The 54,295-nt window shown below is 70.3% G+C and carries 58 protein-coding genes and 6 pseudogenes (2 of these 64 only partly in view); 29 read left to right on the top strand and 35 right to left on the bottom strand.

Features of this window, described 5'->3' with window-relative positions:
* From ACFYO0_RS40890 to ACFYO0_RS40880, 3 genes are all read right to left on the bottom strand, one after another.
* A protein-coding gene (locus ACFYO0_RS40890) for a universal stress protein (RefSeq protein ID WP_388686552.1) crosses the window boundary here: on the bottom strand, nt 1-223 show its start. Its footprint begins 647 nt before the window's first position; 223 of the gene's 870 nt are visible here — the first part of the coding sequence; the start codon lies at nt 221-223; its stop codon lies beyond the left edge, outside the window.
* A gap of 177 nt (nt 224-400) precedes the next feature.
* Complete coding sequence (locus ACFYO0_RS40885) at nt 401-1,309, bottom strand: universal stress protein (RefSeq protein ID WP_388686550.1); 909 nt, start codon at nt 1,307-1,309, stop codon at nt 401-403.
* A gap of 438 nt (nt 1,310-1,747) precedes the next feature.
* Nucleotides 1,748-1,966 (bottom strand): hypothetical protein, encoded by a 219-nt coding sequence (locus ACFYO0_RS40880; RefSeq protein WP_388686549.1) that lies wholly within the window; start codon nt 1,964-1,966, stop codon nt 1,748-1,750.
* A gap of 210 nt (nt 1,967-2,176) precedes the next feature.
* Here ACFYO0_RS40880 and ACFYO0_RS40875 point away from each other — a divergent pair, with 210 nt between their 5' ends.
* The 5 genes from ACFYO0_RS40875 to ACFYO0_RS40855 all read left to right on the top strand — a co-directional run bounded on the left by ACFYO0_RS40875 (nt 2,177) and on the right by ACFYO0_RS40855 (nt 7,972).
* Entirely contained in the window at nt 2,177-2,683 is a 507-nt protein-coding gene (locus ACFYO0_RS40875) for a hypothetical protein (protein ID WP_388686547.1), read from the top strand.
* A 489-nt stretch (nt 2,684-3,172) separates the two neighbouring features.
* On the top strand, nt 3,173-3,898 hold the full coding sequence (locus ACFYO0_RS40870) for a CBS domain-containing protein (RefSeq protein WP_388686546.1): 726 nt from the start codon (nt 3,173-3,175) through the stop codon (nt 3,896-3,898).
* A gap of 630 nt (nt 3,899-4,528) precedes the next feature.
* A complete protein-coding gene (adhE, locus tag ACFYO0_RS40865) occupies nt 4,529-7,204 on the top strand; it encodes a bifunctional acetaldehyde-CoA/alcohol dehydrogenase (RefSeq protein WP_388686545.1) in 2,676 nt (891 codons plus the stop codon).
* A gap of 73 nt (nt 7,205-7,277) precedes the next feature.
* A complete protein-coding gene (locus ACFYO0_RS40860) occupies nt 7,278-7,691 on the top strand; it encodes a hypothetical protein (RefSeq protein WP_388686543.1) in 414 nt (137 codons plus the stop codon).
* Complete coding sequence (locus tag ACFYO0_RS40855) at nt 7,688-7,972, top strand: hypothetical protein (RefSeq protein ID WP_388686541.1); 285 nt, start codon at nt 7,688-7,690, stop codon at nt 7,970-7,972. The genes ACFYO0_RS40860 and ACFYO0_RS40855 overlap by 4 nt, the downstream gene beginning before the upstream one ends.
* On the opposite strand, the gene ACFYO0_RS40850 is transcribed toward ACFYO0_RS40855, so the two are convergent.
* From ACFYO0_RS40850 to ACFYO0_RS40830, 5 genes and pseudogenes are all read right to left on the bottom strand, one after another.
* Nucleotides 7,961-8,359, bottom strand: a complete 399-nt coding sequence (locus tag ACFYO0_RS40850; protein ID WP_388686539.1) for a hypothetical protein — start codon at nt 8,357-8,359, stop codon at nt 7,961-7,963. The genes ACFYO0_RS40855 and ACFYO0_RS40850 overlap by 12 nt on opposite strands.
* A gap of 61 nt (nt 8,360-8,420) precedes the next feature.
* A complete protein-coding gene (locus tag ACFYO0_RS40845) occupies nt 8,421-9,326 on the bottom strand; it encodes a universal stress protein (RefSeq protein ID WP_388686537.1) in 906 nt (301 codons plus the stop codon).
* A 780-nt stretch (nt 9,327-10,106) separates the two neighbouring features.
* Nucleotides 10,107-10,238: a hypothetical protein gene (locus ACFYO0_RS40840; RefSeq protein WP_388686535.1), complete on the bottom strand. Its 132-nt coding sequence runs from the start codon at nt 10,236-10,238 to the stop codon at nt 10,107-10,109.
* A gap of 526 nt (nt 10,239-10,764) precedes the next feature.
* Nucleotides 10,765-12,483, bottom strand: a complete 1,719-nt coding sequence (locus ACFYO0_RS40835) for a GAF domain-containing sensor histidine kinase (RefSeq protein WP_388686533.1) — start codon at nt 12,481-12,483, stop codon at nt 10,765-10,767.
* Nucleotides 12,484-12,658: 175 nt separating this feature from the next.
* A pseudogene (locus ACFYO0_RS40830) lies at nt 12,659-13,322 on the bottom strand (LuxR C-terminal-related transcriptional regulator).
* Here ACFYO0_RS40830 and ACFYO0_RS40825 point away from each other — a divergent pair.
* From ACFYO0_RS40825 to ACFYO0_RS40815, 3 genes are all read left to right on the top strand, one after another.
* Nucleotides 13,239-13,856 (top strand): universal stress protein, encoded by a 618-nt coding sequence (locus tag ACFYO0_RS40825; protein WP_388686531.1) that lies wholly within the window; start codon nt 13,239-13,241, stop codon nt 13,854-13,856. The pseudogene ACFYO0_RS40830 and the gene ACFYO0_RS40825 overlap by 84 nt on opposite strands.
* A gap of 65 nt (nt 13,857-13,921) precedes the next feature.
* On the top strand, nt 13,922-14,584 hold the full coding sequence (locus ACFYO0_RS40820) for a DUF4389 domain-containing protein (protein WP_388686530.1): 663 nt from the start codon (nt 13,922-13,924) through the stop codon (nt 14,582-14,584).
* On the top strand, nt 14,581-14,961 hold the full coding sequence (locus tag ACFYO0_RS40815; protein WP_388686528.1) for a hypothetical protein: 381 nt from the start codon (nt 14,581-14,583) through the stop codon (nt 14,959-14,961). Before ACFYO0_RS40820 ends, ACFYO0_RS40815 begins: the two co-directional genes overlap by 4 nt.
* Before the next feature lie 495 nt (nt 14,962-15,456).
* Here ACFYO0_RS40815 and ACFYO0_RS40810 read toward each other — a convergent pair whose 3' ends face one another.
* The 6 genes and pseudogenes from ACFYO0_RS40810 to ACFYO0_RS40785 form a co-directional block, all read right to left on the bottom strand.
* Nucleotides 15,457-15,675: a hypothetical protein gene (locus ACFYO0_RS40810; RefSeq protein ID WP_388686526.1), complete on the bottom strand. Its 219-nt coding sequence runs from the start codon at nt 15,673-15,675 to the stop codon at nt 15,457-15,459.
* A 48-nt stretch (nt 15,676-15,723) separates the two neighbouring features.
* Nucleotides 15,724-15,936, bottom strand: a pseudogene (locus tag ACFYO0_RS40805) (polyphosphate kinase 2); the annotation flags it as partial.
* A 16-nt stretch (nt 15,937-15,952) separates the two neighbouring features.
* A complete protein-coding gene (locus ACFYO0_RS40800) occupies nt 15,953-16,201 on the bottom strand; it encodes a hypothetical protein (RefSeq protein WP_388686597.1) in 249 nt (82 codons plus the stop codon).
* A gap of 132 nt (nt 16,202-16,333) precedes the next feature.
* Complete coding sequence (locus ACFYO0_RS40795; RefSeq protein ID WP_388686592.1) at nt 16,334-16,960, bottom strand: pyridoxamine 5'-phosphate oxidase family protein; 627 nt, start codon at nt 16,958-16,960, stop codon at nt 16,334-16,336.
* A gap of 78 nt (nt 16,961-17,038) precedes the next feature.
* Nucleotides 17,039-18,109 (bottom strand): zinc-dependent alcohol dehydrogenase family protein, encoded by a 1,071-nt coding sequence (locus ACFYO0_RS40790; protein WP_388686524.1) that lies wholly within the window; start codon nt 18,107-18,109, stop codon nt 17,039-17,041.
* Nucleotides 18,110-18,336: 227 nt separating this feature from the next.
* A complete protein-coding gene (locus ACFYO0_RS40785; protein WP_388686590.1) occupies nt 18,337-19,347 on the bottom strand; it encodes an Acg family FMN-binding oxidoreductase in 1,011 nt (336 codons plus the stop codon).
* Between the two features lie 283 nt (nt 19,348-19,630).
* On the opposite strand from ACFYO0_RS40785, the gene ACFYO0_RS40780 reads away from it, so the two are divergent.
* Entirely contained in the window at nt 19,631-20,224 is a 594-nt protein-coding gene (locus ACFYO0_RS40780) for a hypothetical protein (protein ID WP_388686522.1), read from the top strand.
* A gap of 172 nt (nt 20,225-20,396) precedes the next feature.
* The gene (locus ACFYO0_RS40775) at nt 20,397-20,783 is read left to right on the top strand and encodes an Hsp20/alpha crystallin family protein (protein WP_388686521.1); all 387 of its coding nucleotides are present in this window, start codon (nt 20,397-20,399) and stop codon (nt 20,781-20,783) included.
* A gap of 209 nt (nt 20,784-20,992) precedes the next feature.
* On the opposite strand, the gene ACFYO0_RS40770 is transcribed toward ACFYO0_RS40775, so the two are convergent.
* The 3 genes from ACFYO0_RS40770 to ACFYO0_RS40760 form a co-directional block, all read right to left on the bottom strand.
* Complete coding sequence (locus tag ACFYO0_RS40770) at nt 20,993-21,619, bottom strand: CBS domain-containing protein (protein ID WP_388686588.1); 627 nt, start codon at nt 21,617-21,619, stop codon at nt 20,993-20,995.
* Between the two features lie 89 nt (nt 21,620-21,708).
* On the bottom strand, nt 21,709-22,167 hold the full coding sequence (locus ACFYO0_RS40765) for a Crp/Fnr family transcriptional regulator (protein ID WP_388686519.1): 459 nt from the start codon (nt 22,165-22,167) through the stop codon (nt 21,709-21,711).
* Nucleotides 22,168-22,230: 63 nt separating this feature from the next.
* Nucleotides 22,231-22,452 carry a hypothetical protein gene (locus tag ACFYO0_RS40760; RefSeq protein ID WP_388686518.1) on the bottom strand — a complete coding sequence of 74 codons (222 nt, stop codon included), beginning with the start codon at nt 22,450-22,452 and terminating at the stop codon, nt 22,231-22,233.
* A gap of 212 nt (nt 22,453-22,664) precedes the next feature.
* Between ACFYO0_RS40760 and ACFYO0_RS40755 the strand changes: the two genes are divergently transcribed.
* The 4 genes and pseudogenes from ACFYO0_RS40755 (at nt 22,665) to ACFYO0_RS40740 (ending at nt 25,072) form a co-directional block, all read left to right on the top strand.
* Nucleotides 22,665-23,540, top strand: coding sequence for a universal stress protein (locus ACFYO0_RS40755; RefSeq protein ID WP_388686516.1), 876 nt, complete (start codon nt 22,665-22,667; stop codon nt 23,538-23,540).
* A 106-nt stretch (nt 23,541-23,646) separates the two neighbouring features.
* Nucleotides 23,647-23,802 (top strand): annotated as a pseudogene (locus ACFYO0_RS40750) (hydrolase); the annotation flags it as partial.
* Nucleotides 23,803-23,837: 35 nt separating this feature from the next.
* On the top strand, nt 23,838-23,963 hold the full coding sequence (locus tag ACFYO0_RS40745; RefSeq protein WP_388686595.1) for a hypothetical protein: 126 nt from the start codon (nt 23,838-23,840) through the stop codon (nt 23,961-23,963).
* Nucleotides 23,964-24,460: 497 nt separating this feature from the next.
* Nucleotides 24,461-25,072, top strand: a complete 612-nt coding sequence (locus ACFYO0_RS40740) for a hypothetical protein (RefSeq protein WP_388686515.1) — start codon at nt 24,461-24,463, stop codon at nt 25,070-25,072.
* Here ACFYO0_RS40740 and ACFYO0_RS40735 read toward each other — a convergent pair.
* From ACFYO0_RS40735 to ACFYO0_RS40720, 4 genes are all read right to left on the bottom strand, one after another.
* The gene (locus ACFYO0_RS40735; RefSeq protein WP_388686514.1) at nt 24,988-25,413 is read right to left on the bottom strand and encodes a hypothetical protein; all 426 of its coding nucleotides are present in this window, start codon (nt 25,411-25,413) and stop codon (nt 24,988-24,990) included. The two genes, ACFYO0_RS40740 and ACFYO0_RS40735, sit on opposite strands and share 85 nt — an antisense overlap.
* Nucleotides 25,410-25,754, bottom strand: a complete 345-nt coding sequence (locus tag ACFYO0_RS40730) for a hypothetical protein (RefSeq protein WP_388686512.1) — start codon at nt 25,752-25,754, stop codon at nt 25,410-25,412. The genes ACFYO0_RS40735 and ACFYO0_RS40730 overlap by 4 nt, the downstream gene beginning before the upstream one ends.
* Entirely contained in the window at nt 25,724-26,044 is a 321-nt protein-coding gene (locus ACFYO0_RS40725; RefSeq protein WP_388686510.1) for a hypothetical protein, read from the bottom strand. The genes ACFYO0_RS40730 and ACFYO0_RS40725 overlap by 31 nt, the downstream gene beginning before the upstream one ends.
* A gap of 155 nt (nt 26,045-26,199) precedes the next feature.
* A complete protein-coding gene (locus tag ACFYO0_RS40720) occupies nt 26,200-26,460 on the bottom strand; it encodes a hypothetical protein (RefSeq protein WP_388686508.1) in 261 nt (86 codons plus the stop codon).
* A 251-nt stretch (nt 26,461-26,711) separates the two neighbouring features.
* Here ACFYO0_RS40720 and ACFYO0_RS40715 point away from each other — a divergent pair, with 251 nt between their 5' ends.
* Nucleotides 26,712-27,224: a universal stress protein gene (locus ACFYO0_RS40715; RefSeq protein ID WP_388686506.1), complete on the top strand. Its 513-nt coding sequence runs from the start codon at nt 26,712-26,714 to the stop codon at nt 27,222-27,224.
* 525 nt (nt 27,225-27,749) lie between these two features.
* On the opposite strand, the gene ACFYO0_RS40710 is transcribed toward ACFYO0_RS40715, so the two are convergent.
* Entirely contained in the window at nt 27,750-28,646 is an 897-nt protein-coding gene (locus ACFYO0_RS40710; RefSeq protein WP_388686504.1) for a 2-oxo acid dehydrogenase subunit E2, read from the bottom strand.
* 48 nt (nt 28,647-28,694) lie between these two features.
* Here ACFYO0_RS40710 and ACFYO0_RS40705 point away from each other — a divergent pair, with 48 nt between their 5' ends.
* From ACFYO0_RS40705 to ACFYO0_RS40690, 4 genes are all read left to right on the top strand, one after another.
* Nucleotides 28,695-28,946, top strand: coding sequence for a hypothetical protein (locus ACFYO0_RS40705; RefSeq protein ID WP_388686502.1), 252 nt, complete (start codon nt 28,695-28,697; stop codon nt 28,944-28,946).
* Nucleotides 28,947-29,141: 195 nt separating this feature from the next.
* Nucleotides 29,142-30,044, top strand: coding sequence for a universal stress protein (locus ACFYO0_RS40700; protein WP_388686501.1), 903 nt, complete (start codon nt 29,142-29,144; stop codon nt 30,042-30,044).
* Nucleotides 30,045-30,079: 35 nt separating this feature from the next.
* On the top strand, nt 30,080-30,970 hold the full coding sequence (locus tag ACFYO0_RS40695; protein WP_388686500.1) for a universal stress protein: 891 nt from the start codon (nt 30,080-30,082) through the stop codon (nt 30,968-30,970).
* A 44-nt stretch (nt 30,971-31,014) separates the two neighbouring features.
* Nucleotides 31,015-31,374, top strand: a complete 360-nt coding sequence (locus tag ACFYO0_RS40690) for a hypothetical protein (protein ID WP_388686498.1) — start codon at nt 31,015-31,017, stop codon at nt 31,372-31,374.
* Nucleotides 31,375-32,958: 1,584 nt separating this feature from the next.
* Here the strand turns inward: ACFYO0_RS40690 and ACFYO0_RS40685 are convergent.
* Entirely contained in the window at nt 32,959-33,909 is a 951-nt protein-coding gene (locus ACFYO0_RS40685; protein ID WP_388686496.1) for a GlxA family transcriptional regulator, read from the bottom strand.
* A gap of 70 nt (nt 33,910-33,979) precedes the next feature.
* On the opposite strand from ACFYO0_RS40685, the gene ACFYO0_RS40680 reads away from it, so the two are divergent.
* Both ACFYO0_RS40680 and ACFYO0_RS40675 read left to right on the top strand, forming a co-directional pair.
* Nucleotides 33,980-34,807 (top strand): alpha/beta fold hydrolase, encoded by an 828-nt coding sequence (locus ACFYO0_RS40680; protein WP_388686495.1) that lies wholly within the window; start codon nt 33,980-33,982, stop codon nt 34,805-34,807.
* A gap of 82 nt (nt 34,808-34,889) precedes the next feature.
* Entirely contained in the window at nt 34,890-35,789 is a 900-nt protein-coding gene (locus tag ACFYO0_RS40675; protein WP_388686586.1) for an IS5 family transposase, read from the top strand.
* Here the strand turns inward: ACFYO0_RS40675 and ACFYO0_RS40670 are convergent.
* From ACFYO0_RS40670 to ACFYO0_RS40630, 9 genes and pseudogenes are all read right to left on the bottom strand, one after another.
* Nucleotides 35,755-36,309, bottom strand: coding sequence for a hypothetical protein (locus ACFYO0_RS40670; RefSeq protein ID WP_388686493.1), 555 nt, complete (start codon nt 36,307-36,309; stop codon nt 35,755-35,757). The genes ACFYO0_RS40675 and ACFYO0_RS40670 overlap by 35 nt on opposite strands.
* A 180-nt stretch (nt 36,310-36,489) precedes the next feature.
* Nucleotides 36,490-37,512, bottom strand: a complete 1,023-nt coding sequence (locus ACFYO0_RS40665) for a Gmad2 immunoglobulin-like domain-containing protein (protein WP_388686492.1) — start codon at nt 37,510-37,512, stop codon at nt 36,490-36,492.
* 186 nt (nt 37,513-37,698) lie between these two features.
* Nucleotides 37,699-39,117, bottom strand: a complete 1,419-nt coding sequence (locus tag ACFYO0_RS40660; protein WP_388686490.1) for an NAD(P)(+) transhydrogenase (Re/Si-specific) subunit beta — start codon at nt 39,115-39,117, stop codon at nt 37,699-37,701.
* A gap of 5 nt (nt 39,118-39,122) precedes the next feature.
* On the bottom strand, nt 39,123-39,452 hold the full coding sequence (locus ACFYO0_RS40655; RefSeq protein WP_306948244.1) for an NAD(P) transhydrogenase subunit alpha: 330 nt from the start codon (nt 39,450-39,452) through the stop codon (nt 39,123-39,125).
* Nucleotides 39,449-40,564: an NAD(P) transhydrogenase subunit alpha gene (locus tag ACFYO0_RS40650; protein WP_388686488.1), complete on the bottom strand. Its 1,116-nt coding sequence runs from the start codon at nt 40,562-40,564 to the stop codon at nt 39,449-39,451. The genes ACFYO0_RS40655 and ACFYO0_RS40650 overlap by 4 nt, the downstream gene beginning before the upstream one ends.
* A gap of 41 nt (nt 40,565-40,605) precedes the next feature.
* Complete coding sequence (locus ACFYO0_RS40645; protein WP_388686585.1) at nt 40,606-41,619, bottom strand: zinc-dependent alcohol dehydrogenase; 1,014 nt, start codon at nt 41,617-41,619, stop codon at nt 40,606-40,608.
* Between the two features lie 66 nt (nt 41,620-41,685).
* Nucleotides 41,686-42,015: pseudogene (locus ACFYO0_RS40640) on the bottom strand (DUF779 domain-containing protein); the annotation flags it as partial.
* A 50-nt stretch (nt 42,016-42,065) separates the two neighbouring features.
* Nucleotides 42,066-43,586: an aldehyde dehydrogenase family protein gene (locus ACFYO0_RS40635; protein ID WP_388686486.1), complete on the bottom strand. Its 1,521-nt coding sequence runs from the start codon at nt 43,584-43,586 to the stop codon at nt 42,066-42,068.
* Between the two features lie 41 nt (nt 43,587-43,627).
* The gene (locus ACFYO0_RS40630) at nt 43,628-44,980 is read right to left on the bottom strand and encodes a transcriptional regulator (protein WP_388686484.1); all 1,353 of its coding nucleotides are present in this window, start codon (nt 44,978-44,980) and stop codon (nt 43,628-43,630) included.
* Between the two features lie 659 nt (nt 44,981-45,639).
* On the opposite strand from ACFYO0_RS40630, the pseudogene ACFYO0_RS40625 reads away from it, so the two are divergent.
* From ACFYO0_RS40625 to ACFYO0_RS40605, 5 genes and pseudogenes are all read left to right on the top strand, one after another.
* Nucleotides 45,640-46,239, top strand: a pseudogene (locus tag ACFYO0_RS40625) (hypothetical protein); the annotation flags it as partial.
* 148 nt (nt 46,240-46,387) lie between these two features.
* On the top strand, nt 46,388-46,660 hold the full coding sequence (locus tag ACFYO0_RS40620; RefSeq protein ID WP_388686483.1) for a DUF1876 domain-containing protein: 273 nt from the start codon (nt 46,388-46,390) through the stop codon (nt 46,658-46,660).
* Between the two features lie 612 nt (nt 46,661-47,272).
* Nucleotides 47,273-47,731 (top strand): Crp/Fnr family transcriptional regulator, encoded by a 459-nt coding sequence (locus ACFYO0_RS40615; protein WP_388686482.1) that lies wholly within the window; start codon nt 47,273-47,275, stop codon nt 47,729-47,731.
* Between the two features lie 64 nt (nt 47,732-47,795).
* Nucleotides 47,796-47,924 (top strand): annotated as a pseudogene (locus ACFYO0_RS40610) (Ni/Fe hydrogenase subunit alpha); the annotation flags it as partial.
* Nucleotides 47,925-48,209: 285 nt separating this feature from the next.
* Entirely contained in the window at nt 48,210-48,611 is a 402-nt protein-coding gene (locus tag ACFYO0_RS40605) for an ATP-binding protein (RefSeq protein ID WP_388686480.1), read from the top strand.
* A 542-nt stretch (nt 48,612-49,153) separates the two neighbouring features.
* Here ACFYO0_RS40605 and ACFYO0_RS40600 read toward each other — a convergent pair.
* Nucleotides 49,154-49,948 (bottom strand): SAM-dependent methyltransferase, encoded by a 795-nt coding sequence (locus ACFYO0_RS40600; protein ID WP_388686478.1) that lies wholly within the window; start codon nt 49,946-49,948, stop codon nt 49,154-49,156.
* Between the two features lie 732 nt (nt 49,949-50,680).
* Nucleotides 50,681-51,217 (bottom strand): hypothetical protein, encoded by a 537-nt coding sequence (locus ACFYO0_RS40595; RefSeq protein ID WP_388686476.1) that lies wholly within the window; start codon nt 51,215-51,217, stop codon nt 50,681-50,683.
* A 917-nt stretch (nt 51,218-52,134) separates the two neighbouring features.
* Between ACFYO0_RS40595 and ACFYO0_RS40590 the strand changes: the two genes are divergently transcribed.
* From ACFYO0_RS40590 to ACFYO0_RS40580, 3 genes are all read left to right on the top strand, one after another.
* On the top strand, nt 52,135-52,857 hold the full coding sequence (locus tag ACFYO0_RS40590) for a hypothetical protein (protein WP_388686475.1): 723 nt from the start codon (nt 52,135-52,137) through the stop codon (nt 52,855-52,857).
* Between the two features lie 136 nt (nt 52,858-52,993).
* A complete protein-coding gene (locus ACFYO0_RS40585) occupies nt 52,994-53,353 on the top strand; it encodes a hypothetical protein (RefSeq protein WP_388686473.1) in 360 nt (119 codons plus the stop codon).
* Between the two features lie 17 nt (nt 53,354-53,370).
* Nucleotides 53,371-53,994 (top strand): TetR/AcrR family transcriptional regulator, encoded by a 624-nt coding sequence (locus ACFYO0_RS40580; RefSeq protein ID WP_388686472.1) that lies wholly within the window; start codon nt 53,371-53,373, stop codon nt 53,992-53,994.
* Between the two features lie 258 nt (nt 53,995-54,252).
* On the opposite strand, the gene ACFYO0_RS40575 is transcribed toward ACFYO0_RS40580, so the two are convergent.
* Nucleotides 54,253-54,295 carry the final stretch of a hypothetical protein gene (locus ACFYO0_RS40575; protein WP_388686470.1) on the bottom strand. It continues 422 nt past the right edge of the window, so the window shows 43 of its 465 coding nt (coding positions 423-465); its start codon lies beyond the right edge, outside the window — the gene reads right to left on this strand; it ends in the stop codon at nt 54,253-54,255.

Here is a 54,295-nt window from a genome sequence, read left to right as displayed (position 1 = left end):
GGTGACCCACGACGGGCTCGACCGTGACCGAGAGGCCGGGGTGACGTTTACGCACTCTCGATGCGGCGGAGGCCAGCACCGGTCCGGCTTCGTCGAGGTCGGGCACGGCGTACACGATCTCCAGAGTCGTGTTGCGCAGTGCCGCTTCGTCAGCGGCCCGGTCCAGCGCTCGTACGGCGATGAGCGAGCCGTCGACACCGACTGTCACATGACGGGTGGTCATGTCCGTTCCTCCCTTTGGTTGGTGGTGTCCAGACGGCGGCCGCTGCACCATCCGTCCTGTTCGCGCGGACGTTTCGGCCGCTTCGAGGCGGCGGCCGAAACGCGGAGCGGTGAGCAGGAGGCGTGGCCAGGGCCGGTGTCCTGGACGCGTGGATGGCGTCCGGGTGCGGGCGCCGGCTCAGGGGTGCGGGACGACGGCGACGGGGCATCCGGCATGGTGCAGCACGGCGTGGGTGACCGGACCGGTGTGGACGCCGAAGCGGCCGTCCCGTGTCCTGCGGCCCACGACGACGAGGGCCGCGCCGGAGGCGGCGCGGGTCAGTTCGGTGGCCGCCCGGCCTTCGACGACGGTCTCGGTGACGGTGACCTCGGGGAACTTCCCGCACCACGGACGCAGCGTCGCGACCACGGCGTGTTCGTGCTCCGCGAGCAGCCCGGGGCCGGGCGGCGAGACGACCCGGTCGGCGGTGGCGTATCCCGGCGGTGCGCTGAAGGTGTGGATCACGCGCAGTGCGGCGCCACAGCGCCGGGCGGTCTCGAAGGCGAACTCGATGAGTTCGTCGCAGGGTTGGCCGGTGTCGAGGCCGAGGACGACATCCCGGTACGGGATCTCGGGAATCTCGTCCGGAGAGACACCGTCGGGGGCCGGGAGGTGTTCGTCGGCGGCGCTCTCGCCCTCGCGTACCAGCACCACGGGGCGCGGCGACCTGGCGACGACCCGTTGGGACACCGAGCCGAGCAGGAAGCCCGTGACACCGCTGAGTCCGCGGGATCCGAGCACCAGCAGCTCGGCGCGCTCGGCTGCCTCCAGCAGCGTGTGGACCGGTGAGTCCTTCACCTGCTGGTCGGTGATGTCCAGCCCGGGGTGCGCGGCGCGGACGCTGTCCGCCGCCTCTGCCAGGATGTGCTTGGCCCAGCTCCGCTCGGTCATATCGACGGGCACGTAGGCGGCGGGGCGCGGGTGCAACTGCCAGGCGTGCACCACCTGCAGTGCGGTACCACGGCGCAGGGCCTCTCGGGCCGCCCAGTGCGCGGCGGCGAGACTCTCGGAAGAACCGTCGATCCCCACAGCTACGTGTCGGTCCATGACCTGTGCCTCCTCAGTGTCCGTGTGTCCAGTGCCGAGCCTGGTACCCCTGCCGGGTGGCAACCAGGGGCCGAGTAGGCCCTTTCCTCGGGGCCTCATGGCCCCACGGCCGCACTCCCCCCTGCCGGGCCGTCGCGCCGGACATCACCGAACCCGACGGCGGCGCCGCCCGATTGGTGGTCTGGAAACTCGGGGCGCCTGTGTGCGCGAAGTCTTCGCTCGATCACGGGAGCAGTTGCGCATCGCGAACTCCCAGGGCAGCGGCAGCCGACGTGTCGCGCACTGCGCCCTGGTGCGGCGCCGGGCTGCCCGTGTCGCGGTCACGCACGACAGCTCTTCTCCCGGCCCGCCCGCCGACTGACCGACGGGGTCCGTGTCTCCGCACTCGCCAACCGGCCGTACGCCCCCACACCGGCCCGATGCGATCCCACCCATTCCTCACCCCAGCGCTCGGAAGCGACCATGGAGGCCGACCGCCGCCTGGTCCAGGGCGTACGCGGCGCCACATCCGGCGACGGCTCCGCCGGCAACAGCCAGCATCCACGCCGCCAGGACGATCCCCGCCTCCATCACATCGCTGCGCCGGCGCAGCGGGTTGCTCCGCGACAGTCGGCCCGATTTGCCGGCCCCAGCCTCCGCGCGCCTGAACTTCCGCACCGGCCACTCCCCTTCAGGGGAACTGCTGCGGCGACCTGTCAGGACCGTGACACCCGACGCCCGGTAACTGCGGGGGCCGCCGCTCGGTGCCGGGCGGGACCATCGGTGCCTCGTACGAGCTCGATCAGGGCCGGTCGGCCCTGGAGCGCGGCTCACGGTGACAGAAAGGCTGGAGCCGGTCCGAAGCAGGAACAAGAAGGAGTGGTCCATATGACTGCCAGGCACACCGGCGCCCGCGAAGCCACTGCCGTGCTGGTACGAGGCGAAGGCGAGGTCAGTGACGAGGTCCTCGCGTACGTCCGGGCAAAGGTCGACGCGGTCGTGAGCAGGGCCGGGTTGCCGGCGATCACCGGTGAGGTGAGGGTTGCCAAGGCAGCGGCCCATCATGCCGAGCACCCGTGGTCGGCTGTGGCCGACGTCCGGGTCGGCAGCGCCGTTGTGGTCGTTCAGGCGCGGGAAGCCACCGGCCAGGAAGTGGCCGACCGGCTGCAGGACGGCTGCGCCGGAAGGTGGATCACGTGGCCCACGGGGGAAGCGTCGACCACAGGCCGGTCACCCCGCCGTGGCGCGGCGGCCAGTCGGCTGGCAGCTTCGTCGGGGACGACGCCGGGCAGCCCGGCGCGCGCTCGGCGTGACCCGACCGGGACAAAGGCCGCTGCGCGGCGGAGCACGCCACCTGCTGGGGGGCCGGACGCCCTCCGAACCGCGCTGTGTTGAACGAGGGCGCCATGAGCGGGCCATGATCGAGCGCCCCTCACCGGTGCCCTCCGTCCGAGCCGCGCCGTCGGCGGACGCAATCGCCATGGCAGCCGTGAGCGGCGGATGTCCTGCGCCGACCCGCGGTTGCGCCTGCCGCGGCCGACTCCCCGCACGGTGAGCGGCCCGCGTCCCTGGGGCTTCGGCCCGGCGGACCCGAGGGTCCTACCAGGGCCGCCGATGAGAGGACGGTTCGGCCCGGGGTCACGGGACGACCGGCCCCTGCCCCCTCACTCCGTTGCACGGGAGGCTGAGGTGGCATCGAGGGGCCGGTTACCCCGGGACAGTCCGAAGGGACAGCAACGGCCGTACCGGCCGCACGGACCCGCGAGTTCCGCCCCCGATGCGCACCGCCCGGTCAGGACACCCGGCGGGACGGAGAGCTCGCAGGGGGCCGTACGCAAGGCGCACCGGTCGTGCTCCGATCGAGCCGCTGAGGAGGGAATTGCCGTGAAGGCCTGCACCATCGGCGAGGTGATGACCCGCGAGGTCGTCGACGCACGCCGCGAGACGCCGTTCAAAGATGTGGCACAGCTGTTGGCCCGGCACCGGATCAGCGGCCTGCCGGTGCTGGACGCCGACGACAAGGTCGTGGGCGTGATCTCCGAGACCGACCTGATACATCGACAGGCGGCCCAGGCCGAGCGGAACCAGGGACGGCGCTTCCGACTCCCGGCGTTGCGCCGCACGGCGCGGCGCGTGACGGCAAAGGCCCGCGCCACGACCGCAGAACAGCTGATGTCGACACCCGCGATCACCGTGCACCCGGAGCAACGCGTCGCGGACGCGGCGCGGGTGATGGAGCGTCACCACATCGAACGGCTGCCTGTGGTCGACGAGGAGGACCGTCTCATAGGGATCGCCACCCGCCGCGACCTGCTGCGGGTTTTCCTGCGCGCGGACGACGAGATCCGCCAGGAGATCATCGACGAGGTCCTGACCCGCGCCATGTGCCTACCGCCCCACACCGTCATCGTCTCCGTCCACGACGGCGTCGCCACGCTCGAGGGACGCGTGGAACAGCGCAGCGACATCCCGCTGGTGGTCCATCTCACCTGGAAGGTGGACGGCGTCGTGGGCGTGATGAGCAGCCTCACCTTCCGAATCGACGACACCCACCCGTCCGAGAAGCACCCCTCGCCCCGGGTTGCCCACTACTGGCTCCCGGAACGGTGACCCCCACGCCGCTTCGGCGGCGCTTCGCCGGGACGGCCACGGCCGTCCCGGCCCCTGTGCCCGGCGATGCCCGCACCACCGCCGCCTCCCCGATCCGCGCCGGCAGCAGCCTGACCCATGTCGAGTGGGGCCACCCCGGGGCAGGAGCACCCCCGCTTGCCGCCGCGCCTGCCCCTGTCGGCAGCCGGGGGCGGGCAGTGCGAGCAGCGGGACGCATGACGAACCCTCCACCCGGGCAGAGGCCGGGGCCACGTCGCTTCATGGTCCCGCAGTCCCCCATAAAGGCGCCCGGACCGGCTGGCATCGACACGGACCTGCCCGGCGCTCGGGCCGACGACGCCGGTGCGGCGATGTCCCGGCGTACGTGCACAAGAGCACAAAGCGGCGCCGCGCCGTCAACAGTGCCCAGGGGAGAGGCCGGACGCCCGTCCTGGGCGCACGATGCCGCGCACCTCGACATCGAGGGCTGGCCGGTCCCGGCGCGTTGGGCCGGTCGGGCCCCAGCGGGGACCTTCGGCGCCTGAGGGCAGGGCCCGCCACCAATGACAGTGGTTATGGAAGCGGCACCGATCCCCACGGCGCCGCTCCCCCACCCATGCTGTGGAACTCGACGACGGAGGCACACTCACCATGACCGGACAGGACGACCGAAACCGGACCGCCGTCCCGCAGGAGCCCCCTGGCGGGCCCTCCGAGACCGCGATCGCCGTGGACCGGCTGGTCACCAACGGTCTCAAGGCGCTGTCCGACTACGAGTCGCTGGACCAGGAGCAGGTCGACCACATCGTCAAGAAGGCCTCGGTCGCCGCCCTGGACCAGCACACCGAACTCGCCCTGCTCGCGGTGGAGGAAACGGGCCGGGGTGTCTTCGAGGACAAGGCCGCGAAGAACATGTTCGCCTGCGAGCACGTCACCCACAGCATGGCCAGGATGAAGACCGTCGGCGTCGTCGCCCGCGACGACATCGAGGACATGGTCGAGATCGCCGAGCCCGTCGGCGTGCTGTGCGCGGTCACCCCGGTCACCAACCCGACCTCCACCACGATCTTCAAGGCGCTCATGGCGCTGAAGACCCGCAACCCGATCGTCTTCGCCTTCCACCCCTCCGCGCAACGCTGCAGCGCCGAGGCCGCCCGCATCGTGCGGGACGCCGCGATCGCCGCGGGCGCGCCGGAGCACTGCATCCAGTGGATCGAGACCCCGTCCATCGAGGCGACCGGCACGCTGATGCACCACCCGGGGGTCTCGCTGATCCTGGCGACCGGCGGCAACGCCATGGTCAAGGCCGCCTACTCGGCCGGAAAGCCTGCGCTCGGCGTCGGTGCCGGCAATGTCCCGGCGTATGTGCACAAGAGCGCGAAGCTGCGCCGGGCCGTCAACGACCTCGTCCTGTCAAAGTCGTTCGACAACGGCATGATCTGCGCCTCCGAGCAGGCGGTCATCCTGGACGACGATATCTACGACGCAGCGCTCGCCGAGTTCCGCACGCTCCACGCCCACCTCGCCACCGCCGAGGAGAAGGCGAAGCTGGAGGCGTATCTGTTCCCCGTCAACGCGTCGAACAAAGGCTGCGAGCCGAAGGTCAACGCGGCAGCCGTCGGCCAGAGCCCGGCATGGATCGCCGAGCAGGCCGGCTTCAGCGTGCCCGAAGGCACTTCGCTGATCCTCGCCGAGGCCGAACGAGTCGGCCCGGACGAGCCGCTGACCCGCGAGAAGCTCTGCCCCGTGTTGACCGTGCTGCGCGCCACCTCGCAGCGCCAGGGCTTCGATCTGGCCGCCGACATGGTCGCCTTCCACGGGCAGGGCCACAGCGCCGTCATCCACACCGGCGACCCGGCGCTCGCCGAGGCGTACGGCGCGCGCATGAAGACGGTCCGGGTCATCGTCAACTCGCCCTCCTCGCAGGGCGCGATAGGCGGCGTCTACAACAGCCTGCTGCCCTCGCTCACGCTGGGCTGCGGTTCGTGGGGCAGCACCTCGGTGTCCAACAACGTGTCCGCCGCGCAACTGCTCAACATCAAGCGGGTCAGCACCCGCCACAACAACCTGCAGTGGTTCAAGGTCCCGCCGAAGATCTACTTCGAGCCGCAGGCCATCCGCTACCTCGCCTCCATGCCGGACGTGCACCGCGTCACCATCGTCACCGACGCGACCATGACCCGCCTAGGCTTCGTCGACCGCGTCGGCCGCGTCCTGCAGCGCCGCCCAGAACCGGTGACGCTGCAGATCATCGACAACGTCCAGCCCGAGCCGAGCATCCACTCCGTCCAGCGCGGCGCCCGCCTGATGCGGGAGTTCCGCCCGGACACGATCATCGCGCTGGGCGGCGGTTCACCGATGGACGCGGCGAAGGTGATGTGGCTGCTGTACGAGCAGCCCGACATCGACTTCGCCGACATGCGCCAGAAGTTCTCCGACATCCGCAAGCGCGCCTTCCGCTTCCCCGTCCTCGGCGAACGCGCCCGCCTGGTGTGCATCCCCACCACCTCCGGCACCGGCGCCGAGGTCACCCCGTTCGCCGTCATCTCCGACCCCGCCACCGGCAAGAAGTACCCCCTCGCGGATTACGCGCTCACTCCCAGCGTGGCCATCGTCGACCCGCTGCTCACCGCCGACCTGCCCCCGGCCCTGGCCGCCGACAGCGGCTTCGACGCCCTCACCCACGCCATCGAGGCGTACGTGTCCGTCTACGCCAACGACTTCACCGACGGCCCCGCCCTGCACGCCATCCGGCTCATCTTCGACCACCTCGAAGCGGCCGTGAACAACCGCGCGGACAGCCCCGAGGCACGCGAGAAGATGCACAACGCCGGCACCATCGCCGGCATGGCCTTCGGCAACGCCTTCCTCGGCATCGTCCACGCCATGTCCCACACCCTCGGCGCCACCTTCCGCATCGCCCACGGCCGCACAAACGCCGTCCTGCTCCCCCACGTCATCCGCTACAACGGCACCGTGCCGGCCAAGCTCACCGGCTGGCCCAAGTACGAGCACTACCGCGCCCCCGAACGATTCCAGGACATCGCCCGCACCCTCGGCCTGCCCGCCACCACCCCGCATCAGGGCGTGGAGTCACTGGCCGCGGCCGTGGAGCGGCTGCGCGACACCGTCGGCATCGAGCCGTCCTTCCACGCCTTGGGCGTGGACGAGCGGGCCTTCCTCGATGCCCTGCCCCGGCAAGCACTGAACGCCTACGAGGACCAGTGCGCGCCGGCCAATCCGCGCATGCCGATGCTCGACGACATGCAGGAGCTGATGCACACCGCCTACTACGGGAAGACACAGCGCTCGGAGCCGACCGGATAGGCGCCCCGTCTCACCAGCGAACCGGCCGGAGGCTCTCGCTCCCCGGCCGGCTCGTCATGCGCGGTGGCCGTGCGTGCTCGGCTTCGGCCTGGTCCTCGGAAGCATCAGCGACCGGATCACCGACCTGCGGGGTTCCGCTCTCGACTGGTACCGGCAGCTGGGCGGCACGGACCAGATCGTCGACGCCTACCGCACCTCGATGATCGAGATGGCCGGTGTGGCCGTCGCGATCTACAGCGTTCAGATACTGCTGCGCATGCGCGCCGAAGAAGCCGACGGCACACTCGAACCCGTCCTGACGGCGGCGGTGAGCAGACAACGCTGGGCGATGAGCCACCTCCTGAATGCCGGAATCGGCGCGGTCGCGCTTCTCCTGATCTTCGCGGCGGGCCTGGGATTGACGGTCGGACAGGCCCTCGGCGACACCCCGGCCCAGCTGCGCGAACTGACCGGAGCGGCCCTGGCCCAGCTACCGGGATCCTGGTGATCGGTGGCGCCGCGATCGCGGCGGTCGGCCTGCTGCCGCGCTGGGCAGACCCGGTCTCCTGGGCCGTGCTCCTGGCGTCGATCCTGCTGGGCCCGCTGTTCGGCCCAGATCTGGGATTGCTCCGATGGGTGCTGGATCTCTCCCCGTTCACCCACACACCCAAGGCGCCCGCAGCCGAGATCACCGCCGCACCCGTCGCCGCCCTGATCGCCGCATTCATCACCCTCGCCGTGGCAGGGCTGGCGACGGCCCACCGCCGCGGTCTCGTCCTACCCGCCTGACGGCGCCCCGGCCCAGGAGCTGCTGTGGCTCCGGCAGGACGAAGCGCGCCGCTCGTCCTGGCCCGTCGGCCGCTCGCACAGGCCTCCGTCTGGTCCGAGCCCGCCACGCGCACTCGGCCCCGGACACTTCAGTGGTGCGACGGGGCACTTGACCGGCAGGTCGGCCACGTTGATCACCAATCGGCCACCGTCGAAGCGCTCCAGCACCTGATGCAGAGCGGTCGCACCGGGCAGGTCGTGGAAGGTGAAGACCTTCTCGCCCCAGCCGGGACCGGTCAGTCCATCGGTCTTATCGGGCAGCAGCGTGGCTCCCGTGGCCACCACCAGGACGTCGTAGCCCAGCGAACCGCCGTCCGCGAGGTGCGTCTTCTCCGCGTCCAGGTCCACCCGGTCGACCTCTGCCTGCCGTCCTCATCTCCCGTGTCATTCCTTGTTCCTGACGGGCCGATCAGTCGTGCGGGACGACGGCGACGGGGACGGCGGCGTGGTGCAGTACGGCGTGAGTGACGGGCCCGATGTGGGCGCCGATCGGGGAGCGGCGGATGCGGCGGCCGACGACGACCAGCGAAGCGTCGCGGGAGGCGGCCACCAGTTGGTCGGCGGCCTTGCCGACCAGCGAATGCTCGACGATTTCGAGGGACGGGAACTTCTGTCGCCAGGGGCGCAGGACCTCGGTCAGGGCGGACGCCCACTCGGCAGCCACGTGGGAGTTGAACTCAGGGTCGTCGGGCAGCCCGTACGCGAAATAGGGCGGCAGGCTGAAGCCGTGGACGACCTGCAGGGAGGTGGCGCGGCGCGTGGCCGCGTCGATCGCGAACTCGATCAGCGCGTCGTGGGGATACTGGGTGTCGATCCCGAGGACGACCCGCCGGTAGGGGGTCGCGGCGGACGGAACCCCTGCCGGATCCATTACGTGCTCGTCGGCGGCCGCCTCCCCGGACCGTACGAGAACCACAGGCCGCTCGGTGTGCGCGACGACAGCCTGGCCGACGGAGCCGACCAGGAACCCGCCGACACTGCTCAGCCCCCGGGACCCCAGGACCATCAGCTCGGCCTCCTTGGCCACGCCGGACAGCATCTCGCTGGGCCGCCCCGTGAGCTGCTCCACGATGACTTCTACGCCGGAGTGGCGTAGCCGCAACCCGTCGGCCGCCTCACGCGGGATCCACTCCGACCAGTGCTGCTGCGTCTCAGCACCCAACAGTGGGGCCTGTGCCATCGGCTCCGGTACCGGCTCCCAGACATTGACCAGCCTGAGCGGCAGCCCGCGCAGCTTCGCCTCACGAGCTGCCCATTCGGCGGCGGCCCGGCTCTCGGACGAGCCGTCGAGCCCAACAGTGACGGTGCGGGACATGTCTGGACCTCCTTGGGGCGGATCGGATGCAACAGGCTGTCCAATTCCAGCTTCGTGGCCGGGATGGGCATGTTGTAGAGGCCGCAGGTTCCCCGACTAGGGCCGACTGGCCCTATGCGCGAACAGCCTGCCGGGGGCGCGAAACAGCACAGGGACCGCCGGACCAAAGCCAACGAGTGCAGGCCGAGGCCGGGGTGGTACCCGCCTGCCTGACGACAACCCGCACGCACGAGCATCGCCTTCCCCCTGCCCTTCCACCTGGTCCGCTCACAGTCGGGGGCCCGTACGACCCTGCCTCGGGGACATCCGGCCCTGCGCACGCCAGGGGCCCAACAGCGACGCTGGGTGCAAGAGCAGGTCAACGGGTACGACGAACGGCGACCCGCCATGTACGTGACGCGACCACGAACCGATCACGCGACCAGCCACCTGGTCTGCGCGGCCATCACCGCACCTTCGCTGCACAACAGTCGGCCTTGGCTGTTCACCGGCCGGGATGGCGGGCTCGATGTGTACGCGGATCTCACGCGCCGCCTTCCGCTCACCGACCCGGTCGGCCGGGAGATGGTCATCAGCTGTGGTGCTGCGCTGTTCAATGTGCGCCTCTCCATGCTGCACCTTGGCTTCGGGCCCGTCGTACACCCCTTCCCCGACCCATGGATGCCCGCCTTCGTTGCCCGCGTCGTCTGGGGACCGTATGACAGACCGGGCGACGGCGAGGAGTTGATGCACCACGCGATGAAGCAGCGCCACACCTGGCACGGACGGTTCCGCGCGGCCTCACTGCCCCAGCCGCTGGTCGACGGACTTCGCGAACACGCCAGGGCCGAGGCGCCGGAGCTGTACGCCCTGGGGCTGTACGGCGAGGAGCGTCGGCTGGCTGACCTGGTCCGGGAGGCCGAGCGGGCCCACCGAGCCGACCAGCTATTTGTCGCCCGTCGAATCTGTCGTACCGCCCGCTTGAGCGAGAGCTGTCCGTCCCTGGGCCACGTGCCGAACCGCCCTACGGCCAGCGGTGTCCCGTCAGCGCGATGGCAGTCGGGCCGCCCGATACGGAGGCTTCAGGAAGGCACCACCGCCACAGGGCACCGGGCAGGCCGCACCACGGCCAGCCCGGCGGGGCCGAGCGCTGCCGTGCCATGGGGAGGACAGCGCCCCGGCATGGATCGCGTGCAGAGGGGCATTCCGTTGCTACGCCGCTTCGAAGGCGAAGTCGATCGCCCTGTCCGCCGGTGCATGGGCGTTGATCCCCAGAGTTATCCTGTCCGGTCGGCGGCCGCGCTCGGGACCGTCACAGGGGGCCCACCGGGGACCAGGACGACGGGGTGGGGGGAGCTCCCGACCATGCCGCGCGCCACCGAGCCGAGGATCTGCCCCGCGCAACCGCCGGGACCACGCGCTCCCGGACGATGTCGTTGACCCTGCAACGACCGCTGCTCTACGCCTCCCCCGTCGGCACCCGCCAGACCAGCGTGGTCCCCCCGCCCTCCGGGCACGTCAACTCCATGTCGCCGCCAAGCTGTTGAGCCCGCTCGGCCATGTTGCGCAGCCCGCTGCGGCGTCCTTCGGGCGGTACGCCCACCCCGTTGTCGGAGACGGTCAGCCGCACCTCCCGCCCGTCGGTCTCCAGCGCCACCTCCGCCTTTGCGGCGTTTGCGTGCCGGGCGACGTTGGTCAGGGCTTCGGAGAGCACAGCCGTCACCTGGTCGGCGGTCTCCCTTGGCACCTGGGTGTCCAGCAGGCCCTCCATCCGCAGGCTGGGCGCGAAACCCAGCACGGGCGCCGCCTCTCCCACCGCACGCACCACCCGCGCGCGCAGGCTCTGTCCCGCGGCATCCTCACGCGACCGGAGCCCGAAGATCGTCGATCGGATGATCTTGATGGTTTCGTCCAGGTCCTCGACCGCGCGCAGCACTCGCTCCGACGCCTGAGGATGCTCGATGAAGCGTCCCGCGCTCTGCAGCGTCATGCCCGTGGCGAAGAGCCGCTGTATCGCCAGGTCGTGCAGGTCCCGGGCGATTCGATCGCGGTCTTCCAGCAGCGTCATCTGCTCGGCGTCGCTGCGTCGTTCGGCCAGCTCCATCGCCACCGCCGCCTGGCCCGCGAAGCCCAGCAGCGGCTCGGTCTCCTGCTCCGTGAACTCCGCGCGGCCCGCCTCGCGGACCAGCAGCACCACGCCCCGCACCGAGTCACCGGTGCCGATGGGTACCGCCACCGCCGGGCCCAGGCCGGCGTAGCTCTGCGGGCCGACCGAGACGCGCTCGTCCCTGGACACGTCCGGGCTGGTCACTGGGGAGGCGGCAGAAAACGCCGCGCCGACCAGGCTGCCCTCCACCGGCAGCACCAGGCCCCGATGTGTCTCGGCCTCCTGCCCGACGGCCGACTCCACCGTGAGCGTGCCGGTGTCCGCCATCGGCACCGCGACCACGGCGAGCGCCGCGCCGGCGATCTCCCTGGCCCGCTCCGCGATCAAACTGAGCACCACGCCGCGCGGGCTGCCGGACATCAGGCTGTGGGTGATCTCCCCGCTGGCCCGCATCCAGCGCTCGCGCGCCTGGGATTCCTCGTACAGGCGGGCGTTGTCGATGGCCACGCCGGCGGCGACGGCCAGGGTCGACAGCACGGACTCGTCCTCGTCGTCGAACTGGGCCCCGCCCCGCTTCTCGGTCAGATAGAGGTTGCCGAAGACCTGCTCCCGCACCCGGATGGGTACGCCGAGAAACGTGTTCATTGGCGGATGGTGCTCGGGAAAGCCGTACGACGAGGGGTGCTCAGAAATCCTGGACAGCCTCAGCGGCTCCGGGTGGCTGATCAGCTCGCCCAGGATGCCGTGTCCATCCGGATACGGTCCGATCGCCGCGATCTGCTCGTCACTCACGCCGACCGTCAGGAACTCCGAGAGCCGCTTCCCGTCCGGCCCGATCACGCCCAGGGCGGCGTACTCGGCCTCGACCAGCACCGCCGCCGCCTCCGCGATGCTCCGTAGCACCTGCTTCAGGTCCAGTTCGCGCCCGACCGACAGCACAGCCTCCAGGAGACTGTGGACCCGGTTCTGGGTGCCGCGCGCCGCGTCCAGGCGAGCCTGGAGTTCCTCCAGCAGCTCATCCAGTTTCAGCTGCGGCAGTCGTACACGGCCGCCGCCCTCGGAGCTTCCCACCGGTGATTCCTCCAGGTGCGCCTCAACGAGCCAACGGCCGATCGTTCCAGTTCCCCGCCACCGTACCGGTGGGGGGTTACGGGGCGGAACGAGATCGGCTTCATAGGTCTCACCGCGAGAAAACTCGTAGGTTCCAGCCGTGCGGGGCGGAGGGTAGGGACGATCGCCCCGGTGGTCAGGCGTTCTTGCCTCCGTGTTCCGGCGCGGAGTCGCGATGTCCGTCCCGCTCCAGGCGCTCCTGCACCTGGGTGGCGATGACGGCGGCCTGGACGCGCCGTTCCACGCCGAGTTTGGCCAGCAGGCGGGAGATGTGGTTCTTGACCGTCTTCTCAGCGAGGTAGAGCCGCTGGCCGATCTGCCGGTTCGTCAGCCCCTCGCCGACCAGCGCCAGGATCTCCCGCTCCCGATCGGTCAGGCCCGGCAGGGCATCCGGCTGAGGTTCCGGCGCCTCTCCCTGGCGCAGCCGGGCCGTCAACTTGGTGGTGGCGCTGGGGTTGAGCAGAGACTGGCCGACAGCCACGGTACGCACGGCCGCCACGAGGTCCGAGCCTGGACCTGTTTCAGTACGCAGCCGGATGCGCCCGCCATGATCGAGTCGAGCAGCGCCTCCTCGTCGTCGAACGAGGTCGGCATCAGGCAGGCGAGCTCAGGCATCTGCGAGCGCGTTCCCGGCAGACGCTCACGCCGTCGCCGTCGGGCAGGCGGACGTCGAGCACCGCGACCTACGGGCGCAGCGCGGGGACGCGCACCACTGCTTGCGCGGCGGTTGCCGCCTCGCAGACCACGGTGATGTCCGCCTCGTCGTCGAGAAGGCCCGCGAGCGTGCCCCGGGGCTGGATGTGGTGACCTCGGTCGTCGCGGAAGACGCGGCGTCCGCACTGGTGCGGCACGGCCGCGATGCGGCCCTTACCGTCGTCGGTACGCGCGGACACGGCGGCTTCACGGGAATGCCGCTCGGTTCGGTCAGCCTGCAGGTCGCCGCCCACACCGCGAGCCCGCTGCTCGTGGTCCGGGACGACCGGGAGGTCGCGCGCACGGACTTCGGGTACGACCGGGTGCTGCTCGGCCTCGAGAGTGACGCCGACGCGCCGGCGTCCGCGTACGCCTTCGAGGAGGCCGCGCGGCGCAAAGCACGGCTGCGGGTGCTGCATGCCTGGGCCTACCGGCAGTTGACGCCCGCGGGACTGGCGACCACGCCCGACGAATGGACGCAGGACGACCTCGGGAACCGTACGAGGGCCGCGGGGGCGGTGCCCGCCCACTCGGTGGCCCGGTCCTCGTGCCGGTCGCCGCCCCAGAGGAACCGGGGCACTGCGGCCGATGATCGCATGGGGCCGACGGGCCTGCCGAACGGACCCATACGGCCCTCGTGACGGCCTTCGCCGCAGACCACACTGGCTGTGAAGACGGCTCGGCAGGCCACAGGAGCTGATCGCCCATGGCAACGCTGGTGGAATTCCCCAACCGCACAGTCCGGGTGAACGCGGTGCTCGACGCACCGCTGTCGCGTTGGCTGTGGCTGGTGAAGTGGATCCTGGTGATCCCGCACCTCGTGGTGCTGGCCTTCCTCTGGATCGCCTTCGCCGTGGTGAGCGTGATCGCGTTCTTCGCCATCCTGTTCACCGAGCGCTATCCGCGACCGCTGTTCGACTTCAACCTGGGTGTGCTGCGCTGGAGTTGGCGGGTCGCGTACTACTCGTACAGCGCCCTGGGCACGGACCGGTACCCGCCGTTCAGTCTGGGCGAGGAACCGGAGTACCCGACACGGCTGGACATCACTTACCCGCAGCGCCTCTCCCGCGGCCTGGTGCTGGTCAAGTGGTGGCTCCTGGCCATCCCGCACTACGTCGTCCTCGGCTTTTTCCTCGGCGGCGTTCGCCTCGGCTGGTGGTCCGGCGGACTCGTCGGCGTTCTGACAGTGATCGCCGCGGTGATCATGGCCATCACCGAGAAGTACCCGAAGGACCTGTTCGACCTGGTCATCGGTCTCAACCGCTGGTGCCTGCGGGTCACCGCGTACGCCGCCCTGATGACCGACGAGTACCCGCCGTTCCGCCTGGACATGGGCGGCGCGGAACCCGCCGAGCCGGAGGAGCCATGATCACCGCCCTGGTGGCCGCGTTTCTGATCGTGCACGGGCTGCTGCATCCCGGCGTCTGGACGGCTCCTGTGCAGCCTGATCAGCCGCCTCGCTTCGACCCCGGGCACTCGTGGGCGCTGACCGCTGCCCATGTCCCGGCCACACCGACACGGGCTGCGGCGCTCGCGCTCGCCTGGTACACCGCCCTCGTGTACGTCGTCGCCGGTGCCGGGGCATCTGCGGGCGCCGGCTGGTGGCCGACGGCGGCGCTCGTGGCAGCCGCGAGCGGACTCGCCCTCAAGGCGATTTGGTTCGACCCGTGGCTGACCGTCGGGGTTCTGCTCGACGTGGGCGTCATCGTCGCCGTGGCCGACTCGTGGCCTGCGTCCGTCTACTGAAAGCCGTCACGGCCCGCGACGAGTCGGTGGGTTGCGGGCGGCTCCTTGTCCACAACACCGTCGGCCCTTCGTGAAGCGGGCCGATCGACCAGCCCCAGCCCTCGGACCCGCAAAGACAACCGAACTGTCGCGAACCACCAGGATGCCGGGGTCCGCACCCCGCAGCTCTCCGTCAGGGACCACGGTCACGTCCTCCCGGCACGTTCGAGTTGGGGCGACTCCCGCACGCCCCAGGTGCCGGAAGGACACACCGCGCGAGGACCTCGATGCAGGGGAGACACGAGGTCCGCGCGCAGGCGGCCGCCGCCATCGCCGACACAAGGCGGCGGCCGCCACTCCCAACCCTCCCAGGTCCCCTTGGCCTCACCCACCCTCAGCCCCGACGAATGCAGGGCTCTTTCATTCAGCCCTAGCGGGCTCTCCCCCTGGCTCTCCGCTCTCCTTCATCAGCGACGCGGCGTGCTCGGGGACGTACGTCTGCGGGGTACGGGGCGGTCACTGGTAGCAGGTGGACGGGGGACGCGGTCGCAGCTTCAGAGGGGGCAGGCCGACAGCTTGATACGGGACGGTGGACAGCAGATGGGCGATCATGTTGATCCGCGCGCTGCGCTTGTCGTCGCTCTCCACGACGTACCGGGGCGCCTCGGGGATGTCGGTGTGCGAGGAACCTCCGGTACTCCTCCTTTGTGCAGAAGCCCATGACGTGCTCGACACCTGCGCGGTCGTACCATCTGCGGTCGAGCAGGACGATCTCGCCGGCTGCCGGCAGGTGCTCCACGTACCGCTGGAAGTACCACTCGCTGCGCTCCCGCTCGGTCGGCGCCGGGAGCGGCACCATCCGCGCCATGCCGGGGTTGAGAAGCTCGGTGACGGCTTGATCGTGCTGCCCTTGCCCCCCGCGTCCCGCCCTTCGAAGACGACCACGAGCCGCGCGCCCTCGGCCCGCACCCACTCCTGGGGCTCGACCAACTCCACTGGGAGCCGCAGGAGTTCACGCTCGTACACCGCACGCGGCAGCCGCTGTGGCGCCGCACTGCTCCTCAGCTGCTTCTTGCCTGATGGTGGTGGCCCACATGCCGACCACCGTCACCATGGCGAGCGGCCCGACAAGCCCGGCCACCCGCCTGCGGGCCCACAGTCGATGGGGCAGTCTCCACAGCGCGGTCATGACGAGTCGACTCAGACCGCCATGGCGCGTGGGGTGCCAGGAGGTATGGAACAGGTCTCGCAGGGCGGCCATGGCCAGCCCGGCTCCCCTGGCTGCCGCGCAGCTGCGCGCGCTGAACGGGACGAGGGCCCATCGGTCCCGGACGGCTGAAGGGCGGCCCAGCGGTGTCGACCGGCGTATCTGCCGTTCCCGTTGGGCTCGGCATCAGCGCACGACGATGGCACGCCCGGTGATCTCATCGGGATCGATGCGCACCCACATACCGCGCTCTCCGCCCGCCCAGGGCCCGCTGTACGCCCGCTCCTCCAACCGACGGACGGCATCGGGGTCCGTCACGGCCTCGGCACCACCTCGTACCAGCACGCTCCAGCCCTGGCTGAGGGCGTCGTCGATGTGGTCGACCTCGAAGGCGACCGATGCTCCGGCGGCCGCCGCCGGCGTCGTACCGGGTGAGGTCCTGAAGACGACCGCGCCTTCGACGACGCTGTAGTTGACCGGAACGATGACCGGTCCCGTCGCCGTGCTGACGGCGATTCGCCCGACTCCATGCGTGGACAGCCGCGCCCAGCAGTCCTCGGTGCTCAGCTCGACGAACTCGGGGTTGCGGGCGGCTTGTCCAAAGCCGGGCGGCAGGTCGGCGTCGCCGCCGGTCAGCGCCATCTCGGTGGTCTCCAACGCGCCGGCCAGCCTGAGGAGGACGCTCCTCGCCGGCGCGGCGGTGGGGTGTTCCTCCAGGTGCTGGAGATAGCTGGGGACCATCCCCGCCCGGACTGCCGTTTCCTCCCTGGTCAGGCCGAGTTCGAGGCGTCGTCGGGCAATTCGACGCCCCATGTCGCCCCGTGCGGCGCCCGCTGGTGTGGACATCGCGTTCGGTGGTGTCTGTTCGGACACGGCGATCACTTCCTCCCGTCAGCCCGCCCTGACCGTCAGGACGTCGTGCTGCTGCTCGCCGAGGACGACCTTGAGCGCGCCGGTGTCGCCGGCCCGGGAGAATACGTCGTACGCCTCCTCCATCCGCTCCAGCGGGAAGGTGTGGGTAACCAGCGGAGACGCGGGCAGACGGCCGGCGGCCATCATGCGCAGCAGGGTGGGGGTTGAGTACGTGTCGACCAACCCGGTCGTGATCGTCACGTTCTTGTTCCACAGGTCTTCGAGGTGCAGGGTCGCGGGCTTGCCGTGCACGCCGACGTTGGCGACATGTCCGCCGGGGCGCACCATACGGGTGCACGCCTCGAAGCTCCCCGGTACCCCCACCGCTTCGATGACGACATCGGCGCCGAGCTCCTCGGTGAGGTCGGCAACCAGCGCTTCGGCTTCATCGCCCGCGGCTGCCACGGCGTCGGCGCCGAGGTGCTTGGCCGCCTCCAGCCGGGCCGGGACGGGGTCCACGGCGATGATCCGTTCAGGCGTGTACAGCCGGGCGGTGACGACCGCAGCGAGCCCGATGGGCCCGGCTCCGACGACGGCGATGGTGTCGCCGGGGCGCACACCGCCGTTCAGCACGCCAACCTCGTAGGCGGTGGGGTAGATGTCGGCCAGCAGGACGGCTTCCTTGCTGTCCACGGCGCCGGGGAGCAGATGCGTGGACAGGTCGGCGTGCGGGACCCGGACGTACTCGGCCTGGGTGCCGTTGATCCGGTGACCCAGGATCCAGCCTCCGTCGCCGAGGCACTGGCCGTACGCGCCCTCCCGGCAGTAGCGACAACGACCGCACGCCGTGATGCACGAGACCAGGACCCGGTCGCCGGGACGGACCGTACGTACGTCACTCCCGGCCTCGACGACCTCGCCGACCGCCTCGTGCCCGAGGATCGTGCCGGGTCGTACGTCCGGCACGTCGCCCTTGAGGATGTGCAGGTCCGTTCCGCAGATGGTGACGGCGTCGACGCGGACGATCGCGTCGGTGGGTTCTCGGAGGCCGGGGTCCGCGACGTCCTCCCAGGCGGACTGTCCGGGGCCGTGGAAGACGAGTGCTTTCATGACGATCCTTCTTCCTCCCCCCCCTTCCAGCATGAACGGGGTAGATGTCGCCCGCATGGGCCAGTCGGTCCACATCGCCGGATCAGTCGGGGCCGTTCGGGCCCGTCGAAACGTCGCGGCGGGCAGGAGCCGCCCAGCCGCGGAACAGTGGCCGGGCGGGTAGCCGCAGTATGGCGCGCCGGTCCGACCCCAGCCGTGTGGCGCTACCGGGCCGAGTGCCAGGGGCCTCAGCCGCCCTGCCGATCCGCTGCGGCGCCGTCGAGCACCTTCTCCACAGCGCGCCGCGGAGTGGCGGGGCCCTCCGGGCCGTATCCGAGACGGATGAGTATCTGGGCATGCCCGCTGCGGCCGGACATCCGGCTGAGGGCCTCGCGCAGGTCGGGCCATTCCAGCGCCTGGTGCAGCAGGGACGTACGGACGCCGTGGGTCGTGGCGACCAGGAGGACGTGCTCCAGGGCCTGCCCCGCTCGCAGCCAGTCGGCGCGACGGTCGTGTTCCGTGCTCAGCAGCGCCACGACGGGTTCCGGCTCGAAGGGCTGGGCGAGGAGCCGCTCGGGGTGGCGTTGCGCGGTGAAGTCACGCATGGGGAGCCGCTCATGGGCGTCCTGCGGTCCGAGCGCCGTCGGCGGCAGTCCGACGTCGGCGGGCTCGTACTGGTCACGGTGGATCCAGCGGCGGCTCTCGTCGCGGCGCTCAGGGTTGTTGCGGTTGCGGTGCTCGGCCTCCGTGGTCAGCCGGAGCAGGCGGATCGTGCTGTCTGCCGTGGGGAAGGTGAGCCGGGCGCCTTCCATGTGCGCGGCCTCGGTCAGTTCGGCGCGGATGTGTGAGGGCAGCTGTTGTCCGGTGAAAGGGAACCGGCTGCTGTGCCGGCGGCCGATCGCCGCGTACAGGTCGGCACGATGTGGCGTGCCCGGCCGGGCGGTGGGTCCGGTCGGGCGGACGCTGGCGAGCAGTTCGGGGTCCGCCGGGGCGGGCAGCAGACGGGTGACCGGGGTCCAGCCGAAGTGGGCGACCGCGACACGCAGGTTGAGGACGGCGGCACCGACTGAGAGATGCAGGGCACGTCCCGTGGGATCCGCATGGCGCAGACCTCGTTCCGGAGCCGCACGTACCTGGAGTGTGACGGTCTCGGGGTCCAGACGGCAGCGCCACGGCTGGGTGTTGAAGATCGAGGGCGCGGCGACCGCGGCCGAAAGGCAAGCTTCCAAGGTTGAGGCGTCAAGAATCGTCGGCATGATGCCCTCCCCGCCAGCGGATCGGAGCGGATGGTGCTGTCCTACGAGTCTCAGTCCCTGGGGGCGTTCGGGCGAGGGGCCGGTGGTCCTTCGCCGTGGTCCGGACGGCCCGGAGGTGTCCATGGGCGCACACCATCGGCCGCCTTCGGCGACCAGGTCTGAACGGCCCGTCGTCTGATGCGAGTCGGGCCCAAAGGTCCCCACGGTCATGCCTGGTCGGCCCCTGCCGCGGCTCCTTCCCGGGTGTCATCTTCCTTCAGAGAAAACGAGAGGGAGGTGCAGTCCGATGCGCGAGGCGCACCGCACGAAGCGTACGAGTCATCTGCTGTGGCGATGGCGCAGCAATCCGCTGCGGCGGCACGACGACGTCGTCGAGGCATGGATCGGGTTGGCCGTGTGGACAGTCATCGCGCTGGGCGGCGCGTTCGTCGGCACGCTGACGGCCCATGCCGCCGACGAGTCCTTCACACAGCAGCGCGCCACACGGCACGCAGTCCGGGCCGTGCTCGTCGAGAGCACCGCGGACGCCACGCAGTCCGCGGCGGCAACGTTCGACGACCGGGTCAAGGCCAAGGTCCGCTGGACTGCATCGGACGGCTCCACGCGCACCGGCCGGACCGTGGTGGACACCGGCCAGACAGCAGGATCCAAGGTCGTGATCTGGGCGGACGACAAGGGACGGCTGACAAGGGAGCCGCAGTCCGCCACCGACGCTGCCATCGGGGCGGCCTTCCTGGGCACCCTCGCCGCCCTCGCCCTCGGTGGCCTGGCGTACGGTGCCGGGCGCGCAGCGCGGTGGCGGCTCGACCAGCGGCGCATCGCCCAGTGGGCCAGGGAGTGGGAGCAGGTCGGACCGCAGTGGCGGCGCAAGACCACGTGACCCCTGCAAGTCAGTGCGATCCGGGGCCGGTTGGCCGAGCATGGGGCCGACCGGCCCTGGCGGCTGCCGTGGCGGCGACCGAAGCTGGAATGAAGAAGGAGTCGAAAACAGACGCCTCAGCAGTCGGGAGGGCGTGATGACTGGAATGATCGAACGGTGGCCGGGCTAGCCCGTGCTGCCGGATCTGTTCGGCTGGATCGAGGGCGGGATTCCGGGTCTGCACCAGACCCCCGGTGTGCACGGCATCCGTGTCGAGGAGCGCATCGAGGACGGCCAGTACATCCTGCGCGCCGAACTGCCGGGCATCGACCCGGCCAAGGACGTCGAGATCACCGTGGCGGAAGGGGTACTGACCCTGCGGGCGGAGCGCTCCGAGGAGAAGACGGAGAGGCACCAATCGGAGTTCCGCTACGGCACGTTCGCCCGCGCGGTTCGTCTGCCGGCCGGAGCCCGCGGCGAGGAAGCGACCGCGGAGTACAAGGATGGCGTACTGACCATCACGGTCCCGGTTCCCGAGACGAAGACGGGCACCAGGACCATCCCGGTGCGGCACGCCTGAGCACCGCTCGGCTCGGTGCCGCAGGGCCCGGACGCCCGTAGGGAAGGGCGGGCGCCCGGGCCCGTTTCCCTGGCTGCCGGACGCCGACGTATGGGCATCGGCCATCGCGCGTCACGCGGCTCGGAGCCCGTAAGTCGAGCCCGTAAGTCCCCGGTTGAGACCGGGGACTTACGGGCTCGACGTATCGTCAGATGAGGCCCGTCCCTCCTTCATGAGGCGTGTTCGTGCGCGCCGGTGAGGCGCGGTTGCACGTCCACGACGCCCTCCACGGCACGCACCAGGCGCGCGGCGACCGGTACCAACGAGGTGTCCCTGACCTTGCCGGTGAGGGTGACGACGCCGCCCTCCACGGTGACGTGGATGGGCCCGACCGGGTCCGGGAAGAGGTAGGCCACGACTGTGCGGCGCACCTCCTCGGCGATGTCCTCGTCCGAACGCAGGAAGACCTTCAGCAGATCGGCGCGGCTCACGACGCCCTCCAGCATCCCCACCGCGTCAACGACCGGGAACCGCTTGACCCGCCGGTGGGCCATCACACGGGCCGCCTCCGCAAGTGGGGCATTGGCATGGATGGTGACGGCCGGTGCGGTCATCAACTCACCCGCAGTCACCGCACCTGCCTTGGCCAGGTCGGACAAGCGGCGCAGCTGCGTCCAGCGATCGGGATCGCTGTCGCGGAACTCCTCCTTGGGCAGCAGGTCGGCCTCAGAGACGACGCCGATCACCCGGCCCTCGCCATCCAGCACGGGCAGGGCGCTGACCTTCCGCTGCCCCATCAGCTTGACGATCTCCTTGAACGTGGCGTCCCGGCCCACGGAGACGACCGTGTGGGTCATCACGTCACTCACGGTGTGCGGGCCCTCGTTCACGACGGCCTCCTCTGCCTCTGCTTCAGTCGGATGTGGGTGGCGCCCGGACTCCGCGGTCATCCCAGGCCGCCGCTGCCGCACGGGGTGTAGAGGTCCAGCAACCGGGCCCGGGCCGCCTGTAGCCGGTCCGCGAGTGCCCGGGCGACCCAGCCGGCCACGGCGACGCCCAGCGCGGGGTCGGAGTGACACATCATGCGTACGGTCTCCGCGTCGACCTCGTACGCGCGCACCGGGGTGATGGCCTCCGCGCCCATCCGCCACGCATTGGGCGGGGACAGCCAGGAACAGCCGAGGAGTTCGTTGTGCCCCAGGTTCTCGATGACCGCGGAGCGACGTCCGGGCGTGTGCATGTCGAGGGTGACAGTGCCCGTACGGATGATCCAGAACCGGTCCGCCCGTCCGCCCTCCTCGAAGATGCGGGTTCCCGCCAGGAACGTGACCTCGCGCGCGATACGGATCAGCCGCTCGCGATGCGGGGCGGAATGGGCACTCGTCATGGTGGCCGTGACGCTCATTGCGGGATCCTGCCTTCGTCCGTGGTCCGGGTGACCGCGCAACGGACAGCCCTGCGGTCCTGGTCAGCTGCGGTAGCGCGAGTGGTCGTCGCTGCCGCCGATGTAGTGCCGTTCCTCGATGACCGTCTCCCGTTCACCGGGGCGCTTGACGCCCACGGTGCCCAGGAACGTGATGAGCCCGAGGAGTCCGACAGCCATCAGGAGCAGGCCCACCGCGGTCGAACTGAAGCCGAAGACCATGCACGCGCCCAGTACCAGCGCACCGATCAGGATCAGCGGAACCATGACCGCCTCCTCGGACGTGGGTCACTCGGACCCTCCCTGCCTTTGCTCCCAGGCTGTCGCCCCCAGAACCGGTACGCCGTGGGCCGAACGTCCCCGATCCGGGGCGGACAGGCCCTCCTGTCCGTACGGTGCGCGATGTCACCCTGAGAGCGAAGGACCTTTCTGCATGCGCGGAACCCCCTCCGGCATGTGCCCGAGAGGTGGTGCTGATCATGGAGCTGCCCCTGGTCGTGGGAGTCGACGGCTCGGAGTCCAGCCTTCAGGCGGTCGACTGGGCCGTGGACGAGGCGGCCCGACTCGGTCTGTCCCTGCGGCTCGTGCACGCCTCGCTATGGGAGCGGTACGAAGGTGTCGACCTCGCGTACGACCTCGGCCGCCCCTCCGAGCAGCAAATGGCCGAGAGCATCATCCGCACCTCGGGCCAACGGGCCCGGCTGCGGAATCCGGACGTGAAGGTGTCCGCCGACGTGCTGGCCGAGGACCCGGAAGGCGCGCTGCTGCGCGAGGCACGCAATGCGACGGCCCTGGTCACCGGGCAACGCGGCCGCGGTCAGGTGGCGGACCTGCTGCTCGGGTCCGTCAGCCTCACGATGGCGGCCCAGGCCCACTGCCCCGTCGTAGTGGTGCGCGGCAGTCAGGACAGCCGCAACGGCACGCACGGCCGCATCGTGCTCGGCGTGGGCGACTCGGCAACCGGCGCGGCCGCCATCGGCCTCGCCTTCCGCGAGGCCCAGACGCGCGGCTGCGCGCTCGACGCGGTACGCGCTTGGCGGTGCCCGGCACACGAAACAGCCGACCACCCCCTGCTCGCCGGCGATCCCGCCCACTACCACCAGCAGGAGGCGACGAAACTGCTGGAGGACGCCCTGCGCACCCAGGTACGCGAGTATCCGGCCGTCGAGGTGCACCGCACCATCGTCGAGGGACCCGCACGGAGGGTCCTCCTCGACCGAGCCGGCGACGCGGATCTGCTGGTGATCGGAGCCCGGCGGCGGCACGGGCACTTCGGACTACAGCTCGGCCGCGTGGGTCACGCCTTGCTGCACCACGCCGACTGCCCGGTGGCCGTCGTGCCGCAGCGCGGGTGAACCCGGGACCCGCCCGCAGAACCTCAGCCGCGCGTCCCCCTCGAAGAACCACAATCGCGTGTCCCGCACGCAGAACCACAACCGCCGTCGGGGGAAGGACCGGTTCGTGACCGGGATCTCCGCACGATTCAAAGGTGTGGAGGCCGCCGTGTTCGACACGGACGGCGTCGTCACCGACTCCGCGCGCGTCCACGCCGCCGCCTGGAAGACGGCGTTCGACGCCTTCCTGCGCGACCACCCACCGCCGAGTACGGCTTCACGAACCGCTACCGCGGTCACTGGGGTGTGGGCCTGCGCATGCGTCCCGGACAGCTGCACCTCGCGGTGCCGGCCTCCGACCGCTCCCCCATCGACATCGAACTGCCGGACCCGGCCGTGTCCGTCAGGCCGGGCGAGTCGTGTGAGCTGACGCTGGGCCGCTGAGCGTGCCCGATTCGCGGGGCGTCGGAGCGACGTCGGCGAAGGCGTCCATGTCCGCCACCGGTGGCGGCCCTGGTACGGCCGTGCACGTCTCCGATTCATGAATTCACCGGCCGTCACGGCGCCCACGGGCGCTCCGCCCGGCAGGCCGCCCGCTACATGGAGGACAACGCGGTCGGCGCGCTACTCGTCGAGATCGGGGCCCGGTTGTGGGGTAATCCTCACCGACCGCGATCTGGTGGTCCGCTGTCTCGCCCTGGGCGCGGATGCGGACACCCGGTGTCGGAACTGATGTCCGAACCCGTCACCACTCTGGCGGCCACCTACGACGACAGGGCTGCTTACCGCGCGTTCGGGGGGAACCTGTCGTCCGGGGCGAGCCGGGCGAAGTCGGAGGCGCGGACGCTGCCGATCGGCCCTGGGCACGAGCCGTTCGGCGCAGAGCCGCAGTGCCCGGACCGGGGCACGATAGTGGGAGGGCAGTGACCCGGGAGGATCCCATGGATACGAAGATTTCGACCCCGACCGGCAGACCGCTGCTGCTGGACGGCGTGCTGCCGGAGTTCCGCTTCGCGCGTCTGGAGAGCACGGCGATCGCGGCCGCGCCGGGCGCGGTGTTCGAAGCCGCGCGCGAGCTGGATCTGCTCAGCGTCCACGCGCCGCTGTTCGACGCGGCGCTGTGGGTGCGTGGGATGCCGGACAAGCTCCTTGGCCGCACTCCGCCCCCTCTCCCGTCGATGCGGGTCGCCGAGCTCTTCGACCTCGCGAGTAAGGGCGAGCAGCCCTGGTTGCCGCTGGGCGAGGTGCCCGGCCGCGAACTGGTCTTCGGTGCCGTCGGCAAGGTGTGGCGGCCGTCGATCGAGTGGCGGTGGATCGCCCCGGAGGACTTCACGGCGTTCGACGAGCCGGGCTGGGCCAAGATGGCCGCTTCGTTCGTCGTTCACCCGTACGGGGAACGGCGTGCCCTGCTTTCGTACGAGGCCCGTACCGCCTGCACCGACCCCGAGTCCGCCGCGCGGTTCCGTCGCTACTGGACGCTGGTTTCAGGCGGCGTCGGCATCGTGCTGCGCGCCACCCTCAGGGCGGTCAAAGAGGCCGCCGAGCCGAAGTGATCCCGGTCGGCCCGGATGTCGGCCTCGAGATCAGCGGGGACCAGCACCACGGCGTCGACCTCAGCGCGCCGTACTGAGGTGCGGGCCGTGCTCTCGCGCGTACGTGATCGCCTTGATCCCGTCCGACCGGTCGAGTTCGGTCGCCGGCTCGCCCGCGATGGGGCCGGTACCGGACCGGCCGCCACAACCCCGACCCGGAACTCGTCGATGCCGCTGGCCACGGCACCGATGGCGACGGTGATCGCGACCGGCAGCAGCACCATGAAGAACAGCGCGGTGCGGTCGCGCAGCATCCGCAGCACGGTCGCCCGGGTCACGGCGAACGCCGTGGGACTGCTCATCGCGTCCTCCTGAGCCGCAGCAGTACGGCGGTCACGGCGGCCACCGCCAGCGAGAAGGCGGCGATGCCCAGCAGCGGCCCGCCCGCAGCGGTCCAGCCGCCGACCCCGGTGCCCAGGTCGGTGAAGCCGCGCAGCGCCCAGCCGTTGGGGGTGTACAGCGCCAGGCGGCGCAGCAGCGGCGGGCCCGTGGCGGTGTGGACGAAATTCCCGCCGACCAGGGCAAGCACGAACACCACGACCGACGACAGACCTTCGGCCTGCCGCTGGGCACGGGCCAGCAAGGTCACGAGCGCGGTCAGGCACCCCACCGTCACCGCCATGGCGACGCACAGCGCCGCCACCGCGCCCTTTTCCTGCTCCGCGAAGTAGCTGCGGGCTCCGAAGCCGATGGTGAAAGGACGAAGAAGATGCCCATGCTCGGTGCGAAGTAGCTGATCGCCTTCAGCGGATCGTCACTCGGGCCGGATGGATCCACCGACTCCGGCAGCCGCAACAGGGCCGCCTGGGTGGCGAGTTCGGGTACGTCCTCCGTCGGCGCTCCGGCGGCGAGCGCGGTGCCGACCGAGAGCCGCTCGGCGTTGACCTGGGCCACGTACGACTCGGCGACGGCTCGGGCGACCTGGGCCTGCAACGGGTAGTCGACGCTGTCCAGTACGGTGACCGGCGCGGGCGTACCTCCGCTGATCGAGGCGGTGAAGCCGGCCGGAACGACGATGGCGGCCTGGACCTTCCCGGCGTCGACGGCGTCGACGGCGTCGCGGGCCTGTGCCCGGGTGGCGTAGGTGCTTACGAGACGTTCTTCGGCCGGCGGGGGCTCTTGAAGGTCGTCACCAGTGCGGTGGCGGCGGGCCCGTGGTCGAGGTCAGTGATGGCCAAGTCGGCGCGAGACTCCGAGCTGCTGCTCAACGCCATCGCCATCGCCATCAGGCCGGAGATGACCACCGGGGCGAGGAAGACCATGATCCACGCGGACTTGTCCCGGAGGCGCTGACGCAGGTCCTTGGCGGCGATGGCGAGCACGACGGACATGACGTACATGAAGCGCATGGCCGCCTCACTCCCCCAGGGCGGTGCCGGTCAGGCGCAGGAAGACCGCTTCGAGGTCTGGTTCGACGATCTCGACGCTTCTGATCTGGATGCCGTGCTCGTGCGCGAGCAGTCACGCCTCTGCCCGGTCCGTCCCCATCCTGTCCGACGAAAAGGGACCGTTCGGCACCTCTTCGAAGCCCCTTGGCCCTCTCCGGGTCCTCCCTCTCCGGGCCACCGTGAAAACAATGAGGACGTCCAGGGAGGAAGTCATGACAGAACTCACCGCCGGACACGACATCGTGGTGGGCGTCGACGGCTCCAAGGCGTCCATCGCCGCACTGCGCTGGGCTGCCCAACAGGCCCGGGCTCTGCGTGCCGAGGTCGTCGCGGTGCACGCCTGGGAACCAAGTGTGTACGGAATCGCTCCCTACGCATCAGTATCGGCGCGCCCGTCAGCCGCGGAGGAACGTGACCAGGCCGCCGAGCTGCTCGCCGCGACGGTACGGGCGGTCTTCGGCCCGCGGATAGACGGTTCCGTACGTGCCGTCCTGGCCGAGGGACCACCCGCACGGGTACTGCTGCAGCACACGCGCGGGGCCCTCTTGCTCGCCCTTGGACGCAAGGCCCACGGCGAGCGTGGGCTGCCCCCGATCGGCACCGTCGGCCGCGAGTGCCTGCGTCACGCGACGATCCCCGTGGTCGCGGTGCCCGCCCCCGACCGCCCGGCGGGGCAGCTCAGGGCGGTGGAGACACCTCCTCCCGCCCGGAGCGGAGCCGCATAGGCCGCGACGGCTGGGCTGTGGCTCGCAGCCCCTGCTCAGGCAAGGGCGACGCTCTGCGTGAGGGCTCGGCCATGGCATGATCACCCACCATCCACGAGCACTGAACCCGACGAGACCGCGCCACGAGTTGACGCCTTGGCAGTGCCGTTCACGGGCAGACCTGGCTGGACGCGGCTCAGGACTTCGTGCGCGACAACGGCGACATATTCGGTCTCCAGCCCGTGTGGACCTTCACTGTCGGGATGCCTTACGCACTGCGCGGGCCGTGGAAGCGGATGGCCCCCAAGGAGGGGCCGGCCGTCATCGAGAGCCTGCCGGGTGGCCTCTCGTACCGAAGTCACCGGCGGTTCTCGGGCGTCGTCCACGAGATCAACTGCCATCTGATGGGCGGCCGGTTCGGCGACTACCAGCGGTTGGGACACTATCGACGAGTGGGCGTCGGAGGTCGACGACGAGCTGACCTCCGGATGACGGCGGGGAGGTCGTTGCCCCGTTCGGGCGGGGCGCCCGAGTCAGGGGCAGCGCTCAGCCGGACCGGTCGGGGTGCCCCTCCGTGTCGTCGGGTTCGCGCAGCACCTCGGCGTTCTCGATCAGTCGGCGCAGCTCCGCGACGAACCGGGCGGCGGGGGCGCCGTCGATCACGTTGTGGTCGAGAGTGACGGTCAAGTCGACCACCTCCCGGGCCTCGATCCGGCCGTCCACGACGCGGGGCCGCTCAGTCACCCCGCCGACGACCACCTGGAGAGGCATCAGCGCCAGCGGGGCGATCCCGAACCCGCCGCCGGCGCCGAACATGCCGACTGCCGTGACCGCGACGGTACCGGTCAGCTGCCGTAGCCGTACCGACCGGCCCAGCAGCGCCCACATCGCCGGCACCAGGCCGGGGATCCAGGTCAGGGTGGTGCCGAAGCGGTCGAGCATCCGTCCCGTGCCGGTCGCCGCGTAGTCGCCCTTGGTGGCCCGCAGCTGGGCCGTGAGGTCCGGGACGTCGCGGATGTCGGCGTCGTGCAGCACCTGCGGGAGAGCGAAGGGGCCCTGCCCGGTCGCGACCTCCACCAGCGTGGTGACGTCGACGTGGTGGTGGCGGACCAGGCGGCCACGCCAGTTCCGGTAGGCGTGCACCTGCGGGTGCACCGCCGCGGCCCGGGCGACGGACGCCACCACGAAGGCGGTGAACGACAGCGGCCGGCCGGACGCGTCGAGCAGGTTCCGCGCCGTCGTGACGTCGAGATCGACGAGGCTGTGCATGGCTGCCCTGCGCCGGCCGGCCCGCTCGGCGGCGATCACCAGCCGTCGGCTCGACGGGAAGGGCCCGACGTCGACCCCGCGCGGTCGGCCCGCGGTGGCCGGGGGGACCGCCGGGCCGCGGTCATCGGTTGCCGATGTGGTGCCCTTGGCGTTCCTCCTACCAGGCTTATGCATAGCGCTCCTCCCGCGCCCGAGGGCGGTCCCAGGCGCTCCGCACGACGGGTGCCGACCAGCGCTGCCTGCCCCTTTCCGACGGTAGCGGAGGGCGGTCGAACCGGCGCCCGCACCTTCCCCGGCCCCGCCGAGACGGCGCCTGAGCCGGTGACCTGCGTACGCGACGGCGCAGCAGCCGGACAGCAAGCGGTCGGCGGGCAGGGTGGCGGCCACCACGGGGTGTACGCCGAGCGGGCCACCCGTGGCCAGGGGCGCTCGACGACCGCGCCGAAGCCGACCGGAGCCACCTGGGGCACGTGATCGATGACGCCACAAGCGGACTCCACGGACCAGACCGGGCGTGCGAACCGAGGCTGCACGGCTGGGCGTTGGCCTGGGCCGTTCGGACCTGAACGAGGGACCGGTAGCCCCTCCGCCCAGCAGCACTGGCGCACCACGATGAAAGTGAATTCGTAGAACCCGTAGTGGCTGCGAGGGCGCTGGAGGTGCCACGTGATGCTTCGACCGGTTGTCGCCGGGGTCGACGGATCCCCCGAGAGTCTGGCCGCCACCGAGTGGGCGGCCCGCGAGGCGCTGCGCCGCGAACTGCCGCTGCACCTGGTGCACGCGTCCAACTGGGGCCCCCGTTCCTCGACGACGGATCCCGCGAGCGTGGTCCGGCGCCACCTGGGACGCGGCGTTCTGCGCAAGGCCGAGGAGCACCTCGTGCGGGCGTGTCCCGGAGTCCGTCTCACCGACGAGCTGGTCGAGGGGCCCGCGACCGCCGCCCTGTTGGCTGCCTCGAACCAGGCTGAGTTGATGGTCCTGGGTTCCCGCGGGCTGAGCGGATTCACCGGGTTCGTGATCGGCTCGGTGGCCCAGGGTATCGCGGCGCGGGCGACCCGGCCGGTGGTCCTGGTCCAGGCCGGAGAGGAGGCCGAGGACGAACACCGGCTGGACCAGGACGGCCGCCCGTCGGTGCGCACCGGATACCAGGACATCGTGCTCGGTCTCGATCTCAACGACCCGAGCGACGAGGTGATCGGGTTCGCCCTCGAAACGGCGCGGGTTCGCGGGGCGCGGCTACGCGTCATGCACGCGTTGAGCAGCCCGTCCCTGCTGTCCCTGGGCCCCGGCGAGATCGGTCTGGAGAGCGCACCCGAACGTGCCGAGGAGTGGCGCGGCTTCCTCGAAGCGGTGCTCCAGGTCTGGCGTGACAAGTACCCCGGCGTGGACGTCGAAGCGACGGTCGTCGAGGACAGGGCGGCCACTCGGCTGGTCCACGCCTCCTCCGGTGCAGGACTGATCGTCGTTGGCCGCCGCCGGCACGAGCGTCGCGTCGGCCCGCATGCCGGCCCCGTCACCCATGCCCTGGTCCACCACGCGCACTGCCCTGTGGCCGTCGTATCCCACGACTGAGGCGGCCCGGAGCACCGTTGAGGGAGGTGTCCGTCATGTTGAGGCCCGTTGTCGTCGGTCTCGACGGCTCGCACGAGAGTGCCGCCGCTGCGGACTGGGCAGCACGTGAGGCGCTGCGCCGCGGGCTGCCGCTGCGTCTCGTCCACGCCTGGGAGGGGCTGCCGGACGAGGAGGCGTCGCTGCCCGAGCTGAAGGTCCCCCAGTACTGGGCGCGCCGCATCCTGCGGGGCGCCATGGACCGGCTCGCCGAGCGGTATCCGCAGGTATACATGAGCGCGGAACAGCTCCGGCGGTCCCCCGTCCAGGCCCTCGCGTCCGAGGCCGAGGAGGCGGAGCTGCTGGTCCTCGGCAGCCAGGGGTTCGGCGGTGTCGGCGGCTTCTTCGCGGGCTCCGTGGCGATGGCCACCGTGGGCCACGTGCAATGTCCAGTGGTGCTCGTGCGGGCGGGGTACCGCGCGGAGGACGAGCGGTTCCCCGATGCCGACGGGCGGCCCTCCGACCGGACTTCGTACCGCGTCGTGGTGCTCGCCGTGGATATGGGCGACCCGTGCGACGGTCTGATCCGGTTCGGCTTCGAGGCGGCGACCTGCCGCAACGCGACACTGCGCGTCGTGTACGTCCAGCCCACCGTCCGCTTCCCGGTGGCCATGGCCCTGCAGGGGCGCCACGTGGACCGGGCGGAGGCGGAGCGGATGCTCACGGCCTCGTTACGGCCCTGGAGGGAGAAGCATCCGACGGTGCGGGTGCAGGAGCTCGTCGTGAACGGCGAACCCGCCCAGGGGATCATGAAGGCGTCCCGTGACGTCGGGCTGCTGGTCGTGGGCCGCAGGCCGCGGCACGCGGCGGTCGGCCCCCGCACCGGACCGGTGGCGCACGCGGTCATCCACCACGTCGGCTGCCCCGTCGCCGTCGTCCCGCACGACTGAGGATACGCGGGGTACACGCGGCCCCATCGGGGGCCGTCCGGCCCATGCTCACACGGACCCTGCGCACCGACTCTGAAGGCACGGCGCAGCGCATCTGCGAGAAGAGCAGGCTGCAACAGCGAACGGCGGTAGCTGCCATGGGCGCAACGGACACACGCGTCGATCACGCACTCAACTACCTGGTCCCCGCGGCCATCACCGCACCTTCGGTGTACAACACCCGGCCATGGCTGGTCATTGGGCCGAGGAGAAAAGGGCCAACCCGCATGTGTGCGACATACGTCCTCATGCGCAAGGGGATGCCGCTCGTCGTGTCCGACGACGACGCCCGGCTGTTCCTCAGCGACGGGCACGGCCACTCCCGCTTCACCGGCTACGAGCTCCGCGAGGTGGTGCAGGCATGAGAATCGTGCTGGAAACGGTCCGGTGCGCCTGGTGCCATGAGGAGTTCGGGAGACCGCTCAGCACCCCTGGGCGGCCCCGCAAGTACTGCACGGACGAATGCCGCAAGGCGTACGTGAAGAACGTCGCACAGCCCGCATGGCTGCGGCGCGAGAGGCGGAAGAGAATCGGACTCTCTGTCTGGTGAGGCGGAAACCAGGCTTTCGAACTTGAGCGGTGCAGGTCTGTTGCCTGCACTGACTGTCTGTCACATTCTGTGATCGGCAGGCTGGCTGACCGCGCGGGTCCGACGCCGGGATCGAGGCGGCGCGCAGGGCCGACACTCAACGTCCAGTAGCGGGTCCCGGCGGGAACCGGGCAGTTGCCCGGCGAGCCCTTGTACGCGCCGGTGATCCGAACGACATAGTCGTAGCCCTGCGGTGCCGGGTTCGCCCGGCATTTCCATACGATCATTAGGCTGGCCTGGATTCCGGTGCTCGACTCCCTGGCCGGGAGGCACTGGCCGCGGCGGAACTGGCGTTCCAGGCACAGGACGATCTCTCTTGGAGGGCCGTGGTAGGCCCAGGGACCGGCGTGTCCGTGGTCGTGGAGGAGCCGCCGCTGCTCGAGTCGTCGTCCTGCACGTTCCAGAACCAGACGGCGACCACGGCGATCAGCAGCAGCACCGCCCAGCAGCCCGGGGACTGAAACACCACCTCTGTGCCCCGACGCCGGCGTCCACCGTCACCGTCGCTCTTACCGTCCCCCTCGTGCCACATGACTGGCCGACGGGCATCCTCTCGCACGCAGGACCGTGACGCCTTCTGTGACCCACTCAGCCCCACTCACGCACCGCCGCGGCCTCTGGCTCCCCACAGGCACCAACCTGCACCGCTCAAGGTCGAAGTCCCGGAATCACCGCACACGGAAGGCCCGAACAGCCTTGGCACAAGGCGGCGTTCGGCCGGGACGCCGATCTCGACCTGTTCACGGATCCCATGCGCCGGCTCACGCTCACCGACATGCCGTACCTGGGCTTCCGGCCTGTGGTTCGCGCCTTCCCCGACCTGTGGGACCCGGCTCATCTCGCCGCCGAGGACAGGCACCGGTCCGATCCCGGGCATGTCGCCGAACTGGTCCGCTGCACGCGGGCAACGCCCGGTCGGTTCCCCGGCCTCGTTGTACCACGCTGGTCCCGCAGACAGCAGTTCAGGAGGCGACGATCACGAACCAGATACAGGCGGTGAGGCGCCCCAGCGTCCACGTCAGCCTGAGCCTCCCGGCCTTCGGACGCCGCCCGTGCGCGATGTCCTTAGAAGCCATTGTTCTACCGAGCAGTTCGCCTGGCGATCGAACGAGAGTTCCCGGCCGGGTGGTCTTCCGGTGGTCCGGGCATGAAGGCAGGGTCCCCCGCGCAACTCGTGGGTGTCGAATCCATCCGAGCAACAGGAGGCACTGTTGTCGCAGTCTTCCGTGCTGGCCCTGCGGGGTCCAAGAAGGTCCCGGGCCGCATGCGTTGCTGCCGTGGACGTGCTCGGCCTGGTCATCGCGGTAGTGGTGCCGGCCGTCTCCGCCCACGACAACGGATTCGACGCCCGGATCCGCCATCAGGTTTCGCTGAAGGTCCGTCGGTAGGCGCCGGGTGTGGTGCCGAGATGTGCCCGGAAACGGCGGCGCAGGTTGACCGCCGAGGCGAGTCCGACCCGGGTGGCGATGGCTTCGACCGGCAGGTCGGTCCGCTCCAGCAGTACCCGTGCCGCGTCGAGACGCTGGCCGAGCAGCCACTGTCCAGGGCTGGTGCCGAGCTGTTCGGTGAACCGCCGGGCGAGGGTTCGGCTGGAGAGTCCGGCGTGTTCGGCGAGGCGAGTGAGGGTCAGCCGGGTGTGGAGCCGGGAGGTGGCCCACTCCAGCAGCGGCGCCAATGACTCGTCCGCCCTGGCCGGTGCGGGCTGTGTCGCGTACTGGCGTTGGCTGCCCTCCCGGTGTGGCGGCAGGACCATGTTCCGGGCGATCTGGGCGGCGTATGCCGCGCCGTGGTCGGAACGTACCAGGTGCAGGCACAGGTCGATGCCCGCGCCGGTTCCGGCGCTGGTCGCCACGTCGCCGTGGTCCACGAAGAGCACGTCCTGGTCCACCTGCACCTCGGGGAAGGTGGCGGCGAGCTGGGCGGTGCGGCGCCAGTGGGTGGTGGCGCGGCGGCCGTCGAGCAGTCCGGCCTGAGCGAGGACGAACGCCCCCGTGCAGATGGCGACGATCCTCGCCCCTCGCTGGTGGGCGGCCCGCAGCGCGTCGGTGACGGTCGGCGGCACCGGTGCGCCGGGCGGCTGCCAGCCGGGGACGACCACGGTGTCCGCCTCCTGCAGGGCCGTCAGCCCGGCGTCGACGAGCATCGTGAAACCGACGGTGGTCTGCAGAGGGCCGGGGCGCTCGGCGCAGGTCCGGAAGGTGTAGCGGGCCGGCATGTCTTGCTGGACGGTGCCGAATACCTCGGCGGCACAGGCGAGTTCGAAGGGGGACTGGGGCGGGTTGAGCAGGGCCACCACTCGATGCAGGCTCATGGCAGGAATATACCCGTGGATGTCTTTCTGGACTCTCGGCTGGAAGGCCGGCCCCGGTCACAGTGGTCCCATGAGTGCAATCACCGAAACGAGAGTGTCGAGGGCCACGGTCCAGGTCGACGGCGAAACGGCCAGCTACCTGACCGTGGAGCAGGACGGCCCGGCCGTGTTGCTGCTGCACGGAACGTACTGGAGCCGGGTCTGGCTCCCGGTGCTCGACCGCCTCGCCGGGGCCGGGCTGCGGCCCCTTGCGATCGATCTCCCCGGGCTTGGGCGCTCGGGCGGCGAACTCACCCTGGAGGCGGCCACGGTCCCGGCCCTTGCGGACTGGGTGACGCGATTCGCGTCAGCGGCGGGGCTCTCCGGGCCGATCGCCGTGGCGGGTCATGACATCGGCGGCGCGATCGCCCAGCATCTCCTCGTCCACGATCGGCTGGAGGTGTCCCGGTTGGCCTTGGTCAACTCGGTCCTCTACGACTCCTGGCCGGCGCCCCACGTGGCCCGGTTCCGGGACCCTGGGACCACCGCCGACGACGTGCTTGCCGCCCGCCGACAGGCGGTGACGCGGTCGCTGGCCGGTGCCGCCACCGAGCAGCGGGTCGCGGAGTACGTGGATCCGTGGACCGATGCGAGGGTCCGCCGCTCCTGGATGGCCTTGGCGGGTGCGGCCGACAACCGCTACACCCTTGAGCTCGTTCCCGCGCTGCAGCGGTCCACGACGCCCAAGTTGCTGATCTGGGGCGAGGACGACGAGAACGAGAGGGTGGAGTACGCCGAGCGATTCGCCTCGGAGATCCCGCACACCACGCTCGTACGTATTCCGGATGCGGACCACATCCCCACGGAGAACGCGCCCGGCCGGATCGGCCACGCGCTCATCGACTTCCTCATGGCGTAGAGATCTCAGAAGCCGCTGTCTTGCCGATCTCGGGGTTTGTCGGTCTACGCGAACGAGCAGTCAGGAGGTTCTGTTGTCGCAGATGTACGCCACCGCCGAGGCGGAGTCCACCTCGGCCACCCCCGCGTGTGACTGCTTGGCTCACCGGATCGGAAACGCCGCGGACCATGGGGGCCGTGAGCGCCGTTACCCGACGGACATGACCGACGCGGAGTGGTCGACCATCCGGCCGCTCCTGCCGACGCCCAGCTGGATGCGTGGCCGGGGCGGGCAGCCGGAGGCGTACTGCCACCGCGCGATGCTGGACGCGATCCGCTACCTCGTGGACCACGGCATCAAGTGGCGCGCCGTGCCTGCCGACTTCCCGCCGCGGGACCGGGTGTGCGCGTTCTTCCGCCGCTGGCGTGACCACGGCTTGGTCGCCGAGTTCCACGACCGTCTGCACGCGAGGATCCGCGCAAAGCTGGGACGGGATGCGGAGCCGACGGCCGGGGTGATCGACTCGCAGTCGGTCAAGGCGGACGCCGTGGTCGGATCCGAAAGCCGGGGCTTCGACGGCGGCAAGCAGATCAACGGGCGCAAGCGGCACGTCGTAGACGACACGCTCGGCCTGCTGCTGGGCGTGATGGTCACGGCCGCGGATGTCGGCGACCGCGCCGCCGCGAAGGTCCTGCTGCGAGATGTCGCCGACGCGCACCACCTGCTGGTCCTGGTCTGGGCCGACGGGGGCTACACCGGCAGTCTGGTCGAGTACTGCCCGGCCCGGCTCGCGCTGGTGCTGGCGATCGTCAAGCGCAGCGACGACCGACAAGGGTTCGTCGTGCCACCCAAGCGGTGGATCGTCGAGCGGTTCTTCGCCCACCTGATGCGCACTCGCCGCCTGGTGCGCGACTTCCAGCGCCGCACCACCAGCGCCGAGGCGATGGTCTACTGGTCGATGACGCTGCTCATGACCCGACATCTGGCCCGGCCACGCCGTTGACGAGCGTGAACCGGCCCGGCGCGGGCTCCGTCAGCCAGCCGCGGGCGACCAGGCGTTTCGCCTTCGACCGCAGCGCCTCCACCCGCGCCGGCACCACGTCCATGCCGAAGCCCGCGGCCATCTCCTGGCAGGTCAGCGGCCCTTGATGGAGCCGGACCCGGTCCGCGAGCGCAGTCAGGATGCGCCGGTAGTCCACCGACAGCACCGACCAGGCCAGCCCTTCACGCCACACCGGCACCTGCGACTTCGGCTTCGGCTTCGGCTTCGGCTTCGCCGCATCCTGGGACGCCGGCTGGGCGTCCGCATCCCGCGGATCCGGGGCGACTTGCGTATCGGCGATGCTGCCGCCGTCCGGAGCCAGCACCGTATCGACCCGCCGACGGGCGATCGCCCACTCCTGCCATTCCCGCTCGGCCTCGGCCAACTCAGCCTGGATGCGGTCGGCCTCCTCACGCAACCCATCGACGCGACGGCGAGCGGCGAGCTCGTGCTGTTCCAGTAGTCCGACGACCGACGGCATCCGCGACCTCCCCGAGAGCAACGACCCGACAGGCCACCACTCCCATGGAATCATCAGCCCTATGCCTGACCAGCAAAAACGCAGCCCTCAAGTTCGGTACGCCAACAGCTACTTACTGAGGACCGCGCCGGTGGGTCGTACGGGGCCTTCGAGAGGAGGCCTGGCCGCCCTGCCTCCCTGTCAGCGATTGACGGTCAGTGGCACCCTGTCCTCGACCACCGCGCGGCCGTCCTCCGGGGAGTCCCAGTACGCCGTCAGCGTGCCAGTACCCGAACGGGTCGGCTTGTAGGGGATCGTCACGTCGAACGTGCCGCGGGTTCCGGTGCCGGAGGTCGCGGTGACGTATGGGTTGGCCACGGTGCGCCCGGCGGCGTCGGTGATCTTCAGGCGGAGGGTCGCCTCGAAGGTGTTGGCGCTGCCCCACACCCTGACCGGGGTGTGGATGGTGTCGCCGATCAGCGGCGACTCGACGAGTATGAGCGGCGCCAGCTCCTCGAAGTCTGCCCTGCTCACCGGCTCGTTGAGGACGATACCCTCGCCGCCGAAGGACGTCACCGGCTTGCCGTCCAGCTCGAACTGCACCTTGTGGATGGCCGGGAAGCGGGTCGCGGTGAACACGACCTGGGCGAGCCGGGCCTGCATCGACAGGCTCCCGCCCCCATCGTCGTACCGCCCGGACAGGTCGACCGTCGCCACATGGTTTCGGACCGAGACCGAGTGCAGCGTCGTGCCCACCGGGATGGCCGTGGTACGGCCGTGGCGGCTCTCGTACCGGTTGGGTCCGGCCAGCAGGGCGCGCAGGGCGCCGGCCGCGGTAGTGGGTGCGGTCACGGTACGTGGAGCGGGCGAGACCTTCTCCCCGTGCAGGAAGTACACCGAAGTAGGCACCTGGCGGAGTCCGCCGCCGGGAGTCACGGGTGTTGTGGTGGCGGGTACGTTCGGCGTCGCGGGGGCAGTGGGCTCGGTGGAAGTACCCTGGCCCGGTGTTGTGTTGCCGTTTCCGGTGGTGCCGCCTGTGGCGCCGTCCGTGCTCGGCGTACTCGACCGACCGGCGCCGGGAGACGTACCGGACGTGCCGGCCTCGCCTCCGCAGGCGGTCGCCAAGGATGACACGAGCAGTGCGGCCGCGGCGAGGACCATCGGGCGACGCAACCGGTCAGACGTGTGCCGGGTCGTATGCCTGTTGGAGATCCTGGAGTTCATGTCGCCTCCTCTAACGCTTCCAGGGAACACCTCCGGCGGAAGCACCCCAAGTGCTGAAGGTCCCTGGCGGATAGGCCGTCCGGTACCGGTCCGGAGACTGGCTGACCACATCTGACGCGGTGCGAACACGGCTCACGCCCACGCGGTGCCGCGTGGGCGTGAGCCCCCTGCGCGTCGGCCTCCGCGTCAGCCAACGAACTCCCCTACTGATGCCTTGAGTTCGGTCAGTCCCTTCTTGGCGTCGGTGAAGAACATGCCGGTCTTCGGGTCGGTGTAGAGCTCGTTGTCGATGCCCGCGTAGCCGTGGCCCATCGAGCGCTTGATGACGACGACGCTCTTGGCCTTGTCGACGTCGAGGATCGGCATACCGGAGATCGCGTTGCCGGGGCGGCGAGCGATCGGGTTGGTCACGTCGTTGGCACCGATGACGAGGGCGACGTCCGCCTGCGCGAACTCGGGATTGACGTCGTCCATTTCCTTCAGCTGCGTGTAGGGCACGTTGGCCTCCGCAAGCAGGACGTTCATGTGTCCCGGCATGCGGCCCGCGACCGGGTGGACGGCGTAGCTGACGTCGATGCCGTGGTCCGTCAACAGCTGGGCCAGAGCGCCGAGTTCGTGCTGTGCCTGGGCGGCGGCCAGACCATACCCGGGGACGAAGATGACCTTGCTCGCGTACGCCAGCTGGATCGCCACGTCGTCCGCGGAGACCGAGCGGACCTGGGCGGGCGCACCGCCCGCTGCGGCATCCACCGGAGCGCTGTCGCCGGTGCCGAAGCCGCCGATGACGATGTTGGCGATGGACCGGTTCATGGCGTCGGCCATGAGCTTGGTGAGGATGGCTCCCGAGGAGCTGACGAGCATGCCCGCGATGATGAGCGCGGTCTCGTCCAGCACGAAGCCCGCCATCGCTACCGCCGATCCCGTGAAGGCGTTCAGCAGAGCGATGACCACGGGCATGTCGGCGCCGCCGATCGGCAGCACCATCGTCACGCCGAAGAGCAGTGCCACGATCACGAGCCCGTACAGCGCCGTACGGGACTCCGGCGCCAGCACCAGCCAGACCGTGCCGGCGACGAAGGAGGCCGGCAGCAACACGTTGAGCAGCCTTGCTCCCGGGAACACCACGGGCGCGCCGGAGATGACGCCCTGCAGCTTGCCCGCCGCGATCAGTGATCCGGAGAAGGTGACCGCGCCGATGACGATGTCGAGGGAGCCGGGTACGGAGACGCGTGCGCCGAGGGCGGCGGGGTGGTCGGCCTGGAGCAGGTCGCCCACCGCGATGAGCGCCGCCGCGCCGCCGCCGACGGCGTTGAAGAGACTGACCAGTTGGGGCATGGCGGTCATCTGCACCTCGCGCGCGGCCCACAGGCCGAGCGCCGCGCCGACGAGTCCGCCCGAGATCAGCACGAGCCATCCGGTCCGGCTGATCTGGGACTCGTCCGTCACCAGCCACACCGTGGCGGCGATGGCGACGGCCATGGCTCCGGCGGAGAGGGTGTTGCCGCGGCGGGCCGTGCGCGGGTGGTTCATCAGGTGCAGGCCCATGACGAAGCAGGCGGCCGCGGCCAGGAAGATGTAGTGGACGGCGTTGGAGACGGTGTCCATGACGGTCACACCTCCGCGTTCTCGCGCTGTTCGGCGGACTTCTCCGCCGCCGGCCTGGCCTTGAACATCTCCAGCATCCGGTCTGTGACGACGTACCCGCCGACGACGTTCATCGCCCCGAACACCATGGCCACGAAGGCGAGGACGTAGCCGAGCCAGGTGTGCGACTCGGCCGCGATCAGCATCGCGCCGATGACGACGATGCCGTGCACGGAGTTGGAGCCGGACATCAGCGGGGTGTGGAGGGTCGCCGGGACCTTGCTGATGACCTCGATGCCGACGAGGACGCTCAGGACGAAGACGGTGATCGCGGTGAGGAGATCGAGGTTGTTCATGAGGATCCTCCTCCTGTCAGTGCGGCCGTGATCTCGTCGGCCGGGTCGAGGACCAGTTCGCCGTCGCTCACCAGGTGGCGCAGCAGCGCGGCGATGTTGCGGGCGTACGCCGTGGACGCGGCGGTCGCCATCGCGGACGGAAGCCGCCCGGCACCGATGAGGGTGACTCCGTTTTCCAGAACGGTCGTCTTGTCGGGCTCAGAGCCCTGAACGTTGCCGCCGAGTTCGCTCGCCGCCAGGTCGACGACGACCGAGCCGGCCTTCATCTGCTCGACCACCGAGGCGGTCACCAGCAACGGCGGCCTGCGGCCGGGCACCTGGGCCGTGGTGATGACGATGTCGCTGCGCGCGATGTGCGCGTCGAGCGCCTCGCGCTGGGTTCGCTGCTCCTCTTCGGTCAACTCCCGTGCGTAGCCGCCCTGCGCGGCGCCCGATTCCCCGTTCGGCGGGCTCTGAATGTCGAGGAACCGGGCGCCGAGGGACTCCACCTCCCCTCTGGATTCGGGGCGTACGTCGTACGCCGTGACGACGGCACCGAGGCGGCGCGCGGTGGCGATCGCCTGCAACCCAGCCACTCCGGCACCGAGGACGAGGACCTGCGCCGGGCGCATGGTGCCCGCCGCGGTGGTCAGCATCGGGAAGAACCGGTCGTACGATTCGGCCGCGACCAGGGCCGCCTTGTAGCCGGCGACGCTGGCCTGGGAGGTCAGCGCGTCCATGGACTGGGCGCGGCTGAGGGTGCGGGGCAGCAGGTCCAGGCTCACCGTGTGCACCCCGCGGCTGGTCAACTCCTCGACCAGCGCAGGGTGTCGGAGCGGTTCGAGCAGGCCGATCAGTGTCTGGCCGGTGCGCAGGGCCTGAGCTGTCTCCGGGTCCGGCGGTCCGACGCACAGGACGGCGTCCGCGCGCGCGTACAGCTCGTCCGGCGGTACGACGGCCGCGCCGGCCGCGGTGTAGTCGGCGTCGGTGAACCAGGCGCCGGACCCAGCCCCGGACTCGACCAAAACGTCGATCCCGGCCCGGCGCAGGAGGGATATGGCCTCGGGGACGAGTGCGACGCGGCGTTCACCGGGCGCCCGCTCCCGTACGGCTCCAACAGTGACGGTTGCCATGATCTGCTGCCTCTCCCTGCGGCCCTGGGGTGCCAGGGCCGTCAGAACTCGAAGACGAGCCGTGCCTCGGCCCGTCCGCCGAGGACCTCGTCGAAGGAGTCGTTGACCTGCTCCAGCCGCCGCGGTTCGGCGATGACCCGGGTGCGTCCCGCGGCATGCAGCGCGAAGACCTCGGTCAGGTCCTGGCGGGTGCCGACGATGGATCCGATGACCGAGATCCCGCTGAGCACGGTCTCGAAGATCGGTACGTTGATGGACGCGTTGTCGGCGGGCAGACCGACCATGACCAGGCGCCCGCCCCGGTTGAGGGACCGGTAGGCCTGTTCGAACGCCTTGGCGCTGGCGGCCAGCACGACGGCCACGTCCGCGCCGCCGGCCTTCTTGATCTCCTCGACCGGGTCGTGCGTACGGGCGTTGACGATCTGGTCGGCACCGAGTTGGTGGGCCAGGCCCAGCTTGTCCGGTTCGAGGTCGACCGCGGTGACGAAACCGCCGACGAGCCGCGCGTACTGGACGGCCAGGTGGCCGAGACCGCCGACGCCGAAGACGGCGACTCGCTCGGCCGGCACCACGCGCGCGACCTTGATGGCCTTGTATGTGGTGACGCCCGCGCAGGTCAGCGGCGCCGCGTCGAGCGACGACACGCCCTCGGGGACCTCGACGACCGCGCCGGCGCTCGCGATGGCGTACTCGGCGTAGCAACCGTCCACGGAATAGCCGGAGTTGACCTGACTCTCGCACAGCGTCTCCCAGCCGGAGACGCAGTAGCGGCAGGTGCCGCAGGACGAGCCGAGCCACGGGATGGCGACCCGCTTGCCGACCAGGTCGGCCGAGACGCCCTCGCCTACGGCCTGCACGGGGCCGACGCCCTCGTGTCCGGGGATGAACGGCGGTTGCGGCTTGACCGGCCAGTCGCCGTGGGCCGCGTGGATGTCGGTGTGGCAGAGGCCGGAGGCCTCCATGCGGACGAGCACCTGGCCGGGGCCGGGCTCGGGGACGGGGAGCTCTTGGATCTCCAGGGGCTTCCCGAGGTCGGTGACGACTGCTGCCTTCATGATCTGCTCCTCAACTGGACTCTGACTCGGAACCCGGTTCTCGGCCGGTTCCTCGATCCGTGTGACGAAACGCAGCCCGTCCCCTGCTGCGAGGGAGAAGCCGCCCGGTGTTCCCTCCTCGACGTCCAGAACGAAGCGCGGGCGGCCCAGCGCCTCGTACAGGTCGGCGTCGATGTGGAAGGTGCCGCCGTCCAGGATGCCGAGCAGCATGTCGCCCTTGCCGAGGGTGAATTCGCCGCCCGGGAAACACATCGGGTCACTGCCGTCGCAGCAGCCGCCGGACTGGACGAACATCACCGGCCGGCCGTGGGCGGCGCGCAGGGCCTGGATGGCCCGGTGCGCCGCCCGGGTGGCGGTGACGCGCCCGGCGTTGCCGTTCACTAGCGTCGCGGGCATGTCGGTGCCCCCCTTCGGATCCGCTGGAATCGCTGGATTCGCCGGCTCGGTCAGAACAGCCCGAGCGGCTTGGTGCCGTAGCTGACCAGGAGGTTCTTGGTCTGGCTGTAGTGCTCGAGCATCATCTTGTGGGTCTCGCGGCCGATGCCGGAGACCTTGTAGCCACCGAACGCGGCACCCGCGGGGTACTGGTGGTAGCAGTTCGTCCAGACACGGCCGGCCTTGATGGCGCGGCCCATCCGGTAGTTGCGGTTGGTGTCGCGGCTCCACACGCCGGCCCCGAGGCCGTACAGCGTGTCGTTGGCGATCTCCAGCGCCTCGGCCTCGTCCTTGAAGGTGGTGACCGCGAGGACGGGTCCGAAGATCTCCTCCTGGAAGACCCGCATCTTGTTGTGACCTTTGAGGACGGTCGGCTCAAAGAAGAAGCCGTCCGCGAACTCCCCGCCGATCGCGGGCTTGTGGCCGCCCGCGAGCAGTTCGGCGCCTTCCTTCAGCCCGATCTCCACGTACGAGGCGATCTTCTCGACCTGCTGACGGGAGACCTGAGGGCCGATCATGGTCGCGGTGTCGAGCGGGTCACCCTGCTTGATGGCGCGGATCCGCTCCAGGCAGCGGCCCATGAACTCCTCGTAGATGTCCTCCTGGATGAGTGCGCGCGAGGGAGCGGTGCAGACCTCGCCCTTGTTGAACGCGTACAGGACGAGTCCCTCGACGGCCTTGTTCAGAAAGTCGTCGTCGGCCGCGGCCACGTCGTTGAAGAAGATGTTCGGCGACTTTCCGCCCAGCTCCAGGGTGACCGGGATGATGTTCTGTGCCGCGTACTGCATGATCAGCCGGCCGGTGGTGGTCTCACCGGTGAAGGCGACCTTGGCGATGCGCTTGTTGGTGGCGAGCGCCTTCCCGATCTCGGCGCCGGGCCCGTTGACGACGTTGAGGACGCCCGGCGGCAGGTGGTCGCCGACGACCTCCATCAACTTCAGGATCGACCACGGGGTCGGCGAGGCCGGCTTGATCACCGTGGCGTTGCCGGCGGCGAGTGCCGGGGCGAGCTTCCACGCGGCCATCAGCAGCGGGAAATTGAACGGAATGATCTGGCCGACCACACCCAACGGCTCGTGGAAGTGGTAGGCGATGGTCTCCTTGTCGATCTCGGTGATCGAACTCTCCTCGGCGCGGATCGCGGCCGCGAAGTAGCGGAAGTGATCGGCGGCGAGGGGGATGTCGGCGGCAAGGGTCTCGCGGACCGGCTTGCCGTTCTCCCAGCTCTCGGCGACCGCAAGTTCCTCGCGGTGCGCGTCGATGGCGTCGGCCACCGCGTTCAGTGCCGCGGCCCGCTGAGCGGTGGACGCCTCGCCCCACTTGGGCTGCGCGGCATGGGCGGCGTCCAGCGCGAGTTCGATGTCCTCGGGCCCCGACTTCGGGATCTCGCAGATCGGCTTGGCGGTGGCGGGGCACAGATTGGGCGAGTACTGACCCGTGGTGGGTGCCTCCCACTTGCCGCCGATGAAGTTCTCGTACCGGGGCGCGACGTCGACCGGACTGCCCGTTCTGCCCGGAGGCTCGTACTTCATGATCGTCACCTTTCGCGAGGGTTGTGGTGATGCTCAACACGCTAGGAACGGGAACGCTGCAACAACGCTGCATGCCGTCCGACCTGCTGCGGGACGGCCACCTCGGCATCCAGGGCGCGGGCCCGGGCCGCCGCTGCCGCACGTTGCGGCGAACCGCCCGGCAGCGTGTGCGCGAGCGCCAGCCAGGCGGGCCCGTCGTCGGCGCCCCACTCGGCCTCGACCCAACGGCGCAGCAGCCGGGGGTCCCCGGAGGCCAGGACCGCACCGCGCAACTGCTGCTCCAGCGCCCGGCGGTGCTCCACGACGGCCGGGGCGTCGGAGTAAGGCAGGATCGGGCCCGCGTACTGCTGCAGCGCCTCGCCCACGCGGCCCCGCGCCAGCAGGGCGGTGACCTGACCGAAGTCGGTACGCACCGGGCACTTCAGTTCGTACGGCCGGGACCCGATGACCGCGGCGCCGAGCCTCTCGCGCAGCCGGGTCATCTCGGCACGCAGCGTGGAGGGGTGCAGTTCGTGCTCCGACAGGTCCACGGCGAGCCGCTCCCCCGTCATGCCGTGTCCCGCGAGAGCGAGGGCTACGACGATCTCGCCGTGGCGTCGGCTCAGCCGGTGGACGCGCCCGGCGACATCGAGTACGGCGCTGTCCCGGCCGAGTGCGGCCAGGTGTGCGGAGACGGGCGCGGGCAGCAGCACCGCACCCGTCGTGTCCACATGCGCGAGCAGTGCCTCGGCTGCCAACGCGGCCGCCCGCACGGCCGCCAGCGCCGGCGGCGTCGCGATGGTGGCCCCGCCGGTGAGGTCCACGACACCGAGCACCCGCCCGGTGCCGGGCTCCCGCACCGGAGCCGCCGAGCACGACCAGGCGTGCGCCGCGGGGTGGTAGTGCTCGGCGGAGACGATCTGGACGGGCTGTCCCAAGGCCAGCGCGGTGCCGGGCGCGTTCGTCCCGGCCAGGGCCTCGGACCACACGGCACCTTCCACGAAACCCATCCGCTCGGCCCGGCGCACGGCCGTGGTGTCGCCCTCGACCCACAACAGCGTCCCGTCGGCGTCGCCGATGGCGAAGACGTGCCCGTCGTCCGCCGCGCCGGTCCCCAGGAGGTCCCGGAACATCGGCAGGTGAGCGGCCAGCGGATGGCTACGGCGGTACTCCGCCAGCGCCTGGGACGTCGTATGCAGTGGCGGCAGCCGCCCGTCGTCCGGCGCCACCCCCGACGACACGCAGCGCCGCCATGAGTCCGCCACCACCGGCCGCACACCGGACGGCATGCCGTGCGAGGCCACGAAGTACTCGTACGCACTGCGCAGTTCCCGGTCGGCTGGGCGCCGATCGCCGGTGGACATATCGAGCGGCCGAGGCCGCAGCACGGTGGAGGCACCGACGGGAGCGTCCATGGCACCTCCTTGACGCCCGGCAACCTGGTCGACACCTGCCAACCTGGCCCGCGCGTCGGGCAGCCGGCAGAGGCCGTAAGGCCCTCATGGCGGGCCTGCCGGTCCTTGACCGTGCGATGCGGCTCCTCAGCAGGACGGCCAGGGACCGTTCGGCCGCACGACGAGTACCAGTGGCACGTTCTCCCGGCCGCGCGGAGACTCCCCAGCAATAGCGTGGGCAACACCGGCCGCTGCTCGTGGCGACGACAAGCGCACCGAAGGGCCGTTCCGGGGACCTGACCGGCCGCGTAGGGAGTTCCTAAGGGATGGCCTGGTCCTGACCAACCATCAGATCGACGTGCGTGACCGTTCTGGCGGGACTGAGAAGGGTAGGGGTGTGCCACCTGATCAGGCGGCACACGCCCGTGGATCCCGTCGCCATGTCCGGAGCGCCATCGTGTGTGAAGTCCACCGGCACGGGCACCCCCGAACCGCCTGGCGCCGAACCGAGGCCGGCCAACCGCCGCCTGTCATGCGCCGGACGGGGCAGCCGAACGGGACCATAGTCCTGCGACCGGTGCCGCGCACGGGACCTGACGGCTCGTCCTTCTCCTCGGTCGTGCTCCGAAACCACGAGGACATGCGGGGGGCGTGCCCGCGCAGGTACGAATCGCGCGGACATGCGGCCGACGACCCACGTACGGTCACAGCCCTTCGAGCGGCCGTCCCTCTGGCGCGGGCGCCGCTTCCGGTGGGGACGGGGGAGCCCCTCGCGGATGCCTCAGCCGACGCCCGCGCCTGATTCAATGATCACTCCCCCGGGACGGCCGCAAGAGGGCCGACAGGACCCATGTGCGGACCAACGAGGTCCTTGCGCCGGCGGCCTCACCACTGGCCCACATGACGACCGTGGGCTACATGGGTCGCGAAAGGAGGTGTTCGAGCGCCCCGCCAATGCCTTCGTCGGCGGCTTCATCGGCTCGCCGGCGATGAACCTCTTCCACGTCCCGCTCACGACGGACGGCACCGAGCTCGGCGGACTGTTCGTCCCGTTGCCGCGAGCAATCCTGCGCACCGCGCACGAGGAAAATTCCGCGGAGATCACGCTCGGTGTCCGCCCGGAGCAGTTCGCCATACTCTCGAAGGAAGACCATGAGACTCCGGGACTGGATCTCGTGGTCGACACCATCGAGGACACGGGCGCCGTCACCTACCTCCACACGACCGCGAAGATCGGCCAGGAGGCCGCGCAGATCGTCGTCCGGGTCCCGGGCCGGCAGAGGTTCGGCAAGGGCGAGGAAGTGCCCGTCGCTCCTCACCCCCACACCGTCCACCTCTTCTCGGCAAGACGGGTCTGCGCCTGCCGGACGACGACACGGACTCTCCCGAATCCGCCCCTTCCGCCTCCCCCGCACGGAAGTGATCACGATGGAAGCCAAGCAGTGGACCGTACAGATCTACATCACCGAGGAGGGAGACGACACCCAGGCCCGTGCCATCCTGACCACCCGGGGCACCTCGACGATCACCGGGAAGGGCGTTGCCCGGCGCAATCCGATCGACCGCCCCATCCCGGAGATCGGTGACGAGCTCGCCGCCAGCCGTGCGCTGGAGGATCTGGCCATCCGGCTGCACGACGTCGCTTCCGACGACATCGTGCAGCTGACCGGCCCCGCCGACCCGTCACCACCGAGCCGGTGAGCGGCCTGGGCGCGCACAGCAGTCATGGGCCGAACGGCCCCTGTCCAGGAGGGCGGCCTGTGGCGCCTCGCCTGGCCACAGGCCCAAGCTGGAACCACCAGCCCCTACGACTCACGGAGGGAACGATGACGGACGCCCCGCAACCGCCGTCCTGGACAAGAGCGGGCTCGACGTCCTGGACAAGAGCATGGGAGCCCAGGGACGTACGGTCGTCTGCCCGACCGTGCGGGACGGCGCCGTGGTCGTGACTGAGTCGCCTCGGCCGACCAGCTGGCGTTCGGCTGGGGCACCCACGTGGAAGCTGGCTACTACCGGCTCGTCCGCCACGAGGACGGCGCGGCCTTCGCGCACACGATGGGCCCACAGTCCTGGAAGGGGTTCTTGCATCCGGAGCGCGCGAAGCTGTGGAGCGCCGACCGTAGTACCGACGGGCACGTGCCCCTCGCCACTGCTCTCCACCCGGCACGAGCAGTTCGACAGCACCGGCTGCGTGGGCCGCGGACGGTGCATCGCTTGGTGCCCGGTCTGCATCGACATCACCGAGGAAGCCACAGCACTGCACGAGGAACTCAACGCCCGGCTGCTCGGGCAAGAAGGAAGGAGGACGGGGAAATGACCTCGGAAACCACACTGACCGCAGCCCTTCCCGCCGAGCACCGGGAACGGCTGGTGCGAATCGCCCAAGAGGTCTCCTTCGAGGAGGGCTCCCGCCTGTTCGAGGAAGGCCGGCGAGCCGACCGGTTCTGGATCGTCCGGACCGGCACCGTCACCCTCGACGTGCACGTGCCCGGTCGCCCGCCGGCCGTCATCGAGTCACTCGGACACGGCGAACTGGTCGGCTGGTCCTGGCACTTCCCGCCCTATATGTGGCAGCTGGGCGCCGAGGCCATGACTCCGGTGCGGGCATACGAGTTCGACGCCGTGGCCGTGCGGGCGATGTGCGCGGAGGACTCCGCGTTCGGCCGCGCGGTCGCGACCTGGGTCGGCCGGGTGGTCGCCCACCGCCTGCACGCGGCCCGCATCCGGCTGCTCGACCTGTACGCCCCTCACGGCAGCGGTGGCCAGTCATGACCGACGCTCCGCTGCCGTACCAGGCGACCCGGGTGCGCACCGAGACCGCCAACAGGGTGACATCGCCGGCACGGGTCATGGTGCGACCGAGGCACGGCGCGGACTGCTCCACCACGTTCGTATTGTTCCGCCCACGGCACAGAACCAGGGCGCCATCGAGGACGACTTGCGCCGCATCGCCGCGGCGGTGATCACCGAACACCACGCGTGGCAGCGCACACGATCGCGAGCACAAGCAGCGGTATGGGCCGCATGCGCCGCCGAGGGGTAGTGGGTGCCCGTCCGAGGGCGAAGTCGCCGCGCCCAACGGTGTTCCTCGTCGGCCGGCTCCCTGAAGCACTCACGGTGTACCGGCCGACCGTCGGCTGACGCCGCTCAGTACCAGGCCTCCTCGTGCCATTCGAGTGCCGGGGGATGACTGGAGTTTCGCTGGGCAAGCGAGAAAAAGGTCAGCGTCAACCATCGGAGGCTTGTGATCGTGCATTCATCCGAGGCAGAAGAGGAAGACCGCGCACCCCTGCAAGGGGCAAGTCCGCAGAGCGCGGAGCGGGCGAGGAATGTGACGCGCGGGTTTTTGTCCGCGGTAGCCGCACGTGCCGGAGCCGAGACCGACGCGGTGCTGCTCGTGGTGTCGGAACTGGTCACCAACGCGGTCCGGCACGCCGGCGGGGTGACCGGGTTCCGCTTGGTGACCGGTCCGGGAACGGTGACGGTGTCGGTGGAAGACGCCAGTGCCACCGCCCCGCGTCCGCAGCGGAGCGAGGCAGGCGAGCCGGGAGGGTTCGGCTGGCACCTTGTGCAGGAGCTGTCCGCAGATGTGCGGGTCAGCATCGGTTCCCGAGGAAAGACGGTGTCCGCCCTTCTGCCGCTGTCCCACTGAGTCCGAGGGAAACCAGAGTCAGGCGGTTGGAGTCCGCCTGTCGGCGAGGTACCCGCGGCCCCGGGGCCGCTTCGTCAGGCGCCTGCGATTCGGGGCGGAGCCCCGCGCGACCACGGGCGCCGTGAGCGCCACTTGTTCTGTGATGCCTGTTTCACCATCGGCAGATGGCGCAGTGAACTCGGAACTCGCGTCGGTCTCGCTCCTCCAGCAGTGACGCAGCGTCCTGCCGGCACTCTTCCTGCGGCAGCTGACGGGCCCGCTGACGCATTGGTACACATACGGCTGCTGCCGCTCCGGTCGCAGCGCCGCCGAGTCCGCCGGCAAGGGGGACGAAACCTGAGAGATCCCGGCATGCCGACGAACCAACCGAACTGAGCGGGCAACGAGCGCCAGGACTGGGGGACACCGAAGCAGCTCGGACGGCCGGTGCATCCGCACACGCAGCCGAAGGCCTGGTGAAGTGCCGCAGGGCGGGCGAATCCCCACCGTGCGGCGATCGCGTGGATGGGGCGGGCGGCGAGGTGGTGCCCCTGGACGGCTGATTACTGCTTACGCGCCACACCGCCGAAGTCGTCGACCTCGGCGGGCGCTTGCTCTCCGGACTGGCCGGGGCGCCACCGGGAGACGGAGACCAGGCCGGGCTCCAGCAGTTCCAGGCCCTCGAAGAACCGGGCGAGTTCTTCCGGACTGCGGTTGATGCGGGGATTGTCGCTCGCCTCATTCCACTGCTCGATCATCTCGCGCATCTGCTGCGGGTTGAGTACCTCGGTGTCGTCGCAGAGCACGAGGTAGCTGCCGGAGGGCAGAGCGTCCATCAGGCGGCCGACGACGTCATAGACGGTGTCGTCGGTGATGTGGGCGGTGATCCCCAGCAGTATCAGCGCGACCGGCTGGGTGAAGTCCAGTGTCTTGGCGGCCTGTTCCAGGATGGCGGTGGGATCGCGCAGGTCGGCGTCGATGTAGTCCGTGGCTCCTTCGGGCGTGCTGGTGAGCAGCGCCTCCGCGTGGGCCAGGACGACCGGGTCGTGATCGACGTAGACGATCCGGGTCTCGGGAATCAGACGTTGCGCGACTTCGTGGGTGTTGTTCGCGGTGGGCAAGCCGGTACCCACATCCAGGAACTGACGGATGCCGGCCTCACCGACGAGGTACTCCACCGCCCGGACGAGAAACGCCCGCTGCGCCACGGCGATGTCGAGGATCGCCGGGTTGGCGCCCGCGATCTGGTCGCCGACCTCCCGGTCGATCTCGTAGCAGTCCTTCCCCCCGAGCCAGTAGTTCCAGATCCGGGCGGAGTGCGGCACGCTGCTGTTGATCAGTGGGCGCTCAAGTGACATGGGAACTCCCCGAGTTGGGCCGATGACACCCCATAACCTAGACGTGCGGACCAACGCGCGCCCGGGAGACCGGAGGATACCTCCGCCCCGCCACGATCCAGTCCTGGAAAAGCTGAATCAGCGCAGGTCCAGGCCCCCTCCTTCGTGCCGCGACTCCCACCGCGACCCGAAGGTGCTCCCCCAGCGGTTCGTGGACTGGGAGAGCGAGACCATGCACACCCACGGCTGGGCACGCACCCAGTCGCCCGAGGCTCCCGCCAGACCGTGCGCCGCGGCCGGGCCTCACGCCGCGCGCACGAGGCCGGGCGAGGCCTCGCAGGCCTCGTGCCAAGCGGCAGAGCGGCATGCGCCGCGCCATCGTGACCGTCGTATGCCAGGGGCCCTGACCGCAGCCACGGACCCGCCCCGCGTAGGAGGCGGCGGCCCCGGCTCATCGATCGGGAGCCGGGCCGGCCGTCAGCACCTCGAGTGTTCGATGTCCCGTGAGTTCTCCTGAGCCCCGGTGAGGTGTTGGCTTCGTGACCAGGGGCGTCTCGTCCGATGGAGTGTTCTGCACGTCCGTGACGTTACTTCGGGGTTCCGGAAGCATCCTCATCGTGTCCGACCGGTCTGCGGCCCGGTCGCGCACGAGGCGACGCAGGTTACCGATGCCGACGACGGCGGGACAGGAAAGGGTGCCCATGGATCAAGAACTCGCGGCACTTCTCGCCGACATGGCACCCGATCGCCTGCCTACTTGATCAGGGCGTTGGCGACAATGATCACCAGGCCGATCAGCATGTCCAGGCCCCCTGCCCGGCACGAAGACGGCCATCCGTATCCGGCGGTACGGGCGGCCCAGGCGCCCCAGCCGAACAAGGCGAGGGTGTTGAACAGCAGGGCCGCGTCCACAGCCGTGGCCTCTGCCCACCACCCGGCCACCGCGGCAAGCAGTATCCCCACCGTGGGCAGCACGGCGGCGACCAGTGGCCACTCGGCGAGCACCAACCGCCGTCTGCTCGTGGTGGCTGCCCTGTCGACGGACGCACGCTGGGCGATGACGTGCGCGTACCCATGGGCAGCGCCCGACGCCAGCGCGGTGAGCAGGACCCACAGCGCGTCCGGACCGGGATCGGCCTTCTCGCCCGTCGCGTCCAGCGCGGCCACCAGGGCGCTGGCCAACACGAGTCCGTAGATGCCGCTGAACAGCGACTGTTCCGGCGGCCGGTGCCGCAAGATCCACCTTGGAGCGGTCCTCTCGGGGCGGACATGGTCGGCGTGGTCGGGCATCGCATCGCCTCGGTGCGGGAAGAGGGCTGGGTCCGCACATGCTCACCCGCGTGGCGCCAGGGAACACGACGCCACGCGCTCATCGCGTGATTGTTGTGCCCTAAGAAGGGGTCAGGACGTCGGTGTCGGATGCCGTTCCGGCAACGGGCGGCAAGGTACCGCAATGGATCAGCAGCGGCTGCTCGGATGTGCCTCCTAGTGCCGGGTGCGCCGGTGTTCGTACTCCCGGCGGGTCGGCAGGGCGTGCCGTGTCCGGCGATGGGGTGCGCAGTAGTGGTCGTACTTCGGCCTCGCCGGTGAGCTTCTCCAGACCGGCCTCGACACTGACCCAGCGTGTTCGCCGCGAAGCGCGGGTCCCTCCCATAAAGCCGCCGAAAGTGTCAAAGGGGCACCGGCCACCTGTTGACCACCGCCCGGCCGGTGCCGACTCCGGTCGGGCGGCCGTCTCGATCCCCCCCATAACTTGGACGATGCATCGGAGACAACGTCCCGCGCTCCAAAGGTCCACGGCAGCGCGCGCGTTCGGCCCCCGACCTGCCCCCGGGGTCGGGGCCGAATGTCAGGGCTTCCGCGCCTTGGCGGCCCGTCGAAGGGACTACCCGGCTCCTTGGTCATTCAGGAACGGTGCGCGCACCGAAATTCGCCGGCGTGCGAGCCTCGGGGCTGCACACTGGGTCATCGGGCAGGCAATGAGACTCTGCGCGCTTCCATGAATCGCGATATCACGGAATGCGGTCCTCGACTGGATCCGCTCGGCCGGTGCGGGCGCCCCCCGGGCGCTGGAGCAATCGGCCGCGATCAGACTTCGTTCGGGTGAGGCGACGCTGCGTGTCCTGAGAGAGCGGCTGCATCTGGTGATCCTCAAGTATGTCGGTCGGTGACATCGAGAGGACTGGGGACTGCTCATGGGTCCGGACATGCGCGTTGACGAAGGGGCGGATACAGCCGGCGCACGAAGCCGCAGGCTGACGATCGCTGGCGGGCTCATGGTCGGAGGCTTCCTGCTCAATGTCATCTTGACCGCAACGCTTCATCCCTCTGGGGAGGAAGACGACCACCCTGCGATCTTCACCGAGTACGCAGACAGCGGCACCTGGATCGCCGTTCATCTTGGCCAGTTCATCGGCGTCCTGGTGACGCTGAGCGGCCTGCTCGTGCTGTACCGCGTCCTGCGCGGTGCCGACGGGTCCTCCCTGCTTGCGCAGATCGCGGCCGCAGCAGCCGTTGCGACCTCCGCGATCTGGGCTGTCCTGCAGGGGCTGGACGGCGTGGGGCTGAAGCAGGCCGTGGACTCATGGGTCAGCGCCTCGGGCGCGGAGAAGACGATCCGCTTTGCCAACGCCGAGACCGTCCGCTGGCTGGAATGGGGGTTCCAGAGCTACTTCCGCATCTTGCTCGGGCTGACCCTCGCGCTCTTCGGGACTGCGATCCTCACCAGTCGCCGGGTCGCTGGCTGGCTGGGCTGGACGGCCCTTGTTGCGGGTGTGTGCTCTGTGATTTTCGGAGTCGACGTGGGCTACAGCGGCCTGGCCAGTGGGCTCCAGGACGTCCTCGGTATCGCCATCCTTGTTCTCGTCCTGCTCTTCGCCGTCGGAGTGCTCGTCACCGGAGTACGCGAGCATAACCGGCACGACCGCTGAACCGATCGGTGCGTCAGCATCAGCCGGGCACTCATCCCCGAGAATGAATGGCTGACCCTCGACGCCTACACGTGGTCCTCTCCGGCGGCGACCCGGCACAGTCCGCAAGCGGGCCGCGGGCATCCTGCCCGACCACATGCTCCCCACCACGGTCACCCCCGTGGCCGCGCTCCCGCTGACGGCCGACGCAAAGCTGGACGCGGAACGGCTCCCCGCACCCGCGGCGCCCCGCTCGCCGGCGCGGGACACCGTGCCCGTCACGGGCGACGCCGACCTCACCGAGCGGCTGCGGGAGATCTGGAGCGAGGTGCTGGGCGTGCCGGTCCGCCTGGACGACGACTCCTTCGAGCTGGCGGCAACTCCCCGTTCGCCGTCCGCACAGGCGCGGCCCTGCGCGCGCTGGGCCTGCCGTCGCTGCGGGAAGGAGCTGTACCTGTACCGCCGTCCGACCATCCGGAAACCACGACTTGATCGAACGATTTATTCGATGGACTAAGTCGATATGATGTCGCCATGGCTCATGTTTCTGCGGCAGAGCGCCGCCCTCAGCTGATCAAGGCCGCCATCGACCTCATGAGCAGGGACGGTGTGGCCGCTGGAAGCACCCGTGCCATCGCAGCCGAGCTGGGCGTGGCCCAGGCAACGGTGCACTACACGTTCGGCACCAAGGAAGATCTGTACCGGGCCGTCATGAAACAGCTCACCCATGATCTGATCGCGCAGGTCGAACGGGCGGCGCACGCGGACGCCGGGTTCGAGGAGACGGTCGCGGCACTCGCCGCCGCCCTGTGGCAGACCGTTCGCAAGCAGGCGACCACCCACCAGCTGCTCCACGAACTGTCCATGTTCGCGCTCCGGACACCGCGGCTGCGGGAGGCCCTTGAGGGTCACCACCGCGAAGTGACGGCGGTGACGACGAAGCTGGTGACCGAGGCGGCCGAGCGCACCGGTCACCAGCTCGCCCAGCCGGCGGAGACCCTCGCCCGGTTCTTCCTGGCCGGCTTCGACGGCCTCACGGTGCAGCATCTCTCCCTGCCCGACGAGGAGCCCGAGCGCACCTGTCTGCAGGCCCTGGTCTCCGCCGTCGTCGCTCTCGCCGGAGGCCGAATGGAGCGCGTGAGCCTGCCGACGAGCTGACGGCAGGGTGGAGCAGGCCGACCTCACCGTTGTCGCCGTTACGGAGCCATGAGCTGCCGGACGTCGGCCGGCCGGAAGGCGCCCGGATCCGCAGGTGAAGGGCCGGACGTAGACCTCCAAGTTCCGGCGGCGTCGTCTCCTTCCTGGAGCAACGTCTGCACCCCGTTTCCAGGACAACCGGTCCTCAACGCCCAGGCAGACGCTGCCCCTGGCCTCGGACTGGGGCAGCGGCTGTTCCGCGAGGTCCGGACGACGTCTTCAGACCGGCGGCACGCGTCCGGGCTGCGGTTCGCCGGTGGCC

This window comes from Streptomyces sp. NPDC006365, assembly GCF_042870755.1.
GTDB classification, from domain to species: Bacteria; Actinomycetota; Actinomycetes; order Streptomycetales; family Streptomycetaceae; genus Streptomyces; species Streptomyces xiangluensis.
Note: the sequence above shows the minus strand (reverse complement) of the source record. Positions and strands in the feature narration are given on the sequence as shown.

Excerpts from the sequence above, each read along its gene's own strand:
- ACFYO0_RS40700 (WP_388686501.1), top strand. The coding sequence starts at position 29,142 with ATGCTTCGACCGGTTGTCGCCGGGGTCGACGGATCCCCCGAGAGTCTG.
- ACFYO0_RS40845 (WP_388686537.1), bottom strand. The coding sequence starts at position 9,326 with ATGTCCCGCACCGTCACTGTTGGGCTCGACGGCTCGTCCGAGAGCCGG.
- ACFYO0_RS40620 (WP_388686483.1), top strand. The coding sequence starts at position 46,388 with ATGGAAGCCAAGCAGTGGACCGTACAGATCTACATCACCGAGGAGGGA.
- ACFYO0_RS40675 (WP_388686586.1), top strand. The coding sequence starts at position 34,890 with ATGTACGCCACCGCCGAGGCGGAGTCCACCTCGGCCACCCCCGCGTGT.
- ACFYO0_RS40885 (WP_388686550.1), bottom strand. The coding sequence starts at position 1,309 with ATGGACCGACACGTAGCTGTGGGGATCGACGGTTCTTCCGAGAGTCTC.
- ACFYO0_RS40710 (WP_388686504.1), bottom strand. The coding sequence starts at position 28,646 with ATGCATAAGCCTGGTAGGAGGAACGCCAAGGGCACCACATCGGCAACC.
- ACFYO0_RS40800 (WP_388686597.1), bottom strand. The coding sequence starts at position 16,201 with ATGGCCGCCCTGCGAGACCTGTTCCATACCTCCTGGCACCCCACGCGC.
- ACFYO0_RS40755 (WP_388686516.1), top strand. The coding sequence starts at position 22,665 with ATGGAGCTGCCCCTGGTCGTGGGAGTCGACGGCTCGGAGTCCAGCCTT.
- ACFYO0_RS40765 (WP_388686519.1), bottom strand. The coding sequence starts at position 22,167 with ATGAGCGTCACGGCCACCATGACGAGTGCCCATTCCGCCCCGCATCGC.
- ACFYO0_RS40695 (WP_388686500.1), top strand. The coding sequence starts at position 30,080 with ATGTTGAGGCCCGTTGTCGTCGGTCTCGACGGCTCGCACGAGAGTGCC.
- ACFYO0_RS40595 (WP_388686476.1), bottom strand. The coding sequence starts at position 51,217 with ATGCCCGACCACGCCGACCATGTCCGCCCCGAGAGGACCGCTCCAAGG.
- ACFYO0_RS40645 (WP_388686585.1), bottom strand. The coding sequence starts at position 41,619 with ATGAAGGCAGCAGTCGTCACCGACCTCGGGAAGCCCCTGGAGATCCAA.
- ACFYO0_RS40580 (WP_388686472.1), top strand. The coding sequence starts at position 53,371 with ATGGCTCATGTTTCTGCGGCAGAGCGCCGCCCTCAGCTGATCAAGGCC.
- ACFYO0_RS40780 (WP_388686522.1), top strand. The coding sequence starts at position 19,631 with ATGCGCGAGGCGCACCGCACGAAGCGTACGAGTCATCTGCTGTGGCGA.
- ACFYO0_RS40875 (WP_388686547.1), top strand. The coding sequence starts at position 2,177 with ATGACTGCCAGGCACACCGGCGCCCGCGAAGCCACTGCCGTGCTGGTA.
- ACFYO0_RS40740 (WP_388686515.1), top strand. The coding sequence starts at position 24,461 with ATGGATACGAAGATTTCGACCCCGACCGGCAGACCGCTGCTGCTGGAC.
- ACFYO0_RS40670 (WP_388686493.1), bottom strand. The coding sequence starts at position 36,309 with ATGCCGTCGGTCGTCGGACTACTGGAACAGCACGAGCTCGCCGCTCGC.
- ACFYO0_RS40600 (WP_388686478.1), bottom strand. The coding sequence starts at position 49,948 with ATGTCACTTGAGCGCCCACTGATCAACAGCAGCGTGCCGCACTCCGCC.
- ACFYO0_RS40655 (WP_306948244.1), bottom strand. The coding sequence starts at position 39,452 with ATGAACAACCTCGATCTCCTCACCGCGATCACCGTCTTCGTCCTGAGC.
- ACFYO0_RS40720 (WP_388686508.1), bottom strand. The coding sequence starts at position 26,460 with ATGCGCTTCATGTACGTCATGTCCGTCGTGCTCGCCATCGCCGCCAAG.
- ACFYO0_RS40690 (WP_388686498.1), top strand. The coding sequence starts at position 31,015 with ATGCTCACACGGACCCTGCGCACCGACTCTGAAGGCACGGCGCAGCGC.
- ACFYO0_RS40585 (WP_388686473.1), top strand. The coding sequence starts at position 52,994 with ATGCTCCCCACCACGGTCACCCCCGTGGCCGCGCTCCCGCTGACGGCC.
- ACFYO0_RS40795 (WP_388686592.1), bottom strand. The coding sequence starts at position 16,960 with ATGGGGCGTCGAATTGCCCGACGACGCCTCGAACTCGGCCTGACCAGG.
- ACFYO0_RS40660 (WP_388686490.1), bottom strand. The coding sequence starts at position 39,117 with ATGGACACCGTCTCCAACGCCGTCCACTACATCTTCCTGGCCGCGGCC.
- ACFYO0_RS40650 (WP_388686488.1), bottom strand. The coding sequence starts at position 40,564 with ATGGCAACCGTCACTGTTGGAGCCGTACGGGAGCGGGCGCCCGGTGAA.
- ACFYO0_RS40685 (WP_388686496.1), bottom strand. The coding sequence starts at position 33,909 with ATGAGCCTGCATCGAGTGGTGGCCCTGCTCAACCCGCCCCAGTCCCCC.
- ACFYO0_RS40715 (WP_388686506.1), top strand. The coding sequence starts at position 26,712 with ATGACAGAACTCACCGCCGGACACGACATCGTGGTGGGCGTCGACGGC.
- ACFYO0_RS40630 (WP_388686484.1), bottom strand. The coding sequence starts at position 44,980 with ATGGACGCTCCCGTCGGTGCCTCCACCGTGCTGCGGCCTCGGCCGCTC.
- ACFYO0_RS40745 (WP_388686595.1), top strand. The coding sequence starts at position 23,838 with ATGCGTCCCGGACAGCTGCACCTCGCGGTGCCGGCCTCCGACCGCTCC.
- ACFYO0_RS40790 (WP_388686524.1), bottom strand. The coding sequence starts at position 18,109 with ATGAAAGCACTCGTCTTCCACGGCCCCGGACAGTCCGCCTGGGAGGAC.
- ACFYO0_RS40635 (WP_388686486.1), bottom strand. The coding sequence starts at position 43,586 with ATGAAGTACGAGCCTCCGGGCAGAACGGGCAGTCCGGTCGACGTCGCG.
- ACFYO0_RS40760 (WP_388686518.1), bottom strand. The coding sequence starts at position 22,452 with ATGGTTCCGCTGATCCTGATCGGTGCGCTGGTACTGGGCGCGTGCATG.
- ACFYO0_RS40665 (WP_388686492.1), bottom strand. The coding sequence starts at position 37,512 with ATGAACTCCAGGATCTCCAACAGGCATACGACCCGGCACACGTCTGAC.
- ACFYO0_RS40770 (WP_388686588.1), bottom strand. The coding sequence starts at position 21,619 with ATGACCCACACGGTCGTCTCCGTGGGCCGGGACGCCACGTTCAAGGAG.
- ACFYO0_RS40680 (WP_388686495.1), top strand. The coding sequence starts at position 33,980 with ATGAGTGCAATCACCGAAACGAGAGTGTCGAGGGCCACGGTCCAGGTC.
- ACFYO0_RS40820 (WP_388686530.1), top strand. The coding sequence starts at position 13,922 with ATGGCAACGCTGGTGGAATTCCCCAACCGCACAGTCCGGGTGAACGCG.
- adhE (WP_388686545.1), top strand. The coding sequence starts at position 4,529 with ATGACCGGACAGGACGACCGAAACCGGACCGCCGTCCCGCAGGAGCCC.
- ACFYO0_RS40735 (WP_388686514.1), bottom strand. The coding sequence starts at position 25,413 with ATGAGCAGTCCCACGGCGTTCGCCGTGACCCGGGCGACCGTGCTGCGG.
- ACFYO0_RS40815 (WP_388686528.1), top strand. The coding sequence starts at position 14,581 with ATGATCACCGCCCTGGTGGCCGCGTTTCTGATCGTGCACGGGCTGCTG.
- ACFYO0_RS40615 (WP_388686482.1), top strand. The coding sequence starts at position 47,273 with ATGACCTCGGAAACCACACTGACCGCAGCCCTTCCCGCCGAGCACCGG.
- ACFYO0_RS40590 (WP_388686475.1), top strand. The coding sequence starts at position 52,135 with ATGCGCGTTGACGAAGGGGCGGATACAGCCGGCGCACGAAGCCGCAGG.